Below are 57,671 nucleotides of genomic sequence, written 5' to 3'. Positions count from 1 at the left end.
TCAACAATGATTGGAAGCGGCCATCGGGCATTAAGCGGGGGACAGGCACAACGGATAGCGTTAGCCCGTGCTTTTCTTGACCCCTCCCGAAAAGTAATGATTTTTGATGAACCGACTGCTCACCTTGATATTGAGACTGAACTTGAATTGAAAAAAAGGATGATCCCTTTAATGGAAAATAGGTTAGTCTTTTTTGCTACTCATCGTTTACACTGGATGAAACAGATGGACCATATTCTGGTACTTAAGAACGGTAAATTGATTGAACAGGGAACCTATCAACAGTTGCTTGATAAACAGGGGTATTTTGTCGAACTTATGAATCAGACGAAGGGAAAGGAGATTACCCATGGATAAAATACCATTATTAAAGGCGATGAAACATGATCGGTGGGTAAAACCATTCCTTAAACGATATAAGTGGACGCTTGTGCTTGCAATTACGCTTGGGATTATTACCTTTATCTGTGCGAGCGGGTTAATGTTTACTGCTGGATACCTTATTAGTAAATCCGCAACAATGCCATTCAATATTTTATTGGTATACGTACCGATTGTTTTAACCCGTGCTTTCGGAATTTTTCGACCTGTAACTAATTATTTTGAACGATTAGCTAGTCATAATTGGGTCTTTAAAATGACTTCTGCTTTTCGGAAGAAATTGTATGACTCTTTAGAACAAGATGCAGTTTTCTTTAATAGCAAGTACCGAATTGGCGATATTTTAGGATTGCTTTCTGAAGATGTTGCTCATATCCAAAACTTATACTTACGAACCATTTTTCCGATGCTAGTAGCATTTGGCATTTACGCGCTTATTGTTATTGGCATGGGGGTTATTTCACCTTTAATGGGACTCTTGATGTTAATTTTATTTGGCTTGATTATCATTGCGATTCCGGTGTGGTCAGTATTAGTTAACGGTGCTCGGCAACAGTTGGAGAAACAATATACTAATACGCTTTATGCCGACTTGACAGATAACGTTATGGGGATTACAGACTGGGTATTTGCCGGTCGAAGCGCAGATTATCTGCAACATTATGACAAGAGTGAACACCATCTATTAGCGTCTCAAAAAGCGATGAAACGCTTTGAACATTGGCGTGACTTCGTATTACAAACAATGATTTTATTAATTGTGGTTAGTTTGATTGTTTGGGGAGCAGCCCGTTTTGGTGGTCATTGGGGCGGCAGCGCTAATTGGATTGCGGCCTTTGTTCTTTGTGTTTTCCCGCTTGATGAGGTGTTATCAAGTTTACCGACGGCCGCTCAGCAGACTAATGTATATGCCGATTCATTAAAGCGATTAAATAACCTGCCTCAACCTGCAGAACCTTCAAAGGCTAATATTGATATTGCAGCACCATATACTCTTAAAATTACTGATTTGCATTATCGTTATCCCAAAACTGAAAAAATGATTTTGCGAGGTATTAACCTTGACATCAATCCCGGTGAAAAGGTTGCTATTCTCGGGCGAAGCGGTGCGGGTAAGAGTACGCTGGCTAGTTTAATTCGTGGTGATCGGACACCAACCTCTGGGAGCGTAACTTTGAATGAAGTTTCAACTGATAAGTTTGGCGATGAAATTTCTAAGTATATTGGTATTGTTCACCAGTCGCCATATTTATTTAATACAACAATCCTGAACAACATTCGTTTAGGGAGCGAAGATGCAAGCGAAGAGCAAGTGTGGGAAGTCCTTGATCGGGTTGGCTTAGCATCAATGATTAAACGATTGCCTAAGGGACTGCATACAATGGTTGATGAAGCTGGATTGCGTTTTTCTGGCGGCGAACGTCATCGGCTATCATTAGCAAGAATCTTGTTAAAAGATGCACCGATTATTTTACTTGATGAACCGACTGTAGGATTAGACCCGATGACAGAAGAAAAGGTTATTGAAACCTTTATGGAACAATTACATGGTAAGACATTAATTTGGATCACCCACCACTTACAAGGGATTGAAATGATGGACCAGGTTGTTTTTATTGAAAACGGACAAATATCAATGCAAGGAAGCCCTGCCAAACTGCAAGAAACAAATCAACATTACCAGATGCTGAAAAAAGCAGATGAAGGTAATTAGTTGGTTTAGAATGTTATAATAATTACGAACCAATGATGGAAGGATGAACGACAATGAAAGAAGTTGTTGTACTTGGAGCTGGTTATGCTGGCTTAAAAACTGTTGTATTATTGCAAAAGAAATTAAAGAATGATATTCATATTACTTTAGTTAATCGTAATAGCTATCATTATGAGGCAACTGATTTACATGAAACAGCTGCAGGAACGCAAAGTGCCTCCAGAATTTCTTATCCGATTAGTGACGTTATTGACCCGCAGATTACAACATTTATTCAAGATGAAGTTGTGAAAATTGATTCAGAGAAAAAGACCGTTAAGCTTGCTGGTCATGAAGAATTGCTTCACTATGATTACTGTGTTCTGGGTCTTGGATTTGTTTCCGAAACATTTGGTATTTCAGGGGCAAAAGAGAATGCCTTCCCAATGACTAATGTTAAAGAAGCTTTAGCAATTTACGACCATATTATTGCCAAAATGAAGGATTATCGAACAAGTCATAATCCAGATGACCTGCATATTATTATTTGTGGTGGTGGATTTACCGGTATTGAGTTAGCTGGAGCCCTTGTTGATGCTCGTCCAAGTTACGCCAAAATTGCGGGCGTTTCACCAGATGAAATTAAGATTACAATAATTGAAGCTTCGACAAGATTAATGCCAATGTTTAGTGAAGATTTAGCTGATTATGGTGTTAACCTTGTTAAGAACTTAGGCGTTCAATTACTTGATGGGTCGCGGATTAGTAAAATTGAACCAGGAAAAGTAAGTTATCGCCACGCCGATGAAGAAGAACAGTCAATGACTGCTGGAACCATTATTTGGACGACTGGTGTTAGCGGTAACCCATTAATGGAAGAATGTGGCTTTAATGCTAAACGTGGCCGGGTATTGGTAACAGATCACCTAACAGATCCTCAGCACGATGATATTTATATTATTGGGGATGTTGCAGCAGTAATGCCGCCTGATGGTAAGCGTCCATATCCGACTACCGCGCAAATTGCATTGGCGATGGCAGACTACACAGCGGAAGATATTGTTTCACGGATTAAAACCGGCAAACATGAAGAAAAGCCATTTACTTATAAGTCATTGGGAACGGTGGCTTCGGTAGGTAATACCCATGGTTTTGGTGAAGCAATGGGACACGAACTTCGTGGCTATCTGGCTTCGGTAATGAAGAAGATAATTGCTGACCGTTCTTTAATGGAGACTGGAGGCATAAAAGAATTGCTTTCCAAAGGTCGGTTTGATTTATATCACTAAAAATATGAAAAGGAAGGGATGGGAAAATTTTCTCTCAGTCGCTTCCCTTTTTTATTTGTTGTTAAAATGATAAAGATAATTAGATAATTAATAGGTGATGTAAATGATAGAAACATACGACGAAGCGTTATCTTTTATTCATGGACGGACGCAATTTAAAAAAATTCCTACACTTAAGAGGATGAGGAGATTTTTAGCAGAATTGGGTAATCCGCAAGAAGGACTTAATTATATTCATGTAACTGGAACAAATGGCAAAGGCTCGACTGTTGCAATGATGCGGTCTGCTTTATTAGCGAGCGGCCTTACAGTTGGAAGTTTTACTTCGCCATTTATTACCCGCTTCAATGAACGGATTGAATATAATAATGTCCCAATTAGTGATGAAGATCTTTTGCGAATGGTTCAAAAGATTGCACCGATTGTAAAAAAACTTGATGCCGAATTAGCGACGGGTGGTCCGACTGAGTTTGAAATTGACACTGCGATAATGTTTTGTTACATGGCGGAAAAAAAGCCTGATGTAGTATTACTTGAAGTTGGTATTGGCGGACTCTATGATTCAACAAATGTTATCAAGCCGGTTGTTAGTGTCATAACCACGGTTGGCTGGGACCATATGAAGTACTTAGGGAATACTATTTCAAAAATTGCTACTCAAAAGGCGGGGATAATTAAAGCAAAAGTGCCCGTAGTGATTGGTAATTTGCCGGAAGAAGCACGAACAACAATTAGAAAAGATGCACAAAAAAAATCCTCACCGGTATTTGAATTAGCCGAGGACTTTTCAGTGCGGAAGCTTAATGGTCACCATCTTCATTCCAAGATTCAATATCAAGGAAAGAAAATTAAAAAATTAGAAGTTACGCTTGGCTTAGCAGGAGAGTATCAAGTAGAAAATGCTGCAATTGCTCTTATGACGATTGAGCTTTTTATGACCAAGATGGGGCTGTCAATTGATCGGCGGGCCCTAATTGAGGGTTTAGAGCATACCAGCTGGCCGGGCCGTCTCGAAGAAGTTAATACAACGCCATTGGTTTTACTTGATGGAGCACATAATTTACCAGGAGTTCAGGCGCTTGTTAAGACAATAAAAAATGATTTTGCTGATCGTGAAGTCTACTTACTTGTAGCTATTTTGGCAGACAAACAGTATGAGCTAATGCTTGGCGAGTTAGCAAGCCTTGGTAATGTCCATTTAACTGTTACGCATTTTGCTGGACCGGGTCCCAAACGGCCGAGTGCAGATTTAGGGGCAGCTGTTGATAGCATTCCGACTAAGTATCCTGTCCAGGTTGTAAATGATTGGCAATTAGGTATCGGTCAGGTCGCTAGTCAGATGAGTGAAGAAGACGTAATGATTATTACTGGTTCGCTTTATTTTATTTCTGATGTTCGTAAATTATTTTTAAATTGAAAAATGCAAAATCCCAAATTTTCCGTATTTAAATATATAGAGAGTAAAAAGGAGAATTATTTATTTATGGAAAATGAATTTGCAAGTAATTATGTAAAGATGGTATTTGACTGCTTTGCTGATGAGTTAGGCCACCAAAAGCAGGAGTTATGCCAGCGGCTTTTAAGAAAATGTCCTACGCCATTAGCAATTAAACGTCTAACACGGGTCGAAAAAAGAGAAATTTGTGAATGGGCGCCAGAAATGAAGCGGTTATTTGCTGCTATTGATTTAGGGCAAGCAGTAACTAAAAGTCATGAAGATATTATTGGTCATGCATACTCCAGTGTTGAAGTCGGTCGGGAAATGGTCGCACGTTTTCAAGACGAAGAACAAGAAAACATCTGTATTGCATGCACTGATGTTCATAATGATATTATTGCTTGGAAAGTACTGTTTATTGGCGGAGGTAGTGAGTGTGTTCTTTATCCTGATAAGATTTTCCAATACGCCCTTCAATGTTCAGCGCACGGAATTATTATGATTCATAATCATCCAACAGGGGATGTACGCCCTTCAAGTCAAGATGACTCGTTTGTTCGTCGATTAGAACGAGGATGTGATTTCGTCGGGATTAATCTGATTGACTTTATGATTGTCGGTCGTGATTCTTATTATAGCTGGCAAGAAGATACAGCACTCTAAAAGTAAAGAAAAATTTAATTTATGTGATAGTTGCGGTCTCTTTGCCTAGATTAATGTATATTAATGTTCGTATGTACCGAGTGGCTATGGTATAATATGCACGATATTAATTTGATTTTTAAGACGAAGGGAAGAAGCAGATTGCTAGGAATTGGAACAAAAAATCTTGGCATTGACCTTGGAACTGCTAATACGATTGTCTATCTTGAAGGTAAAGGCATTGTATTACGTGAGCCATCAGTTGTTGCTCGTAACGCTAAGACCAACGAAGTGATTTCTGTTGGCAGTGATGCTCGTGACATGATTGGACGGACACCAGAAAGCATTGTTGCCATTCGGCCAATGAAAGATGGAGTTATTGCAGATTATGACACGACTGTTGCAATGATGAAGTACTACATCGATAAAACACTAGGAAATAATGGTAAGCCATACGTAATGGTGTGTGTCCCTAGTGGTATTACCGAAGTTGAGAAACGGGCCGTAATTGATGCTACCCGTGTTGCAGGTGCTCGTGACGCTTATGTTATTGAAGAACCATTTGCAGCTGCTATCGGTGCCGGACTTCCGGTAATGGATCCAACAGGTAGCATGGTTGTTGATATTGGTGGCGGTACTACTGACGTTGCCACAATCTCGTTAGGTGGAATTGTATCCAGCCGTTCAATTCGGATGGCCGGTGACAAGATGAATGATGCGATTGTCCAATATGTTCGTCAACATATGAATTTATTAATTGGTGAGCGGACTGCCGAAAAGCTTAAGTGGGATATTGGTTCAGCATCAGTAGAAGCAGCTGAAGAAATGGGGACAACTCAGGTTCGCGGGCGTGACCTCGTAACCGGTTTGCCAAAGACGATGCAGGTATCTGCAACAGATGTTTCTACCGCCTTACAGGATGTTGTTGATAGCATTATTACAGCAATAAAAGGAACCCTGGAAGAGACATCCCCTGAAATTGCAGCGGATGTTATTGACCATGGGATTGTGTTGACTGGTGGCGGCGCATTGCTCAAGCATTTACCAGATGTAATTGCTGATGCAACCAAAGTACCAGTGTTTATTGCCAATGATCCGCTCGATTGTGTTGCTATTGGTACTGGTGAGTCATTAAAGAGTATTGATGTAATGAAGAAGAAATAAAAGTGATTCTTGGACAACAAGGTCATCAATGAATCATCATTGGTACTAACTAATGATTAACGGGGCTGATCGCCAAGCAGAAGTGTTTGGCAGGCCCCGTCTTAATTACCTTGTTATGCATTGGAGGGACATAATGCAGAAATTTTTTTCCAACCGCCGATTAGTTATCGCTGTGATAATTCTGGTTGTCTGCTTTGGGCTAATGGCAGGTTCTGTCTCTTTGCGGAATAGACGAAATACACCACCACTTATTCAACAATTTGGAAATGATATTGTTGGCTTTGTTGATAGTGCAGTTGCCCTCCCCGTAAATTGGGCACAGACAAGCGTGAGTTCAATAAATGGTTTAATGAATACTTATTCTGAAAATCGTGAACTTAAACAACAGGTAACGGAATTAGCGCAAACTAAAGTCCGTGATCAGACTTTAGCACGTGAAAATAAGCAATTAAAACAACAATTAAAACTAAATAATTCAATGACTGACTATAATACGGTTACAGCGGCTGTACTAATGCGCACTCCGTCTTCATGGCAAAAGCAATTAGTAATTAATAAGGGTCAATCTAGCGGCATTAAGAAAAATATGCCCGTAATGAGCGGTAGCGGATTGATTGGTCGGGTAACTGAAGTAAATAAAACTAATAGTAAAGTTGAACTATTGAGTGACACTAGTGAATCATCGAACCGTTTTGCTATTACACTTAACGGTGAAAACGGAAAAGTTATTAACGGTATTATTACCGGATATAGTGCCGCAAATAATGAGCTAGAAATGGGACAGGTAACTTCAAAGGCAAAAATAAAGAAGGGCACAAAGGTCATAACAAGCGGAATGGGGGGCATAACTCCTAAAGGTCTTTACGTTGGGCGTGTATCACGTGTTGGTAAAGATGATTATGGTCTTGCCCAAAAAATTTACATCACTCCAGCAACAGACTTTAATGATATTAATATTGTTACTGTCGCTGAATCTGCTGCACAGGAGTGATAAATATGTATCGACTATCACGTTTAAAATATATATTTCCAATCGGCCTCTTCGTTTGCCTGTTCTTAGATGGTGCGTTGAGCCACGTATGGGCTTCTTTCTTTTTTAGCTACCCATATTCAATGGTAAGTGAATTGGTTTTGCTGTGGTTAGTGTTATCATATTTCTTTCAAGATGACATTGAAATTCCGCTAATTCCCTTTGCGATTGCAGCGGGAGCGGTATATGACCTTTATTTTTCTGGAATTTTAGGTTTGTATATCTTTTTGTACCCATTAATAGTTGAAATAACCAAAATTCTTTCCCGCTATTTTAGTTCATCATTTTTATCGATGATTATGATCTTCTTTGTAGATATTGTTGTTTTTGAAACACTTAATTATTGGGCTTATTACCTAATTGATATTACCAATGTTGGGTTTGGTGATTATCTCGTCTATACGTTAGCGCCAACACTGGCATTGAATTTAATTTATTTTGTAATTCTGTTCTGGCCAATTCGCGCATTGTATCGCTGGGCATTAGATAATAATCAAATTTAAAATAATGCTTGACACAACCGATATTCCAGTATAGGATATTTACAACATCATAAATGACAGTGAACAGACTAGTAGAACTTTAAGTATTGTTAAGAGAGTCCCTAATGGTGGGAAGGGACCAATACATGAGTTTGAATCACATCTGTGAGTTGATCTTCTGAAACCCTCAGTAGGAAGATCCGGGGAAGCCCGTTACAGCACGGAGTTTATTTATTGAACTCACTGAGGCTATTTTTCGTGAGAAAATAGCATGATGAGGTGGAACCGCGGAAACGCCCTCGTAGCCATTTGGCTCGAGGGCGTTTTTTAGTTCATATAAGTAGACTTATTGAGGCAGACATTGCGAGGTGTCTGCAAACGTGAGGTGGAACCGCGATGAATTCGCCCTCTAGGAGTAACTTCCTAGAGGGCTTTTTCGTTACTGTTATTTTAATTAAGTAGTGATTTTAAGGAGGCAATAGAAATGTCAATGCAATATATAAGTGAAATTTTACCTTCATTATTTCAAGGAGCAATTCTTACATTACAAATTTTCTTCTGGACATTGGTTGGGTCGCTCCCCCTTGGTATTTTAGTTAGTTTAGGTTTAACTTCAAAAATTAAGCCGCTTAAATGGATTCTAGAAATTTATGTATGGTTAATGCGGGGAACACCGCTATTACTACAATTGATTTTTGTATTCTACGGGTTACCGATTATCGGAATTGTTTTTGAACGTTATGATGCAGCATTAGTTGCTTTTATCTTAAATTATACGGCTTACTTTGCTGAAATCTTTCGTGGTGGTTTTCAGTCGGTTGATCAAGGACAATTTGAGGCGGCACGTGTTTTACGGTTAAGCTACTGGCAGACACTTCGCAAAATTATCATTCCGCAGGTTGTGAAAATTGTTATCCCATCGATCGGAAATGAAGTTATTAACTTGGTAAAAGACTCATCATTAGTTTATGTAATTGGTTTAGGCGACCTATTACGAGCAGGAAATGTTGCCACTTCCCGCGACGTTACCCTTGTTCCGCTGATGTTAGTTGGATTGATTTACTTGATCCTAGTCGGAATTTGTACTTTAATTTTACGCCGAGTTGAAAAATGTTACGCATACTTTAAGTAAAGGAGGAGACACAATATGTTAGAAGTTCGCAACCTAAAAAAGAGTTTTGGTAACCGTCAAATTTTAGATGGGGTTAACTTAACCGTTAAAGATGGTGAAATATTATGTATCGTTGGGCCATCTGGAGCTGGTAAGACAACGTTACTCCGTTGCATTACCGGCTTAGAAACACCAGATAGCGGCGACTTCTTTATCGATGGCCGAAAGTTTGATCCACAGGGAACAGAAGCACCTGATCGTGTAATCGGTGTTGTTTTTCAGGACTTTAAGCTTTTTCCCAACCTATCAGTAATGGAAAATATTACGTTAGCACCAATCTTAGTTTTGAAAAAGAGTAAGGAAGAAGCGGTTGCCGATGCTCAGAAGCTGCTTGAAGAATTAGGCCTTAATACAAAGGGAAACTTATATCCCTACCAGCTTTCTGGCGGGCAAAAACAACGGGTAGCGATTGCTCGTGCATTAGCAATGGAACCTAAAATTCTTTGTTACGATGAACCGACATCAGCACTAGATCCAAACCTGCGAAAAGATGTTGCTAATATTATTTTAGGATTAAAAAAGGACGGGATGACCCAATTAATTGTTACTCACGATTTAGAATTTGCACAGGATATTGCAGATGATATTTTGCGGGTTCAACCACTTGACCAGCGCAAAGCTGAATAATGAGGGAGGGATTACAGATGAAAAAACTAAAAGCAATCTGGTTGCTCCTTCTGTTAGTTGTTCCTGTTGTGCTCTTGAGTGGCTGTGAAAGCGTGACAGAACGTGCTGATACCCAGGATACATGGAATCGAATTGAAAAAAGGAAACGCGTGATTGTGGGGCTTGATGATAGTTTTGTTCCCATGGGTTTTCGACAAAAGAATGGAAAATTGGTTGGTTACGATGTAGACCTTGCCCGCGCTGTATTTAAGCAGTACGGAATAAAGGTTGATTTTCAACCAATTGATTGGTCAATGAAAGAAACCGAATTAAAGAACGGAACGATTGACCTCTTGTGGAATGGGTATTCAGTTAATCCGAGTCGGGCGAAGAAGGTAGCGTTTAGTCGGTATTATTTGGAAAACCGGCAAATTCTCGTTACTAAGAAGAAAAGTAATATTAAGAATTTAAATGGCATGACAGGAAAAACGCTAGGAGTCCAAAATGGATCAACTGGGTTAACAGTCCTAGATGAAAAGCCTAAACTATTAAAGGATAAAATCAAAAATCACACCCCTGTACTTTACGATACATTCCCCAATGCATTTATCGACTTAAATGCAAATCGAATCCAGGGTATTTTAATGGATGAGGTTTACGCTAATTACTATATTAAACACCAGCCTAACAGTAACTCTTATCGGACATACATTAGTAAAGAATTACCAATGGAGCATTTTGCTGTTGGAATGCGTAAAGGAGATAAGACATTAAAGAAGAAGATTAATCAAGGGCTTGGCAACCTCCAAAAGAATGGTGAATTACGCAAAATTAATGAGAAATGGTTTGGTCAAGATAGTAATTACTTAGGACCGGATAATGATTAAAAGAGTGGCCTAGCAGGTTGAATTGTTCAACTTCTAGGTCATCATTGTCTTTTAGCATAATAAACAAATTAACAAAAATACGATGAATTTTCTCAATCAGTTTGTAATTTGTTCATAATTAACGTATCATTATTCAGTATGATAATTCGAACGTAACTAGGTTGCAGCTAGTGGAACCCCTCTTGCTGCATTTTATATTGAAGGGAGAAAGAGAACGTGGATTTTAATCTTGCCCGTGGCGTGGATCTGCACATTATACCCACAAAGCAATTTAAGATGAATCACGTCTTAATAGATTTTGCGACTCCGCAAACACCAACAAATACTACTGCACGAAATTTATTGGCAAACCTATTAGAGACCAGTACGCATCGCTATCCAACACAGACGGCTTTGGCCCGCCAATTAGCATCTTTATATGGGGCATATGTTAACTTATTTGTTAATCGTCTTGGGATGATGCACACTGTCCGATTGCGAGCAAGCTTTGTTAATAATCGTTTTGTTAATGAAGACCTGTTTGAAAAAATTAGCGGTCTGATAAATGAAATATTATTTCACCCACTGATTGATGATGGTGAATTTGATGGTCCTACTTTTAGGATTCAAGCAAATAACCTGCGAAGTACGATTAAATCGTTCTATGATGACAAACAATTTCTGGCAAGTCAGCGATTGATGGACTTATATTACCGAAATGATTCAGTAATGAAGATTCCAAGCTTTGGACAAATTGCTGATCTTGAAAAATTAAATGCTAAGAGTTTGGTGGCAACGTATCAGTCAATGATCAACCACGATAAAGTTGATATTTTTGTTTTAGGTGATATCGATCCAGAACTCGCCCGCAAAGTTTTTGCAAGATTACCGTTTAACAATCGAGTTCCGCTTAGCAGTTCGCCTTTATATCACCAGTTGCCTTATGATCAAGTTCAACGTAAAACCGAATATCAGCAGGTTAGTCAGGCTAAGTTAAATCTTGCATATTCTTTACCGGTTTATTACCATGATTCAGATTATTATGCAGCGTTGGTCTTTAACGGTCTTTTTGGTGGTACGCCATATTCAAAACTTTTTACAAATGTTCGGGAAAAAGCCAGCTTAGCTTATTATGCTTCGAGTCGTCTCTTGCCATTTAACGGAGTAGTGAGCGTTCAAACGGGAATTCGCGCGAGTGACCAAGAAAGAGTTCAAGATATGATTCAAGAGCAGCTTAAGGATTTACAGAATGGCAATTTTTCTGATGAAGCCTTAAAAGAAGTCCAAGATAGTTTGATTAATCAATATCGTGCTGGTCATGATCTAGCAAGTAATATTTTGGAACAGCAACTGGTAGCTAAATTAGTTAATGAAACAAATAAAGATTTTGTAGCTGAAATAAAAAAGGTAACACCAGCTGATATTTCTCAAGTTGCAAACAAGATGAAACTTCAAGCAGTTTATTTATTAAGTGGTGAGAGATAATTATATGGATAAACAAGTTTATCAAAAATTTAACCAGTCCATTTATCGTGAACAATTATCAAATGGGCTAAAGGTTCAGCTTCTGCCAATGGAAGGGTACCATAAGACGTATGCAATTTTAACAACTGACTTTGGCTCTATTGATAATCACTTCATTCCATATCATCAGGAAGAAGCAATTACCGTTCCAGACGGAGTTGCCCATTTTCTTGAACATAAAATGTTTGAGAAAAAAGACCATGATGCGTTTGATTTGTTTGGTAAATTGGGAGCTGATTCTAACGCCTTTACTAGCTTTACTCAAACAAGCTACCTTTTTTCAACTACTAGCAATCTTCACGAAAATTTAGATGTTTTGCTAGATTTTGTTCAGGATCCGTACTTTACCGACCAAACAGTAAAAAAAGAGCAGGGGATTATTGGTCAAGAGATCCAAATGTATGAGGATGATCCAAGTTGGCGTTTATATTTAGGAATTCTAGGTAATTTATACCCTAACGATCCGATGCGGATTGATATTGCAGGGACGATTGAATCAATTGGCCGCATTACACCAAAAATTTTGATGGATACTTATAAAACGTTCTATCAGCCTGCCAACATGAACTTATTCCTAGTTGGTCGCCTGGACCCAGAAGAAACAATGGCGTGGATCAAGCAAAATCAAGAACAAAAAAACTTTGCACCGACGGAAACGCCACGCAGATTATTTAAATTAAATGATCCGACTGCACATGATGTAATTCCTTTCCGCTCATTAACAATGGATATTGTAAGGCCCAAAGTAATGGTTGGCTTGCGGGGAACAAAGCAATTCGATGATGGGAAGCAACGATTGCATTATAAATTGGCGATTGATTTGTTGTTAGATGTTTTGTTTGATGATACGTCGGATAACTACTTGCGTTTATACAATAATGAAACACTTGACGATACATTTGGCTATAATTTTGAAATGCAACGAGGATTTCATTTTGCCTATTTTAGTTCTGACACTGATCAAATGGAACGCTTTGCTGACGAAATTATTGATATCCTTGAGAGTGCTGATCAGCAAATCGAGGCAGCGCGAACAAGATTTGAAGGAATCAAAAATGCTGAATTAGGACGATTGATTGGACTTTTAGATTCTCCAGAGGCTATCGCTAATCGGTATGCTGGAGATCTATTTGCAGGAGCAAGTTTAATGGATGAGATCCAAATTTTAGAGACCATTACAATTGACGACCTTTATCAAGTGGCAAAGGATTTTATTACGCCCCAAGGAATTTCGGTATATCAAGTAGTACCACAACATCAATAAAATTAACTTTTCTTGTGAATTTATTATATATAGTGAGCATGATATAATATCCAAGAGTAAAGATAAATGAAAGTGGAGATAGAATAATGAGTGAGAACGAGAACGATCAAAAACGACTTGAGATTGGCAAAATTTTACGAAAAGCTCGAGAAGAAAAAGGATATACCCTTGATGATCTTCAACAAATGACAAAAATCCAAAAGCGGTATTTAATTGCTATTGAAGATGAAAACTTCGATGAACTTCCTGGGGACTTTTATGTTCGTGCGTTCATTAAGCAATATGCAAATATGGTTGGATTAGATGGTAATGAATTATTGCAAAAGTATGATGATCAATTACCAAAGACGAAGACAGAAGAATATTCTGATCATCTTGCTCAGGCGGTAGAGACACGGACGAGTCAACGAAAGACTGTCAGTGGCAGTGTTGATAAGGTGCGTAACTATATGCCAACCATCATCATTGCGTGTGTGATTGTTTTAGTATTAGCTGCTATCTGGCTTACTGCAATTGCTCGTAATCACCGGGATTCTTCTACACGGATTGATAATAGTTCTGTTTCGGTATCCGGTGAGAGTCGCAAAAAGGCATCATCTTCTTCTAAGAAAGAAAGTACAAAACAAAGTAAGTCAACAGCGATTAAGCTTCAAGAAGCCCCTAATCGAAATGACACTAGCGTTACCTACACCGCTAAACAGCTTACGGCAGATACAACCTTACAAATTGAACCAAGTGATCGGTCGTGGATGCAGGTACGCGCAAATAACAATAACTTATTAAACAAGACCCTAAATAATAATGAAAAGACTAGCCTTAAGATTAATCGGGATACAACATCATTAGTAATTACAGTTGGTAATGCTCGGGCTACAAAATTAAAGATTGGTGACCAAGAAATTGACTTTACTAATAACGGTCGTTACCAAAACACACGGAATGTAACGATTAATTTTGGTCAAAATCAATCAAGTAGCAGTGCAGCTAGTCAAGCATCAAATAATTCAAATCGAAACGCTTCTTCGACTAGTCAATCAAATAATGCTACGCAGCCATCTGCAGCAAGCAGCAGCCGTCCTCAGACAAATGCTAGTCGACAGGGTAGCCAACCTACTCGTTAATCTGGAGTGCTAAAGGAGTTAGAACATTGAATTTACCTAACAAATTAACTGTTGTTCGTTTAATTATTATCCCCTTTTTCTTATTATTAATGGTGTTGCCATTACAAAGCTGGGGAGCTGTTAGCTTTTTAGGGGCAACTATTCCAATGGCTCAGTTTATTGCTGCCATTTTATTTATCGTTGCTACAATTACTGATAATCTTGACGGGCAGATTGCGCGTCGTCAGCATCTTGTAACTAATTTTGGGAAATTTACTGATCCATTAGCGGATAAACTATTAGTAATGACCGCTTTTATTGTCTTGACTGGAAGCGGGGTTGTACCGTCATGGGTAACCTCAATTATTATCTGGCGTGAATTAGCCGTTACGGGGCTACGATTATTGCTGGTAGAACAAGATGGGATAGTTTTAGCTGCCAAAATGCCAGGTAAAATTAAAACGACAACGCAGTTTATTGCAATTATCTTCTTACTCTTAAATAACGTGATTTTTGCAATGTGGAATATTCCATTTGGCCAAATCATGCTATATATTTGTTTGTTCTTTACTATTTACTCGGGAATAGATTACTTCATTCAGGGACGCGACGTTTTCTCGGATGGATTTAAATAATTTAAGATTAAGTCAGAGGCTGGGAACTAACCCGGTCTTTGACTTTTTTAAAGATAAAAATGCCAATGCGGTAACTGATTGGTAGTTCAAACGTTGATAGATCAGCATTTGTCTAATCTGATCATCCTTACAATAGGCGGCGCGTTGACGACAGCGGGATAATGAACTAGGTAAGCTGGTTCTGCCCCGCTTATTTTATTTGAATTAAAATTTTATGATTTTGGTGAAAATGGTTATACTTTACGTATATATATTATAGGGGTGAACTTTATGGATGCGGAAATAATTTCAGTTGGAACAGAAATTGTACTAGGTCAAATTGTTAATACTAATGCAGCCTATTTGGCAAGAAAACTTACTCAACTAGATCTACCAGCTACGTACCAAACGACTGTTGATGATCAGCCGCAACGACTTGAGCGGGTTATTAACCATGCATTGACACGAGCACAGTTAGTTTTTGTCTGTGGTGGCTTAGGCCCGACCGCTGACGATATTACAATGCCAACCGTTGCTAGGACGTTAGGAGTAGATTTACAAACGGATAACCAGCACTGGAATTGGATCCAACAAACTTTTAAGCAACGGCAAATTAAAATGGAACCAGATAATATCCGCCAAGCTCAATATCTTAAAGGGGGCACGCCACTGAAGAACCCAGTTGGTCTTGCTTTAGGGTGCTGGGATGAAATCAATGGAAAGGTAGTCGTTGTATTGCCTGGACCACCAGCAGAATTCCAGGCGATGGTTGAAGAAAGTTTGATTCCTAAGTTAAAGGAGCATTTTCAAACTGGAAAACAAATTACTAGTCGGACCTTAAATTTCTTGGGTCGTCCTGAATCGCAGTTAATGAGCGAAATTCAGGAAGCAACTCAAAATGAAACGGGGATAAGCATTACTTCCTATGTTCAACCAACAGCAATTCAGGTGCGCTTAACAGTTCGGGACTTACCGAAAAAAGAAGCAACCGCGAAAATTAATCGGGTTCAAAAATCTATTTTAGCTTTTGAAAAGCCTTATTTTTTTGGTGTCGGTGATGATCTTACCCTTGCCAATGTAGTTGTTGAGTTATTAAAAGAAAAAAATTGGAAATTAACAGCTGCTGAAAGTCTAACAGGAGGAATGTTTCAAAGTACAATTTGTTCTGTTCCGGGAGCATCGAATATTTTTGATGGCGGTTTTGTCACCTATGCTGCTAGTGCTAAGGAAGAGCTCTTGGGAATACCTAATGGATTAATCGATCGATATGGTGTGGTAAGTTCTGAAACGGCAGCGGCAATGGCTGAAGGATGCCGTCAAAAATTGAATACAAAAATTGGTATTGGGTTTACTGGGGTTGCAGGCCCAGATGCATTAGAAAATCACCCCGCCGGTACAGTCTGGGTTGGATTAGCAATTGAGGGGCAGCCAACAAAGACAGTTCAGTTGCATCTTGCTTCTTATATTGGTAGACAGGCTATTAGAACCTTAAGTGTCCAGTACGGGCTGCAAATGATCTATCGTGAATTAAAAAAATAAACGAACTTTTGTTCACTTTTTTCTTGTTTTTTTTGCTAAAACTGTTATTATTAGTTATCGGATAAACCGTAAAAAAGGAGGAATTTGATTTGGCTGACCAACGAAAAGCAGCATTAGATGTTGCCATCAGAAAGATCGAAAAGAACTTTGGTAAAGGTTCAATTATGCGAATGGGTGATGCCACGGATATGAAGATTGCATCTGTATCTAGTGGCTCCCTTGCAATTGATAAAGCACTCGGCATTGGTGGGTATCCTCGTGGCCGGATAGTAGAAATTTATGGCCCAGAGAGTTCTGGGAAGACCACGGTTGCTTTGCATGCAGTAGCAGAAGTTCAACGCCAGGGTGGAACAGCAGCATATATCGATGCTGAAAATGCACTTGATCCTCAATACGCTGAGGCACTAGGAGTCAATATTGATGACTTATTACTTTCCCAGCCTGATAGTGGTGAAGAAGGACTAGAAATCGCTGATGCATTAATTTCTAGTGGAGCAGTTGATTTAGTTATTGTTGACTCAGTAGCAGCATTAGTTCCTCGTGCTGAAATTGACGGTGATATGGGTGATACTCATGTCGGCTTGCAAGCCCGTTTAATGTCTCAGGCGCTTAGAAAGTTATCTGGTGAGATTAATAAGACCAAGACAATTGCTATTTTTATCAACCAGATTCGTGAAAAAGTCGGGGTTATGTTTGGTAACCCTGAAACTACTACTGGTGGTCGTGCCTTAAAATTCTACTCAACAATCCGTATGGAAATTCGTCGTGCAGAACAGATTAAAAATGGAACAGACGTTGTTGGTAATAAAGCAAAAGTAAAAATTGTGAAGAACAAGGTTGCTCCGCCATTCAAGCGTTGTGAAGTTGACATTATGTACGGTGAAGGTATCTCTAAGACAGGGGAATTATTAGATATGGCAGTTGAAAATGACCTTGTTGATAAAAGCGGTGCTTGGTATTCATATGGCAATGAGCGAATTGGTCAAGGACGAGAAAATGCTAAAAAGTGGCTTAAAGAACATCCTGATAGCATGAATGAATTAATGAATAAGGTTCGTGTTGCAAATGGAATGGAACCTTTAGATGAAAAATCTTCAAAAGATTCAACTAATGGTAAAGATTCCAGTGGATCAGGAGAAAGTAAGCAAGAAACTATTGAAGAAGCAAGTAAAAAATAGTTGGCATTAACGGTATAAAATAACAGGCGGACCCTAACATCTTTACTAATAAAATAAGATGTTAGGGCCTTCTTCGTCTATTAATAGTTCTTTAATATGGATTAAAAAATTCAATAGTTGACACCTTGGTTTGGCAAGCTTAAAATTTAACATGTGTGATGTTTTGAAACATGACACGGTGAAATTAATTTATTCATACCAACAACATAATAGTTGAAGCGGAGGTGAAATAGTGGAAGTATTAATATTCGCCGCGCTTGCTATGGTTGTCGGAATTATTGTCGGCTATGTAATTCGCAAGGTTTCATACGAAAAACAAGTTGCAGAAGCGCATAATGATGCGCAAGGTATTATTTCTAAAGCAAAACAAGACGCAGCAACGGCGAAAAAAGAGGCTATTTTAGAAGCAAAAGAAGAGAGTCATCAATATCGGGAACGTGTTGAAGACGAGTTAAAGCAACGGCGAAGTGAAGTTCAACGTCAAGAAGATCGTCTACTTCAACGGGAAACTTCTTTAGATCATAAAGATAGTGCTCTTGAAAAACGAGAAAATGCGGTTGGTGTTCGTGAACGAAAATTAGATCAAGAAAAAGAACGACTTCATCAATCTAAGGAACAAGCTGAAGCCTTAGTTGAACAACGTAAACAAGAAGTTGAAAAAGTTGCTCAAATGTCACAAGATGACGCTAAACAGTTATTATTATCTGAAGTAAAAGAACAGTTAAAGACTGAACGGGCAGTAATGATTCGTGATAGTGAACAAGAAGCAGAACTTTCAGCAGAACGAAATGCTAAGAAATTAATCGTTGAGGCGATTCAGCGAAGTGCTGCTGATGTTGTCTCTGAGACGACTGTTTCAGTTGTTACCCTTCCTAATGACGATATGAAGGGGAGAATAATTGGTCGTGAAGGTCGTAATATTAGAACTTTAGAGACATTAACAGGAATTGATTTGATTATTGATGACACGCCGGAAGCAGTAGTGTTAAGTGGTTTTGACCCGGTTCGTCGAGAAATTGCTAAAATTGCTCTTGAAAAGTTAATTCAAGATGGGCGCATTCACCCTGCGAGAATTGAAGAAGCAGTTGATAAAGCTCGTAAGCAAATGGATACCCAGTTGCGTGAAACTGGAGAGCAGGCATTGTTTGATTTAGGGATTCATTCTATGCATCCTGATCTTATTAAGACGGTTGGGAGAATGAAGTACCGGACAAGTTACGGTCAAAATGTTTTAGATCATTCGATTGAAGTTGCTAAGTTAGCGGGAATCATGGCTGCTGAACTTGGCGAGGACGTCACAATGGCAAAACGTGCAGGGCTATTGCATGATATTGGCAAAGCAATTGACCATGAAGTTGATGGTTCGCATGTTGAGCTTGGGGTTGAATTAACACGGAAATATAAAGAGAATAAAGTGGTAATCAATACGATTGCTTCACACCATGGAGATGTCCCAGCAACTTCTGTGATCGCTGTTCTAGTTCAGGCGGCTGATGCAATTTCAGGTGCTCGACCAGGTGCGCGAAGTGAATCATTAGAACAATACATTCAACGCTTAAAGAAACTAGAAGGCATAGCAAACAGTTATGATGGTGTCGACCATAGTTACGCAATTCAAGCTGGTCGAGAACTTCGCGTGATTGTTAAACCAAAGAAGATTTCTGATTTGCAAGCAACAACTTTGTCACATGATATTAAGAACAAAATTGAAAAGCAATTAGAATATCCAGGACATATCAAAGTAACCGTTATTCGGGAAGTTCGAGCAGTTGATTATGCTAAATAAACTGGTTTTCAGTTCTAATAAAGAGACTGGGTACATACTACAGTCTCTTTATTATTTTAAAAAACAGTAACTAGTGCTAAACTATAGAGCCTTGCATGAAATTATGGCAGAAAATATAATTAATTTATTGTAAATAATAAGAACGAAATAAAATTATTAACGGGGTGAAAGTTAGTGGCAAAAAAGATGACGCCAATGATGGAACAGTATCAGAAGGTGAAGGATCAATATCCAGATGCTTTTTTGTTTTATCGTTTAGGTGATTTTTATGAGCTGTTTAATGATGATGCGATTAAAGGAGCGCAACTACTAGAATTAACATTAACAACTAGAAATCATAGTGCTAAAAATCCAATCCCAATGTGTGGGGTGCCACATAGAGCTGTTAATAGCTATATTGATATTTTAATTGACAAAGGTTATAAAGTAGCAATTTGTGAACAGATGGAGGATCCTAAAAAAGCCAAGGGGATGGTTAAACGGGCTGTTACACGCCTTATTACCCCAGGAACACAAATGGATCTTAATGGAGAACAGGCGCGAGACAATAACTATTTAGCAGCAATAAGTATGCAAGATAATGCTTTTAATATTGCGTATACAGACTTGTCGACTGGAGAGCTTAAAACGACCGCCCTTGATAACGCTAATGATGCGGTTAACGAATTAGTTAATTTACAAAGTAAGGAAGTTGTAGTGGATGGTGAGCTTCCCGTTGAAATAACGACACAATTTAAACAACGGAACATCCTTCAATCTCACCAGCCGACCATCTTAAAAAATTCGGAGATAAGCTATCTTACTCAAGATCTTGAAGCAGCAGGTCAGCAGCATGTGGTTGGCCTGTTGGTATCATATTTATTAACAACGCAAAAACGTGCCCTTGCCCACTTGCAAAAAGCAATTGCTTACCAGCCAAGTTCTTTTATGAAAATTGACCATTATTCTAAAACTAACTTAGAATTGATGAAAAATATGCGAAGCGGTAAACGTCAAGGAACATTAGCCTGGCTCTTAGATGAGACTAAAACGGCAATGGGGAGCAGGCTGCTAAAACGGTGGATTGATCGGCCATTAATTAATCCGAATGCAATTAGCGAACGTCAAGATAAAGTCCAAGAATTATTAAATCATTATTTTGAAAGAAGCAATTTGCAACAAGAATTAATAAAGGTATATGACTTAGAGCGTTTGGCAGGAAGAGTGGCTTATGGCAGTGTTAATGGACGGGACCTTATTCAACTAAAGACGTCCCTTAGACAAGTCCCCAAAATAAAGTATGTTTTAGAAACACTAGATTCACCCGTTTTTGAGCAACTTCAAAAACAGCTTGATCCGTTAGATGATATAGCCGATTTAATTGACCGGGCTATCGTTGAGGAACCGCCGATTGCAATAACAGATGGCGGCGTAATTAAGGATGGTTATAATACACAATTAGACCAGTATCGTGATGCCATGAATAATGGAAAACAGTGGATTGCTGATCTTCAAGAGCATGAGCGGAAATTAACCGGCATAAATAATTTAAAAATTGGTTATAACCATGTCTTTGGTTACTATATTGAAGTTACGAAGGTTAATCTTGATAAATTACCAAAAGACCGCTATGAACGCAAGCAGACGCTGGTTAATGCCGAGCGATTCTCAACGCCTGAACTGAAAGAAAAAGAGGCATTAATAATGGGTGCTCAAGAAAAGTCAACCGCTCTTGAGTATGACCTCTTTGTAAAAATCCGTGAGCAAGTAAAAAGTCAGATCAAGCGATTGCAAAAATTAGCGCAACAATTAGCAGAATTAGATGTATTGCAAAGCTTTGCTGTAGTGAGTGAAGATTACCATTTCGTCCGCCCAACGATGAATACGGGACATGTTCTGAAGATTAAGGATGGCCGACACCCAGTAGTTGAAAAATTTATGGGGCATCAAGAATATGTTCCTAATGATGTTTTAATGGGTGATGATACTGATATTTTACTAATTACCGGGCCTAATATGTCTGGTAAGAGTACGTATATGCGTCAATTAGCCCTTATCGCGGTAATGGCGCAGGTTGGGTGTTTTGTACCTGCTAAGTCCGCCGAGCTGCCAATTTTTGATCAAGTTTTTACGCGAATTGGGGCAGCAGATGATCTAATTTCTGGTGAAAGTACATTTATGGTCGAAATGATGGAGGCTAATAATGCTTTAATGCATGCAACGGATCGAAGCTTAATTTTGTTTGATGAAATTGGTCGAGGAACGGCTACCTACGATGGGATGGCTTTGGCACAAGCAATTATTGAATATGTCCACCAGCATGTGCGTGCAAAGACTCTTTTCTCAACTCATTATCACGAATTAACCTCGCTGGAAGATAGTCTGGCACGACTGAAGAATGTTCATGTGGGAGCAACGGAAAAAGATGGTGAACTGGTATTTCTCCATAAAGTAAGTGCAGGACCAGCTGATAAGTCTTATGGGATCCATGTTGCAAAATTAGCAGGGATGCCAAGTTCATTGTTAAAACGTGCTGATACGATTCTTCAAAAATTAGAGAGAAAAGATATTAAACTACCATCATCCCCAGCAGAAAAAGATGGAAACTATCAAACTGAAACAATTTCTGCAAAAGTAAGTGAACCAGTGCCGACGAAAAAGAAGGCCACACCAGTGATTGAAGATAATGGTCAGCTTGAACTGTTTGCGACACCAACAGAGAAAAAGGAGACAAGCATTGACCGCCGCATTCTACACCAATTAAAAGAACTCAACCTGATGGGAATGACGCCTATGGATGTAATGAATCAGATTTATAAATGGCAGCAGAAATTGAAATAAGGTGATATTTAATGGGAAAAATTCATGAACTGGATAATATTTTAGCTGACCAAATAGCTGCCGGAGAAGTAATAGAACGTCCGGCATCAATTGTAAAAGAGTTAGTTGAAAATTCACTTGATGCCCATAGTCACCGTGTTGACATTATTGTTGAAAATTCTGGATTAGATAGCGTCCGGGTAATTGATGATGGTGATGGGATTGCTGCTGAAGACGTTAAACTTGCTTTTCATCGACATGCTACCAGTAAGATTAATTCACGGCATGACCTGTTTAAGGTCCAGACAATGGGGTTTCGTGGTGAAGCTTTACCTAGTATCGCTTCTGTTGCTGACGTAATACTAACTACTGCGCAAGCTGGACAAGATGAGGGCGCAATGATTCACCTACGTGGCGGGAAAGAATTAGCTATGAAGCCGGCAGGAGCACGACAGGGAACTGATATTAAAGTAACCGACCTGTTTTTTAATACTCCGGCACGGTTGAAATACCTCAAGTCGCCACAAACTGAATTAGCACGGATTACGGATATTATTAACCGGCTAGCACTGGCTAATCCAGCGGTTGCTTTTAGCTTTACCCATAACGGCCGTGAATTATTCCGTTCTGCTGGCAATAATAACCTTCAACAGGTTGTTGCAGCTATTTATGGTGTTCAGGCTGGACGAAAGATGTTAGAAGTAAAGGGCGCGGATAATGATTTTAAAATAAGCGGCTTCGTTTCTTTACCTGAATTAACCCGGGCATCGCGACAGTATATTACGATTACAATTAACCACCGTTATGTTCGCAATTTTGAATTAACCAAGGCAATCATCCAAGGGTATGAATCAAAGTTAATGGTTGGACGTTATCCATTGGCGGTAATTAATATTGACCTTGATCCTGTTTTAGTTGACGTTAATGTTCACCCGGCTAAACGCGAAGTTCGGTTGAGTAAAGAACAACAATTAACGAAATTAATTTCCAAAGTAATTCGCAAGCGGATTGCAGTTGAGAATTTAATTCCGAATGTGGATGCAGGTCAATTTATGCCGAATGATGATGAGATAGCCGACCTGGATCGACGCTTGAAAGAAGCATCACCGGCTTACCATGCCAATCCTGTTTCAACAGTTCCCACACAAGAAAAAGTAGCAGCAAATGATATTTCACCGGTTGCAGATAACCCTGCGAAAGCTGATGCTCATGATAGTGAGATTCCAGCCCCAATAGTTATCCATGATGTTAATGATTTAAAGACACCAGCGATGCAAAAATTTGATGAACGTTACCAAAACGAAGGAACTGTTACCCCTTTTACAGCTCCAATACCACCAATGAGTGCTAAGAAGCCTGAAAACATTGAATTGGACGTTCATGATAAAACTGATCAAAGCCAAAATCGTTTTCCTGAACTGCAATATATTGGTCAGTTGCAAGGGACATTTTTGTTAGCCCAGGCAGGTGACGGACTTTATATTATTGATCAACATGCGGCCCAAGAACGAATTAATTATGAGTATTATCGGCAAAAGATTGGTGAAGTGAGCCCAAGCCAACAGAATTTCTTAGTACCGCTTGTCCTAAACTATTCTACTGTTGACGCTTTAACTATTACCCAGCACCTGGATACTTTAGCAGCGGTCGGCTTGAATTTAGAGTCATTTGGTCAAAATAGTTTTATTTTGCGGTCGCACCCAACTTGGTTTAAGGAGGGGCAAGAAGAAGATACAGCTAAGGAAATGATTGATTGGCTAATTAAGAATGGTAAGCTAACAGTTAAGGAATTCCGAATGAAGACAGCAATCATGATGAGCTGTAAACGAGCGATTAAAGCTAATCACCATCTTGATGAACGAGAAGCAAAGGCGCTTTTAAAACGATTGCCACAATGCGAGAACCCATTTAATTGTCCCCATGGCCGGCCAGTTACCGTCCATTTTGATGACCAGGATTTGGAAAAAATGTTTAAGAGAATTCAGGATTCACATACCCCGTATGCTGATGATTTTGATGATCACGAATTTTAAGGAGGAACTGCTTTGTACGAATACTTAACAGGTTTTGTTTCAATTGTTGCCCCGCAATATATTGTTATTGACGTGCAGGGGGTAGGATATAAGTTATTAGTTGCTAATCCTTACCTTTACCAGGAAGATAAGGAGAAAAAGGTTCAAGTATATGTCTATCAAGCAGTTCGTGAAGACAATATTTCATTATTTGGTTTTAGAGATCAAAATGAAAAGAACTTATTTATGCAATTAATTAACGTTTCAGGTATCGGTCCGAAAAGTGCCTTAGCAATTTTGGCAAATCCTGACCACCAGGGACTAGTTGATGCAATTGCTAATAATAATGTTAGCTACTTAACTAAGTTCCCGGGAATTGGTAAAAAAACTGCTTCCCAAATTGTATTAGATTTACGTGATAAACTGAGTAAGGAAAGCAGCGGTTCATTATTTGCCGCAAATCAGTTAGCGGTTGACGTTAAAATTAATCAAGAACTAAAAGACGCCTTGGAAGCTTTAGCGGCATTAGGCTATAAAGAACGAGACATCAAAAAAGTACAAAAGAGCTTAATTAAAGAAGAAAAAATGCCGACTGATGAATATTTACGACAAGCATTACGGTTGCTTAATTAGGAGGTGCAACGATTGTGGAGCATGATCATGATGTTTTATCCGATCATTCAACAGGTGAAGAAGAGAGTAGAGTTGAAGTAACTCTTCGTCCGCAGAAGCTAAGCGAATATATCGGACAACCAAAGATAAAACATGAACTTAATGTGTATATTAAAGCAGCACAAACGCGTGAAGAAGCTCTTGACCATGTTTTACTTTACGGCCCGCCAGGTTTAGGTAAAACAACCCTTGCGATGGTGATAGCAAATGAAATGAGGGTTAACATCAAAACTACCAGTGGCCCGGCAATTGAAAAGCCTGGTGATCTGGTTGCCTTACTAAATGAGTTAAAGCCCGGCGATGTTTTGTTTGTTGATGAAATCCACCGTTTACCTAAAGTAGTGGAAGAAATGCTTTATTCTGCAATGGAAGACTATTACATTGATATTGTGATTGGCGAAGGACCAACTGCACATCCGGTTCATTTTCCGCTACCGCCGTTTACGTTAATTGGCGCAACAACGCGGGCAGGGATGCTTTCGGCGCCATTGCGGGACCGCTTTGGTATTGTTGAGCATATGAATTATTACACTCAAGAAGAATTAACAAAAATTATTTTCCGATCTGCTAAAATTTTTCATACGAGTATTCAAGATGAAGGAGCTCATGAACTATCATTGCGTTCAAGGGGTACCCCACGAATTGCTAATCGATTATTAAAACGAGTTCGGGATTTTGCTCAAGTTGCTGGAAAACAAAGCATTGATTCGGCAATTGTTAAGCAGGCTTTAGCTCTTCTTCAAGTTGATGACCGTGGCTTAGATGAAATTGACCGAAAGATGCTACTGACGATGATCAACTTTTATAATGGGGGACCGGTAGGGTTGAAGACGATTGCGGCTAATATTGGTGAAGAAACTAATACGATTGAAGAAATGTATGAGCCGTACCTTTTGCAGATTGGATTTATTAGCCGAACGCCACGGGGCCGATTGGTTACTCCTGCGGCTTATGAGCATTTAGGAATTATATATCCATCAGGGAAAAATAGTTGAGGAAGATTATGAGCAGTATAAAATTTACGGTTAAAGATAATGATGGGACTGCCCGTACAGGTCGTTTACAGGTTAATGGAAAGCAAATCGAAACGCCAGCCCTCGTTTACACGGGGGATGAATTGATAAAATTAGCTCCTGCTCAATTGGAACACGCGGGAGTTAGAGCGGTAAAAACTGCTGGGTTGATGCGGTGGCTAAAATATAATTCAACAATTGAAAGGTTGGGTGACCTTCATCAATTATTCCATTGGCAAGGGTTACTAATAATTGATTTACAAAATGACTACGCTTACGGTCTTGCAAAGCCACGAGGGAAGAAAAAAGATGGAGTCCGTTTTCACGATCCGGCAACAGGTCAATTAAAATTTTGGCAACCAGAAACAGCCCTCCATGTTCAACAAGATTTGGGGGCAGATATTTTTCAGAGTTTTGATCGAACTACTGACTATTATGCCCCGGTTGATGATCTTGAGGTTGGCGTAGAACAAACGAATAGCTGGTTAGCAGTAAATACCGCAGTAAAAGAGCAAACTTTTGGTACTGTTGCTGGTGGTGGATTAAGAAGACTACGGAAAAGTAGTGTTCAAGCAGTTGATCAAGCTGGGCTAGCGGGTTACCGTCTTAGTGGCATTCCTAGCAATTTAAATAATGCGGAATTTAAGCGAATAATAAATGAGGTTATGCCCTTATTATTGCCAATGCGGCCACGCTATTTAGACACAGCTACGACTTTAGGGCAAATGCTAGAAGCCATTTTATCAGGAGCAGATTTGATTGACAGCGACTTAGCAGCTAAAAAGGCGGCAAACGGTATAGCATTAGTTAGTGACAGGTTAACACCGCTTCATTTAGACCGTGAACATTTTAGCTTTGATTCACAGACAATCGATAATCAATGTTCTTGTGCAACCTGTCAAGCTGGCTATTCGCGAGCGTCACTCCATTCATTGGTTGCTGATCATAGTTTTTATGGTGAGCAGTTATTACTTCAACATAATCTTTTTACGTTAAATAAGTTAATGGCTGATTTGCGAGAAGCAATTAAAGATCATCAAACAAAAAAATTTGTTCAAGAATTATTGTAGAATCAATAGAGAATATAGCTTTTTATGATAAAGTTTGTTAAAGTTAATGTTAGTTAACTTTTTGAAGGGATGGATAGACTGTGAATAGTTTGAGTAGTTTTGTTCTTGGTGCTGCTTCATCTAACAATGCAAGTGGTTACTCAGGAATTATTTTAATCATCTTAATGGTTGCTTTGATGTACTTCTTTATGATTCGCCCACAACAAAAGCAACGTAAAGAACACCAAGAGATGATGAACGAGTTGCACCCAGGTGATGAAGTAGTAACGATTGGCCGGATGCATGGTAAGATTGATTCAATTAATAAAGCTGATCGGACAGTTACTTTAGATTGTGAAGGAATTTACCTTACTTTTGATATGGTTGCCATTGCACGGGTTGTAAAGCGCGCCGATGCCCCGGCTAGTGAAGCCCCACAAAATAATGAAGCTGATTCCGCCAGCTCTGCAGTAGACAGTGCTGATGCTGCAACCGCTGATAGTGCTGCTAATGAAACTACTTCTGCAGCCAGTGCTAATGACGAGCAAAAGAAGAGCGAAGAAAAATAATTTAAGAATAAGGATGAAAATAGTCGTAAATAAGCGAAGATTTTCATCTTTTTTATTTGGTTGTTAATCTCTTTTATTGCTATACTAAAGAATAGTGTTAAATTTTATTCGGGTAAGGAGAATAGCATAATGGCAGATCCATTAACAGCGATTTTTGAACAGATCAAAAAATATAATAAAATAATTATTCACCGTCATCAGCGCCCTGATCCAGATGCAATCGGTTCACAAGTAGGACTTGCAGAAATTTTGCGTGCCTCATTCCCATATAAGCAGATCTATGTTGTCGGCAAGCATATTTCAGGATTTGACTGGATTGGTGAAATGGATACGGTTGACAACCAAACTTTTGACGACGCATTAGTGATTGTCACGGATACAGCTAATGCCCCACGGATAGACGATCGGCGTTTTGATAATGGTGATGAGTTAATCAAGATCGACCACCACCCTAATGATGAACCGTTTGGTGATATTATGTGGGTTGAACCGGATGCTTCTAGCTGTTCTGAAATGATTTATAGTTTTTATCAGCGGTTCGCAAAGGAGCTAACTCTTCCTAAAAAAGCTGCACATGCATTATATGCGGGGATTATTGGTGACACAGGCCGTTTCCTTTATCCTGCAACAACCCCACGAACGATGTTGGTTGCAGGTTCATTAATGGCAGCGGGGGCAAATGCGGCGGAAATAAGCCAGCATGAAAATGAAATTACTTTGCCAGTGGCGCGGTTATCAGCGTATGTTTACGATAATTTAAAAATTTTAGATGATGGGGCAGCTTATGTTATTTTAACCAATGAAATTTTAGAACGGTTTGGTTTAACAGAAGCAGGTACATCTGCAATCGTATCTTTACCAGGTCGAATTCATGATGTTACGGCGTGGGCCATTTTTGTAGAACAAGAAGATGGTCATTACCGCATTCGTCTTCGTTCAAAGGGTCCGACAATCAATGGGCTGGCTAAGAATCATGATGGGGGCGGTCACCCTCTTGCTAGTGGCGCAAAGGCAAAAGATGAGACAGAAATTAACCAGGTAATTGATGAACTGAACCAATTAACACAAAGTTATACAAATCAAAAGACGAAAGGGAAATAAGGATGAATGATAAAAATTTTGCTGATTTTAAGTTACAGCCATACTTGTTAACAGCAATACAAAAAATTAACTTCCGTCGGCCAACACCGGTACAGCAAAGTGTAATTCCAGTAATTATGGCTGGACGAAGTGTTGTTGGTCAGTCAGCAACTGGTAGCGGGAAGACACACGCCTTTCTTTTACCGCTTTTTTCAAAGATTAATCCGGAAGTACAAGCAGTTCAGGCGGTGATTACAACTCCTAGCCGCGAATTGGCATATCAAATTTATAATGCGGCAAAGCAACTTAATAAGTATGCTCCTCATCCACTGACGATTCACAATTACGTGGGTGGAACGGATAAACAGCACCAAATTGAACAATTAAGTCGAAAACAACCACAGCTGGTAATTGGAACTCCTGGCCGTGTATTAGACTTGATTAGGAGCCAAGCATTAGATATTCATACTGCTAAAATGTTTGTTGTAGACGAAGCAGACATGACCTTAGATATGGGGTTCTTACACGAAGTTGACCAAATTGCTAGTCACTTCCCAGATGATCTGCAAATGATGGTTTTCTCAGCAACGATCCCTCAAAAACTCCGACCATTTTTGAAGAAATATATGGAAAATCCTGTCGTTGAAGAAATTCCAACTGAGGCAGTGATTAATCCGGACGTTGACAATTGGTTAATGTCCACTAAAGGGCAGGATCGTAACCAATTAATTTATCGCTTGCTGACTCTTGGGGAACCGTACCTTGCTTTAGTTTTTGCTAACACAAAGGAGCGGGTAGTCGAATTAACGCAATACTTAGAAAATCAAGGATTAAAGGTAGCGATGATTCATGGCGGCTTGGAAGCCCGTCGTCGAAAACGAACCATGCGGCAGATCCATAATCTTGAATATCAATATGTAGTTGCAACCGATTTAGCAGCACGGGGGATTGATATTGATGGAGTGTCATTAGTAATCAATGATGACTTACCAACTGATCTTGAATACTTTGTCCATCGGGTTGGTCGTACGGGTCGAAATGGGATGAAAGGGACTGCTATTACCTTATATGCACCCGCTGAAGATGATCTTATTGCTAAACTTGAAGACCGTGGCGTTAAATTTGTTCCAAAAGAATTGAAAAATGGACAAATAGTTACAACGCATGACCGTAACCGACGAAAACATTATAAGCACCGCCAAAATGAGCTTGATCCGTCAATGAAAGGTTATGTTAAAAAGACAAAGAAAAAAGTAAAGCCAGGATATAAAAAGCGAATTAAAAAGGCAATCAAAGAGGACGAACAGCAAAAATACAAGCTGGAATTACGGCATAAAATCCGTAAGGCTAAACGAGCACGGCAAAAGCAGCATCGCCGTGAACGAAATTCCCGTTGATTTTAAAGTGATTGTTAGTTATAATATGACACGTTTGGGATATGCTACGATTAATAGAAAGTTTCAGAGACAGCTGGGAAGGTGTGACAGCTGACTTTCTGGTCGTAGTGCTCCCCATTCGGATAATTTAATATTTAACCTTGGGAAACCAAGAAGTAAAGAGGTAAACGACTTCCATCGTTGCAAGCAGAGTGGTACCGCGTCAGTTCGGCGTCTCTGATTCGCAATGGTGGTTTTTGTTTTAGAAAGGGCGATTTGATGAAAGAGCTGAAAAAACTGAATAGCGCGCAAGTACGACGGATGTACTTAAAATTCTTTGAAGAGCATGGTCATAAGGTTATGCCGAGCGCATCATTAGTGCCGGTAAATGATCCAACATTACTCTGGATTAACTCTGGTGTGGCAACGATGAAGAAGTACTTTGACGGGAAAGTTGTTCCTGATAATCCACGAATGACAAGTTCACAAAAGAGTATTCGGACTAATGATATTGAGAATGTCGGAAAGACTGCACGTCATCATACAATGTTTGAAATGCTTGGAAACTTTTCTGTCGGTGATTACTTTAAAAATGAAGTAATTCCATGGGCTTGGGAATTACTAACAAGCGATGAATGGTTCGGTTTTGATCCTGAACGTCTATACATTACCTACTACCCTAAAGATCACGATGCATATAACCGTTGGCGGGAAGTAGGCGTTGCTGAAGATCACTTAATTGCTGATGAAGATAATTTCTGGGATATTGGTCAGGGTCCATCTGGTCCTGATACTGAAATTTTTTACGACCGGGGACAAGAATTTAATAATTTAGCTGATGATGATCCAGAAAACTACCCTGGTGGTGAAAATGAACGCTACCTTGAAATTTGGAATATTGTTTTCAGTCAGTTCAACCACACGCCAGAAGATACCTATGAGCCGCTTCCGCATAAAAATATTGATACGGGGATGGGACTTGAACGGGTTGTCTCTATCTTTGAAAATGCCCCAACCAACTTTGAAACCGACTTATTTATGCCATTGATTAAGCAGGCGGAGAAATTTAGCGGTAGTAAGAAATATGGTCAAAATAAAGAAGATGATATCCAATTTAAGATTATTGCTGACCATATTCGGACGATTACCTTTGCAATTGGTGATGGTGCTTTACCATCAAATGTTGGCCGCGGATATGTTATCCGTCGTTTGCTTCGGCGGGCGGTTGTTGCAGGAAAGAAGCTTGGCATTGATGAGCCTTTCTTGGCAAAGATGGTACCAACAGTTGGTAAAATCATGGAAGATTATTATCCTGATGTCCTCAAAAATGCTGATTACATTGCTTCAGTCATTAAATCTGAAGAAGACCGCTTTAGTGCAACATTGAACGGCGGATTAAATCTGTTGAATAATGTGATTGCGGAAGCTAAAGAAAATAAGACGAATGTAATCGATGGTCAAACAGCATTTAAACTTTATGATACTTATGGTTTTCCAATCGAATTGACTAAAGAGTATGCTGAAGATGAAGGCTTAACAGTTGATGAAAAAGGATTCCAGGCAGCAATGACTGAACAGCAGAACCGTGCACGGAACGCTCGAGACATGGATAACGGAATGGGTGTTCAAACGGACTTATGGACTTCATTTAAGGAAGATAGTAAGTATGTCGGTTATACTGATTTGACTGTTGATAACGCAAAAGTTATTGGATTGGCACATGATGGCAAACAAGCTGACGAGGCTCAACCTGGTGATCAAAATATTGAATTAATTTTTGATGTCACACCATTCTACGCTGAAATGGGTGGTCAAGTTGCTGATACCGGTGACATTATTGATAACTACGGTAAAAAAGTTGGCCGTGTTGTTGATGTTCAACATGCACCAAACCAACAAAACCTTCACCGTGTAGAATTAACTGCACCAATTAAAAAGGGTGCGCGTTACAAATTAGTGGTAGACCGTATTCGCCACCTTAAAATTGAAAAGAACCATACGGCAACCCACCTTCTTGATCAAGCTTTGCGGAATGTTCTTGGCGGTCACACGCAACAAGCTGGTTCATTAGTTGAAGAACATTACTTACGGTTTGACTTCAACCACTTTGGTCAGGTAACGGCAGAAGACCTTAAAAAGGTTGAAAACATGGTTAATGAACAAATCTGGAAGGAAATTCCCGTTAAGACTGTTGAAACTGATATTGACTCTGCTAAGGAAATGGGCGCAATCGCCTTATTCTCAGATAAATATGGTGACAAGGTTCGCGTTGTAAAAATTGGTGACTTTAATACAGAATTTTGTGGCGGGGATCATGTAAAGAACACGAATGAGCTTGGCCTCTTTAAGATCGTTTCTGAAGGAGGGGTCGGTGCAGGTGTACGACGGATTGAAGCCGTAACATCTAGTGATGCCTTTAAGTATCTTCAAGATCGTGATGACCTCCTAACTAAGAGTGCTGCTAGTTTGAAAGTTGCTCAAATTAAAGAGGTTCCTCACCAGGTAGAAACGCTTCAAAATGAATTAAAAGAAGCACAAAAGCAAAATGAAGCACTTCAAGCTAAGATTGCTGCTCAACAAGCAAATAATGTTTTTGAAAATATCCAATCAACTAAGAACGGAAGCTTGATTGCTGCTGAGGTTCAAGTTGCAGGAATGGGACAATTACGACAACTTGCTGATACTTGGCGGTCAAAAGAGCTATCAGATGTCTTGGTACTCGCAACGGCTAATGATGGAAAAGCAAATCTGTTGGTAGCCGTAAGTGATGCCAAAATTAAGGATGGGTTAAAAGCCGGTGACTTAATTAAGGCAATTGCACCAGCTATCAATGGTGGCGGTGGCGGTCGTCCTAATTTAGCCCAAGCCGGGGGAAAGAACCCAGCCGGAATTAAGGACGCATTAAGTCAAGCTAAGGAATATTTAGATAAATAAATACCTGGTTTATAGCAGGTAGGTAATGAGATAAGGCTGAGGAAAATTTGTTCATTTTCCTCAGCCTTATCTTTCCTTTTTGTTAATATATTACTGTTTACTTACAATTGACAAATGTAAATTGTGATTTGAAGCAGAATATAGTAAAATTAGTGGTTGAAAGAATATCTGGAGGTGACGATTGATGGCTACAAATGATAAAACGATGTTCTTTGATTTTGGTCAGGAACATCAAGAAGATATTAAGCAAACATTAAAGACGGTTTATGAATCATTAGAAGAAAAGGGCTATAATCCAATTAATCAAATTGTCGGTTATCTTTTATCTGGTGATCCCGCATACATTCCGCGTTTAAATAATGCACGTAACTTGATTCGTCAACATGAACGCGACGAAATTATTGAAGAGCTTGTTCGGTCATACCTAAAGAATAATGGTGAGACCAAATGAGACTAATGGGATTAGACGTTGGCTCTAAAACAGTCGGCATCTCAGTTAGCGATCCGCTTGGCTGGACGGCACAGGCTGTTGAGATTATTCCAATTGACGAAGAAAATGAAGTTTTTGGAATTGATCGCGTTGCCGAATTGGTAAAAAAAGAGCAAGTGGCTGGCTTTGTAATTGGACTCCCTAAAAATATGAATAATACTGAGGGTCCTCGCGTCGAAGCTTCGCAACACTACGGTAAGTTATTACAACAACGTTTTCCAGATATTCCAATTGACTTTCAAGATGAACGTTTAACGACGGTTGAGGCTCACCGAATGTTAGTTGAGGAAGCAGATATTTCACGTGCTAAGCAAAAAAAGGTTATTGATGAAGTTGCGGCAACTTTCATTTTACAAAGCTATTTGGACCGCCATGGCCGTCTTGTGACAAAGTTAAAATGAGGGATTAATATGAGTAAACAACAAGAAAATGACGAAAATATGATTACATTAATTGATGAGAATGGTAATGAACAATTGTTTAAGGAATTGTTCACGTTTGATTCAGATGATTATGGTAAATCTTATATTTTTATTTATCCAGCTGAACAAGAAAATGATGAATCCGTTGATATCCAAGCTTACATTGTCGCTGATAATGAAGATGGAGATGGGCAAGACCTTGTCCCAATTGAGGATGACAAAGAATGGGACATGGTTGAAGAAGTATTAAATACTTTCCTCGATAATGACGGTAATTTTAAGGCTTAATTAAAATTACGACATAAGATAACTAAATTATTAACCAAAGGGCACTGTAGACACGATTTGTCACAGTCCTTTTTCTTTACTAAGAGAATGGAAGGATTAAAAGAATGGTTTTAACAACCTTTATTATTTTGATTTTAATTGGGTGTTTTACTAATGGTCATCGTCGTGGGCTGTTTACGATGATCTTAATGCTGGGAACCTATATTATTGCTTGGTTAGTTGCACGACAAGGTACACAGTTAATTGGCGGGTGGTTAAAGTCAATATTGCCAGACATTGGAACATCGGCAACCTTTTCAGATAATTTACTGTCAAATGTAAATAGCAGCCTCTTCTTTTATAATGGGATTGCTTTTATGATCATTTTTACGGTTGTTTCAATTCTTTGTCATTGGGGAATTCGTCAGCTAAACTGGATAAAAAAGATCCCGGTAATTGGAACAGTAGATAAGCTAGCTGGTGGGGTAATCTCATTTTTAATTGGTTATATGATTATCTATGTTGTCCTGCTTATTATGCAGTTATTTCCAGCTGGCTGGTGGCAAATGCAAATGGCAAATTCAGAGTTAGCACGTTTTATGATTAATCAAACACCAGGAATAGCGCATTTAGTAATTAATACGCTAGTACAGGGAGGATAAAATGAATAACAAAATTTTAGAGACATTAGAGTTTGATCGAATAAAAGGGCAGCTTGCGCAATATCTGGTTTCTGCAGCCGGACATCGCGAATTAAGGCAGCTTGTTCCGCAAACTAATTATGAAGCCGTCAAAGAACTTTTAACGGAAACCACTGACGGTGCAGATATTTTAAGACTGGAAGATGGAATCCCTATTCCGCAATTAGCTGACATTAAGCCCCAGTTGAAACGCTTAAAAATTAAGGCAAATTTGAATGGGACAGAACTGGCTCAGATTACTAAAGTATTGCAAACCAGTATGAGTGTTAAAAACTTTTTTGATCAAATGCGGGAGAAAAAAATTAAACTTCGCGTTTTGAATACGGAGGTTGATCAACTGGTTACCATTCCGTCAATTACCCAGCGGCTAGTCCGTTCGATTGATCCTGATGGGCGGATAAATGATGAAGCATCCTCTAAACTTCACGGAATTCGTCAGTTAATTATCCAAACGGAATCAGATATTCATGAGCAAATGGAAAAATATACTCATGGGAAGAATGCAAAATATTTAAGCGATCCGATTATTACAATGCGCAATGACCGCTATGTTATTCCGGTAATAGCTCGGTATCGAAATAAGTTTGGCGGGGTTGTACATGATCAAAGTGCTAGTGGTCAAACCTTATACATTGAACCGGCAGCCGTTGTTGAAACTAATAACCGGTTACGTCAGGCACAGATAGAAGAGCGGCACGAGATGCGGAGAGTATTGATTGAACTATCACAGCTGATTGCTCCTTATCGTCATGATATCGGACAAAATGAAACAATCCTTGGTCATCTTGATTTTATTAATGCCAAGGCACGCTGGGCTCATGACAACAAGGCAACTTTGCCAGTGTTGAGTAAAGAGAATCATGTGTTGCTGCGAAAAGCACGTCATCCGTTGATTGATCCTAAACGAGTGGTTACAAATGACATTAAAATCGGTGCAGACTATCAGGCCATTATTATCACTGGTCCTAACACCGGTGGTAAAACGATTACGCTTAAGACACTAGGAATAATTCAATTGATGGGGCAATCAGGACTATTCATTCCCGCAGATGAAGGCAGTACGATTGGTATTTTTGATAATGTATTTGCCGACATTGGTGACGAACAATCACTAGAGCAAAACCTGAGTACTTTCTCTGGTCATATGGACGGGGTAAAGGCAATCCTTGAACAGATTACAAGCCGTAGTTTAGTCCTGCTAGATGAGCTTGGTGCAGGAACTGATCCTAAAGAAGGGGCAGCACTGGCCATGGCAATCCTCGATGATATTGGTAGTAAGGGCGCAATGGTGGTAATTACAACCCACTATCCAGAACTAAAAGTCTATGGATATGATCGGGCAAAAACGATTAATGCAAGTATGGAGTTTGATCAAGAAACTCTTAAGCCAACATATAAATTATTACTGGGCATTCCGGGACGTTCAAACGGGCTAGAAATTGCGCAACGTTTGGGGATTGCTTCCCAAATTATTGACGAGGCCCGAACTTTAGTTAGTGATGATAGTCAAGATCTCAATAACATGATTGGTGATTTAGTAGAACAAAGAAAAAAGGCGCGTGAAGAAAGTGAAAGGCTAGCAAAGTTAGTCGCTAAAAATAAACAGGTTCAGCAAGAGCTTGATGAGAAGCTAACGCGGTTTAACGAACAACGTGATAAGCTGTATGAGCAGGCGCGTTCAAAAGCGAACCATCAAGTTTCGATGGCTAAGAAAAAAGCTGACCGAATTATTCATCATTTACGTCAATTGGAAGTCCAACAAGGCGGTAATGTAAAAGAAAATGAATTAATTGATGCGCAAGGTCAATTAAATGCTCTTCATCGTGATAATCCACGCTTGCAGCATAATTCGGTTTTGCAACGGGCCAAGCAAAAACATGACTTGCATAAAGGTGACGCGGTGTTGGTAAAGTCATATGGTCAATATGGTGAATTATTATCCAAACGTGGAAACCATAAGTGGGAGGTTCAAATTGGTATCCTAAAAATGGAAATCGATGAGAATAACTTAGAAAAGGTAGCTAAAAAAGATTTGCCACGCGAAAAAGACGCAAGGAAACGCCCAAGAGCTGCTGTTAGGACGACTCAGACAAGGAAAACATCGGCACGTCTTGATTTACGTGGGCACCGCTATGAACAAGCAATGAGTGAGCTGAGTAATTTCATTGATCATGCTTTGTTAAATAACCTCTCGACAGTAACGATTATTCATGGAAAGGGAACTGGTGCGCTTCGCAAAGGTACCCAGCAATACCTCCAGAGCAATCCCCGCGTTAAATCATTCTCGTATGCTGCACCTAATGCTGGCGGTGACGGCGCAACAATTGTTAATTTATAATTGCTTACTATAAAAAAGTAAGCAACATAAATGACATTTAAGAAGTGGTTTGTTAGAATAACAGTAAGAAGGACAAAGGAGGAATAGAAAATGGCTGTAAATGTAACAACAGACCAAACCTTTGAACAAGATACTGCAACCGGGGTCGACTTAATCGATTTCTGGGCAATTTGGTGTGGACCTTGTCGAATGCAATCACCAGTTGTGGAGGCATTATCAGATAAGATGACTGATGTCAATTTCTTTAAGATGGATGTTGACCAAAATCCAGAAACAGCACAACAGTTTCGGATTATGAGTATCCCAACATTAATGATTAAGAAGAATGGACAAGTAGTTGACCAAGTAGTTGGCTACCACAGTGAAGATCAATTGAAACAAATTTTACAACAATATGTTGATTAAAAATTTATTAAGAGAAAACAAAAAGTAGGGATATAATTTTTATTCCCTACTTTTTTTCTTTTCTCTTCAGTTTTAACAACGAATGACGTCCTTCTTTTTTAGGCTTTTCTTCTTCAGAATCAGGACGGTCAATGTTGATGAATGTTACCATTTCAGATCGTTCATTATCAGCAGAATTTTGCGGATCGCTTTGGATAAGAATCTCAACGTAATCACGGTGACGGTCAAAAATTTTTGCCTCTGCAACCGTCCCGAGTTGAAATTCTATCTCTTGGGCAAGAAACCCGCATTCTAAGCCAAAGGAGGTTTCTTCTTCGTTACGTTGAATTCGTTCTTTTACAATTACCCCGGAAAGCCGCCATACTTGTGAAGTGTTGCTCTTCTTTCGTAATGCTAATCGTCCAAAGCCGAGTTGATTAGTTAGGTGTATTAAATCTTCAGTTGTAGCAACTGGGTATACTCGAGCAAGATCTTTGCCGATCCAATATAGCATTTCATCGGTTTCCTTTCCCAAAATAGCTGGTAAAATGACGTCCCGCATTGTACCGACACCCAATCCCTGATGGCTTGCTATTAACTGATTATACAATTTCTGACTCATATCAACTCGCTCCTTTTTAGCAATCATTATTATTATACTTAAAAATTAAGATCTTAATAGTGGAAAACTTGAAAAACTTGCAAAATCTTGCATAGAAACGGATAATATAGTTTCAAGGATTTAACGTTTTAATGAATTTAACGAGGTGGAACAAATGGATAATCGACCAATCGGGGTTATGGATTCAGGGTTAGGCGGACTATCTGTAATCCGTGTCCTGCGGGAAGAAATGCCCCATGAATCTATTATTTTTGTTGGTGACCAAGGAAATTTTCCATATGGGATTAAGACAAGGGAACAGATTCAAAAATTAGCATTGCGAATTGGGAGGTTTCTTGTAACTAAGCAAGTAAAGCTAATGATAATTGCTTGTAACACGGCAACCGCGGCAGCTTTTCAGCTTCTTCAGGAACAATTACCGATTCCAGTGATTGGTGTAATTGAGCCGGGGGCGAGGGCAGCTGTTCAACACCAGTATGACAAAATTGGTGTTATTGGAACAGAATCAACCATTAAAAATGGTGCATATAAAAAAACATTGACTAAGCTTGATCCATCAGTGACGGTTATCAGCCATCCTACTCAACCATTAGTTTCAATTGTTGAACATGGTCAAACGGGGACAATAATAGCACAAAACGCGGTAAATAAAGAATTACAGGTCTTTGAGGGTCAAGCGATCCAAGCGTTGATTTTGGGCTGTACCCACTTTCCGTTTTTGCAAAAAGAAATTAGTAATAAACTTGGCGCAAACGTCCAATTAATTGATCCAGCCTTTGAAACAATTCGCCAAGCTAGAAACTTATTAACGAGTGAAAAACGATTAAGTAATAACCCGTCACCGATTATCGATCTTTATTCCACGGGTGATGTTAATGAGTTAATTGCTGGTGCGCAGAAATGGTTACCCAATGGTTATACTAAATGTGATCACATTAAATTAGATAAGGAAGGCTAAAATGAAAACAATTGTAATTGCGACTAAGAATGCGGGTAAAGCGAGTGAATATCAAAAGATGCTTGCGCCACTAGGAATTAAAGTTAAAACTCTTGCAGATTTTTCACCGATATCAATTGATGAGAATGGTGCAACTTTTGAAGAAAACGCGACAATTAAAGCTGAAACTGCGGCTAAAGAGTTGCGGTTGCCTGTTATGGCTGATGATTCTGGATTAGTAGTCGATGCCTTAAATGGTGCACCGGGCGTATATTCAGCTAGGTATGCAGGTGATCATGATGACGCGGCTAACAACGCTAAACTCTTAAAAAATTTAGCAAACGTTCCTGATGAACAGCGAACAGCCCATTTTCATACCACTATTGTTGGTGTAAAACCAGATGGTACAAAGTTAGTTGCTAACGGTCGTGTTGATGGGCATATTCTTCGCCAATTAACTGGTGAGAATGGCTTCGGTTATGATCCGCTTTTTTATGTAGACGAGCTTGGCAAGTCAATGGCGCAGTTAACGGCAGAGCAAAAGAACCAAATAAGCCACCGTGGGAAGGCATTACGGAGCTTCATGAAACAATTTAATGATTGGTGGGAATAGAATGAGAATCCTAGTTGTAAGTGATAATCATCGTGAAGACAAAATTCTAACTGAAATTGTTCAGACAATGCGGGATAAAGTTGAGTTGATGGTTCATTGCGGTGATTCCGAATTAAATCCTGCTAAAGAACCCATGAGTAATTTTAAGGCCGTGAAGGGAAATAATGATTATGGGCTATCATATCCTAATGAATTAACAATTGATGAAGGGAAGGAAACAATCTTTATCACCCATGGACATTTGCACCGGGTTAATTTTTCACTAACGCCGCTAATGCTTGCGGCTGAAGAAAAAGACGCTTCAATTGTATGCTATGGTCATACGCATCAATTAGGTGCAGTTTATGATCACCATATGTTAATCGTTAATCCCGGTAGCATTAGCTTTCCCCGTGGACAATATGCTAGCATTGGCGGAACTTTTGCGATTATCGATGCACGGGCTGATAAGTTTATTGTTGACTATTATGACCGGCAAATGAATGCTATTCCGTCCTTACATTGTGAGTTCAACCGTAAATAAAGGAGTGTATTTTTGTGATTGATCAGCGTTTGCAGACTCTATTGTTGAAAAATAAGCAAAAGTTCATGATTCCAGCAAGTTTAGTCGCAACGGTAAATCAGAGTAATAGTCTCGATCATGCATTTTTAGTACTAACGAAAGATCGATACGCCAAAATTATCGTAATTGACAATGAAAACCATTATTGTGGGCAGATTTCTTTGGCGATGATTACAGATCAGCTATTAGAAACCCAACGAATTAATGTTGAACGTTTAAATGAATTAATAGTTGCTGACGTTATGCAAACAGATGCGCCGGTAATAAAAGATCCGACAGATATTGAAGAAAACCTACACCTTTTAATAGATCAATCATTTTTACCGGTCGTTGATGACGAAAACTACTTTTGCGGGATTGTGACACGGCGAGAAGTCTTAAAGGCTGTTAATTATACAGTACATACTTTTGGTAAATAAAAAGCTGGGACTTTCCTTGAATAGCTATATAGCTTTTAAGGAAGGCTCCAGCTTTTATTAACGGTTATTCTTGATTATGTCGTTGATAGTTTGTAAAACCCCGTCATGGTTATTATCGGTTATTGTAGTGTGCGCAGCTTGCATTTTGATAATTGGCTGAGCATTTTTCATTGCATAACTTTGACTGGTCATTGCTAACATTCCTAAGTCGTTCTCATTATCACCGAAAGTAACAATTTCATCTGGCTTTAAATGTAGGTGCTTTTGTAAAATTGAAAGAGCATTTTGCTTGGTAGCGACAGCATTACCGATAAGGTCGGTATTAAAACCTGAATTTTCCATAATTAACGATGGTGGCAAATAGCCGTCTAAAGTTGCTGCTACTTTTTTGAGATTAATATGATTAGCAAAGTTAATTGAGATTTTTGTAAAGTCATCATTGGAATGTTGGCTAAAAATTTTGCGAATATCAGGGACTCGTTCGACATTCTCGTAGAATAATTTAACAATTTCAAAATCATGCGGACTCATTCCTTGATCAACATATGATTTTTCACTCGTTGAGATTACGAGCTGGTTAATATCATTAGGACCATAGAAACGATCCAGAACATGGATAACGCGTGCTAAAGCTTCTTGGTTAATAGGGAAAGATTTAAAAAGCTTATCACCAAGATGGATAACTGAACCGTTTTGGGAAATGAACCCCATTTTAGTAGTATAATCCTTAAATTCGCGTTGTAGACGGGGATAGCTTGACCCGCTGGCAGCAACAAAGAAAATATTATGACGTTCAAGCTGCCGAAATACCTTATTAAATAATGAATGATTATATGTGTGATCATCACGCAAAAATGTTCCATCCATATCGGTGGCAATTAATTTAATGCTCATTTGTCATTCCCTCCCAGGCAATTGGAATATTATTTGTTCGTAATTCTTTAAGGTAGGCTGCCAAGAAGCGGCTTGCAACGGTTGATTGTTTTCCGCTAACTGCTGTAATCGTTACCCGAAAGACCAGTGTTCCGTCTGGAGTTACGACTGGCCCTACAATAACGGGTTTCAGCTGCAGCGCCTTTATCCGCGGTACCAGCTTCTTATTAACCTGCGTAACAATTTCTTCTACCCTATTAAGAGGGGTTTTTGAAGTAATGTGGATATCGATATTGCTGACCATATTATTTCGCGATAGGTTTTGGACGATGGTAATGTTGCGGTTAGGGATGAAATTAAGTGTTCCATCAGAACTAGTAACTTGGGTGGTCCGGATACCCAAAGCGGTTACAGTCCCTTTGATTTGACCAATTTGAACAGTATCACCAACGTCTAATTGCTGCTCAAGCAAAATAAAAAAACCGGTAACGATATCGCTAACAAGGCTTTGTGCACCAAGACCTAATGCTAAACTGAAAATACCAGCCCCGGCAATTAGTGTCCCAACCGGAACGCCAATTTCCGATAATATGGCATATAGCAAGAAGAAATAGCAAGTATAACGATAAATATTTAATACTAGGGTTTTCACCGTTGCCATCCGATTGCTATTTTTAAGGACATTATATTTCTTGGATTCTTGAAAAAGATGAACAATAACTACTCGGCCTAACCATAAAATTATTAAAAATAAGACAAACGTAACGACAATTAAGAGAAATTTGCTTAAAAGCTGTTGTGAAATTTCGTGCCAGGATAGATCTGTAAAGGCCTTTTTTAGCTGTTCCATTTGTTTTGATGTAAATGAAGCGACACCAGTGATCATAATAACCTCCTAAAAAATACTAATAATTATTCTAACAGGGAAGACAAGCTTCTGTCGACTACACTAGATTATCGTTTTTCTTTGTTTTATGATATTCTTAGTATTGAATAACTAATTTGGAAACTAAAGGAGGGATTATCAGATGACTTTTGGCCAGTTGGCAGGGTTGATCGCGGCAATCGCATTCCTAATCTTAGTCATTTTTGCATGTATCCTGTTGAATCAATTGAGTAAGACAATGAAAGAGACAAATAAGAGTATAACAACTTTAACGCGTGATGTTCATTATCTTAGTCAAGAAATGGAAGATGTATTAAGTAATACGAATACGTTGTTGGATGATATTAATCATAAATCAGAGCAATTAGATCCTGCTGTTAAAGCAGTTGCTGATGTAAGTCAAAGCGTTTCAGAAGTGAATGCCTCGCTTCAAGAAATGGTAGATAAGGTCCGGATTCGTCATGAAAAACGGCAATTAGATCGGGGTATCTTTAAGATTGCAGGTAAAACAATTATTTTAGATGCATTTAATAAATTTAGACAGCACCGAAAGCAAAAGAAAGGAATGACAAATAATGAGTAAAAAGTTACTTGCTGGAATGTTATTAGGAGGAGCCGCTACCTATGCCGCTTGGAAAAAAATGGCACCGGCTAAAAAAGAGGCTTTAAAGCAAAGTTTCGATGAAAAGTTTAACAAAGTTGCTGACTATGTAACTGATTATACTTTAGACGCATTAGACATCGTTGACGACCTGATGAGTGATTCTAATTTGAATGACAAAATGAGTGGAGCAGCGGATGCAGTTAATAATGTTACGGGAAAAGTAAAAGATAGTGCAAATAAAGTAGTTAATCGCATGACTAACGATGATTTTGACAAGCAAACTGCTGACATTCGAGAAGAATTAGCAAAGAATAAAGAAGCAGAAGAAGATAATAATGATATTATTATTGACGCTACTAGTGATTCAAAGCAGTCACTTCCTGATGACGAAAAAGCAAGTCAAAGTGAAGTTGAGGATAGCGATAAATAGTAAATAAAAAAGCTGAGAAATTTTCTCAGCTTTTTTATTTAGGGAAAGTCAGTAGTTCTTTAGTTGTATGGGTAAATGGTTCACAGCCGTTTTCTGTAATATGAACACAGTCTTCAATTCGTACACCGGCAAAACCGGGGATGTAGATACCAGGTTCAATTGAGAAGCACATTCCTGGCTCTAATACCAGCTGGTTCCCTTCCATGATTGATGGAAATTCATGCTCGCTGCTTCCCATTCCATGACCTAGACGATGAATGAAGTATTCGCCATATCCGGCGGCGGTGATAATATCACGGGCAACTTTATCTAATTCTTCGGCAGTCATTCCGGGTTTAGCCGCATCTTGAGCAGCTAACTGGGCCTCTAAACATACCTGATAGATATCTTGTTGCTTCTCATTTAATTCTCCAACAGCAACTGTTCGAGAAGCATCACTAATATAGCCATCAACAATTGTTCCAAGATCAAAAAGAACTAACTGGTTATTCTCAATTTTATTACTTGAGGTTGCGCCATGTGGTTCGGCTGCATGAGGGCCGGCTTGAACAAGAGTGTCAAAGCTCATCTTATTGATGCCATGCTGTTTAAGGGCATATTCTAAGTCTGCTGCAATTTCTTGCTCGGTTTTGCCAACTTGAATTGATTCAAAGCCGACTTTAAACGCAAAATCAGCCCACTTCCCAGCTTCATTTAATTTAGCAATTTCGTCTGTACTTTTAATCATTCGCATTTGCGCGATGAGCGGGGAAAGATCAGTATTAAATTTAGCATCGGGAAGAACCGCTTCGAGAGCTCGGAGCCGGTCAACGGTTAACGATTCGCCTTCAATTCCCCAGTTACGTGGTGAACCAGCCATTTGGTGAATATGGTCAGCAATTAAATTAAAGGGTTTTTCATGATCAAGGTAACCGTACACCGGGTATTTCCATCCCGTGTCTTTAATTGCTTCAACTTCAAGAGCTGGGGCAAATAAAAATGGTTCATTATCTGAAAAAAGAATTAATGCAAGAATTCGCTCGACCGGATCACTATAAAAACCAGTTAAATAGTTAATTGTCATTGGGTCACTAATATAAGCCGCATCAAGGCCTTTAGCATCTAAGGCCTCTTGTAATTGATTGAGTTTTGTCAATGTATTCACTTCCTAAAAAAGGTTGCAAACATTATAACATATTGTTATGAATGCAAAAAAATAGTTGGAAACGTTTGCCAATTAAGGATAAATCTGCTATATTAACTAAGTTATGAAAAAATATGAAAACAGATTATACCAATAAAGAAAGGGCTATCTTATGGAAAAACAATCAGTAACAATTTATACGGTTGCCCGAGAAGCTCGTGTCTCAATGGCTACTGTTTCACGGGTAGTTAACGGCAATCCAAACGTAAAACCAGAAACTAGACAAAAAGTTTTAGATGTGATTAAGCAGTTGAATTATCGCCCTAATGCGGTTGCTCGTGGCTTAGCTTCTAAAAAAACGACAACAGTCGGGGTAGTTATCCCTGATATCACTGACCCTTATTTTGCAGAATTGGCATTAGGAATTGATGATGTTGCTTCAATGTACAAGTATAATATTATCTTGACGAATTCTGATTCTGATGATGGGAAGATCTTTAAGGTTGTTAGAAACTTGCTAGCTAAGCAGGTTGATGGAATTATCTTTATGGGTCATGACGTATCAGATGAACTAAAGAATGAATTTGCAAGCACCAATACTCCCGTAGTTGTTGCCGGTTCAGTTGTTAATGATGATTCCTTGCCAAGTGTACGGATTGATTATCAGGCTGCAGCAAAAGAAGCAACAGCATTTTTGTTAAAACGCGGTGCTCAACAAGTGGCTTACATTACTGGGCCCTTACAGTACTCAATTAACAGCGGAGATCGGCTGAGCGGATATAAGAGCGCCTTAGCTGATGATAATAAAGATTTTGATGATTCACTGGTAATTGAAACAGATGGTTCATATCAAGCAGGGTATGCAAAAGCTAAGGAAATTATTGAGAAGGGAATTAAAGCTGCGTATGTCACTGATGATAGTTTGGCAGCAGGACTTCTCAATGGTTTGACAGACGCTGGCGTTAAAGTTCCAGATGACTTTGAATTAGTTTCATCAAATGACACCAAGTACACAAAACTTGTTCGTCCAATGATTACTTCGATTACCCAACCGCTTTATGATATTGGTGCAATTTCAATGCGGTTGCTTACTAAATTGATGGACGGCGATGATAGCAACGATGACGAAAAGAATGTTATCTTGGATCATGGCTTTGTTGAACGGCAGTCAACTCGTAAGTAGGTTGTGATTTGTTGTGACAACCCGGAGCGAATTACGAGCACAACGTCAAGAAACAGAAGCAGTTGAAGAACCAGTAACAAAAACACCGCCAAGGCACCATTTTCTTTTTCGATTATGGGGTATTATTTGTTTAACTTTATTGGCATTAGGATTACTACTTAATGTTACGCTGCTAAACCCCAATTTTGTAAAAAAAGAAATAACCAGTTCATCATTAGAGTCTATAATGATGAATCAGGTTAATAGTAGTTTAACGCAATACGGGATTTCAACGTCAGTCTTAAAGAAGAGTGATACTGATAAGTTAATCACGCAGGCAGTTGATCAAATCTATGCTGGAGAAAAGATCAATCTAGACTTCTCCTCAGTGGTCAACAGTGTTAGTTCATCTGTCGATTCTCAATTAGCGCAATATGGTCTATCAACTTCAATGCTTCCGGCAGGTAGTTCTTCTGCTGTGACAAATAATATTAACTCGATTGTCAATAGTCAGTTAAATACCCCTGAAGTTAGTCAATTGATTACAGGAATAAAGATAGCTAAAACCAGTGTTAATATTATTTTAGTTATTTGTTTAATCAGCCTTGTATTGTTGATTATTAGGGGGTTATGGCAACGACATTTTGTTAAAAGCTTTAGCTGGATTTGTATTGTTGCTTCTATCTTGTATACGGTAATTATTTTAGTTGCCCACACGTTAGCTATTCAAGCTGGACAATATCAAGCTGATCTAAGCCCGTTTATTGTTCAAGTTGCTAATGATTTTCAACAGCAGGCTTTTAGCGGTTCGTTGCTAATGGCCGGTGTAGGAATTGGATTATTTATTTTACAATTAATAAAGCGGCGATAGCGACCTCGCTATTGACCTTGAATTAAGGATAAATATTTGCTAAAATTTATCTGTTTGTATTACATTAATAAAGAAAAGAGGAGTCAGTAATGTCAGGACATTCAAAATGGCATAACATTCAGGGACGTAAGAACGCCCAAGATGCTAAGCGTGGTAAGATTTTCCAAAAAATTTCACGTGATTTGTACCAAGCAGCTAAAGCAGGTGATCCTGATCCAGCGAACAACGCTCAATTACGGCTTGTAATCGATAAGGCACACGCGGCCAACATGCCTAAGAAAAATATTGACCGTGCTATTGCTAAAGCTTCAGGTATTGGTGGAGCTAAGTTCGAAGAAGTTACCTATGAAGGATATGCTCCAGGTGGTGTAGCGGTAATGGTTTCTGCTCTTACCGATAATAAGAACCGGACAGCATCTGCCGTTCGTTCAGCATTTAGCCATTCCGGTGGTTCATTGGGTGCTAGTGGATCAGTTTCATACATGTTTGACCGTAAAGGATTAATTGAAATCCTTCGTGATGACCTTGATAAGAGTGAAGACGATATGTTAATGGATGCATTGGATGCTGGAGCTGAAGATATGAAGGCTACAGACGAAAAATTCCAAATCTTCACTGATCCAAGTAACATGACTAGTGTTCGTGATGCTCTTCAAGAACAAGGCTACGAATTAGATACAGCTGAAGTTACCATGATCCCTCAAAACCGGACAGAGGTGCCTGCTGATAAAGCAAAGCAATACCGTCACTTAATTGATGAATTAACTGAAAATGACGATGTTGCCGACATCTATGAAACTGGGATTTTACCAGATGATGAAGACGAAGAATAATTAAGAGTGAAAGATAATTTTATTTTTCATGGCTCTCGTTAATGAGGAGCCTAAAGTGCCATTGGTGGTGCTTTAGGTTCCTTTTTTATCTTTAAAATTAAATTTTTTGATGCATTTTTGTTTTTTTTTCGTATTTAAATAATAGGGAGGTTAAACTATGCCAAGTTTTGAAGATGAATTATTATCAGTAATCGCTAAAAATGCCAGTGATTTGTATATATTACCGCATGATGACTGTTATCGACTGTCAATAGCTGTGCGCGGGCAGCTTACCCTATTAAAAAGTGTTTCATATGCCTATGGTCAACGATTTATTTCATATTTAAAATATCGTGCCAATATGGCGGTAAGTGAGCATCGACGCCCACAATTAGGTGCTTTTCGATTAGTGTATGAGCAACAGAAAATTAATTTGCGTTTATCCAGTGTTGGAGATTTTCAAGGACATGAATCATTAGTTGTCCGTTTTATCTACCCTTTAGTAAGTAACGAGTTTAATTTTCTAGTCCCTTCTCAATGGACAACGCTACAAAAGTGCTGTAACTATCGTGGCTTGATTTTATTTGCCGGACCAATGGGAGCAGGCAAGACCACAACAATGTATCAATTAGCAAAAGAATTATTACCAGATAAAATCGTATTGACAATTGAAGATCCAGTAGAAATCAATTATTCCGACTTTATCCAACTTCAGGTCAACACGTTAGCAGGAATGGATTATCAAAGTTTGCTAAGGTTAGGATTACGACATCGTCCAGACGTTTTTATTATTGGTGAAATTCGTGATTCACAAACAGCAGCAATGACAGTTCAAGCAGCATTAAGCGGGCATCTTGTTTTCGGAACAATCCATGCTCAGAATGCTGATGGTGTAATTTCCCGTTTACGACAATTAGGGATTGATTCATATTATTTGCAGCAAGTTTTAACGGCTGTCAGTTATCAGCGATTAATTCCCTTAGTCAACGGAAAACAAGCAGTATTATGTGACTTGTTAACGCACCAGCATTTAACTGATTCAATACTTAATAAAACGAAAGGAGTCATTTCCAATGAATGGACAAAAAATCTTAAGCAGGCGGTGGAAAAAGGGAAAATCACCTCGGCAGTCGCTGCTAAGTACGCGCACGGATAAATTAAAGCGTCAGCAGCAGGCCTCCTTTTTCCTTTTGCTGGCCGACTTATTAACGGTTGGATTTTCTATTAGACATGCTATTCATTTTATTGGCACCGTGGAACCAAGTTTAATGTGGTGGACCATGAAAATTGATCATCGAATGCAAGAGGGGATCGGCTTTACAGATAGTATTCGGCAAGAAATAAAACCAGATTTGTATTATCAATTACTTTTAGCTGAGAAGCATGGCAACCTAGTAAAAACTTTGTATGAAATTGGCAAGTTACTCTCAGTACAGGAACGCCAACGAAAGAAGTTGATAACTTTGCTTCAATACCCTTTACTTCTTCTGATAATGCTGGCTATTGTGATTTGTTGTTTGGTCGGATTTGTATTTCCAGAATTAGATATGTGGCAAGGGAAAAGCAACCCCAATTTGCTAATTAAAGTAACAGGTTTAATTGGGAGTTACTTTCTAACGATAATTGGCATTAGTGGCTTATTCCAGTGGTATAACTGGCATCAAATGAGTAAGGAGCAAAAACTCATTAAACTATGTACTATTCCGATTGTTGGCAAATGTTATTGTTATTATTTTCAATATTATTTAACAAGTGTTTTAGGAGTGATGCTGCAACAAGGGTTATCACTTGCTGAAATTTGTCAGCTTTCACAAACATTTCATGGTGATTCAATTCTTTATCTTTTTAGTGGCAGGGTAATAAAAATTATTCAACGTGGCGGTGATATTTCTGAAGCTGTTAAGGCTTATCCGTTTTTACCGAATGAGTTGATTATTTTTATGAATAAAGGAACAACGATTGAAAAGATGGGGCAGGACTTAACGATTTTTGCAAACCTTCAATTTAAAGCCTTAACCAATTCAATTGAACGGTTGCTAGTTTTTGTCCAGCCAATTATTTTTAGTGTGATTGCAGTTGTAATCGTTGGGCTATACCTAAGTTTGCTGTTACCGATTTACCATTCGTTTCAAGGAGTTTATTAATGAAGATTTTAAAGAAAAAGGAATCCGCCTTCACATTACTTGAAATGTCAATTGTTCTTTTTATTATAAGTTTATTAGTTTTGATAGTATTACCTAACTTATCGCAACAACGAAAGCATGCTAACAGTATTCACCGAAAAGCGATGGTGTCAGTTATCCAAACTCAGATTGATTCGTATGAAAATGAAAATGGAACAGATAATGTCAATTTTGAAGAGTTGAAAAATGCTAATTATTTTACAGATGCGCAAGTTCAACAGGCTCATCGTGAAAAAATAGTGATTGTGGATGGAAAGGCAGTTCAACGATGAAAGCTAAGCAGAAAGCTTTTACTTTTCTTGAATCAATAATTGTTTTAGGAATAGCGGCTTTATTAGTATTAATCACAATTCCTAACTTTACCAAGGGACAGCAAATAATGGCCGAGGATCGGTTCTGGCGTTTGTTGCGGTATGAGTGGCGTCGCGCACAGCTAAGAGCTGAAGTTGGCCATCAATATATTGTAATTAGATACAATAAAGTTGGCGCGACGCTGTATTTTCGTGGGAATGATGGGATAAGAGAAATTGAAATCCCCCAAACATTAAAAGTGATTTGTTTCAATGAAGTTACTATCTCGCCCACCGGGTATACTCGAGCACGTACTCAGATATTTAAATCGACAGTTAATAATCGTCTCTACCGTATGAAAATTCAATTAGCATGGGGAGGATATCGACTTGAAGAAGGGGATGGACGCGGCCTTTATGATGGCAGATAGTTTAGTGGCGTTAACAGTAATTACTATTGGGATTAATTTGTTTTTTATTTGTGAACAGCAATTACAGGTTCAACGTCAAAGAGAACAGTTGAAATTAGCAGCAATACGACTGGGAAAAGAAGCAAGTGATTTATATGCTATGAAACATGAAAACATAGTGCTAAGTAAAGACAAAATTGTTGCAAAAGTTAATTTACGAGGATTAACAGTTTATTATCAAGATGAATGTCTTTACCGGATTGCAAGATGAAACAGACAGCTTTTACTTTAGCAGAAGGAATTTGTGCATTGATTATTTCATCTCTAATAATTTTTAATATAAGTTTAGCGATTACGGGGATTAAGAAGACTAATAGCGCGAGTCTGGATTCAACAATTGATTGGTATTTATTTCTTCATGAATTGGAGTCAGATAATCACCGTTTTGAAATAGTTCAAGTACAGGATCAAAAGTTAATTTTATTTAGTCAAGCCGCTCACCGCAATTATGAATTAAAGGGAAGCAACACACTATATTTAACTTGCCGTCAAGGCGGCGGCTACCTTCCTTTGCTTGATGGTGTTAAGTCTCGTGAATACTCTTTTACTCAGCTTGATTCCCAAAGAGTATTGATAGAAGTAACGAGAATAAGTGGAAAGAAAGTGAAATCAGTTGTTAAACTTTATCCTCCATCATCGGAATAAAACAGCCGGGTATATATTATTTATAAGTATCATTGTATTGCTTGTTATAAGTTCAGTATTGCTATACCAATATCAATATTATCAGGGGTATCGAGAACTTGAGAGAAGTCTATATCTAACCTATGTTCAAGAAATAAAACGAAATCTGAGATAGGCTCATTAAGAGTGTTGTCTTGAATTTGCTATGAAGAATAGTTAAACTAATAAAGGAATGATTGTATTATTTGGAGGCGACTAGCACTGACACAGAAAACACCACAGCAATTATTTGAACTTTTTGATAAGGCCACAGAAATTTTACAGGCAGCGTTGAGTTGTTCATATCTTGATGCATTGTTGGAGAATGCTGAAAATATTATTGACAATAATACTGTCCGTGTAGATGATGGGGTTCCTAACGAAAAGACAGTAAAAGAATTGCGAAAAATATATCAAGAATTAGATTTACAAAACGTAAAGCCAGAAATTATCCGGCAAATTATTCAGCTTAGTTTTTTGAAAGTAATTCGTAAAGACGCAATTCAGGCTAACCATCAAATGACTCCTGATACAATTGGCTTAATCATGGCTTTCTTGATTGAAAAGGTCACTAAGACTAAAGAAATCAAGACGGTTTTTGATCCAGCAGTTGGAACAGCTAATTTATTAACAACAGTTATGAATCAGCTTAAAGTAGATGGAGATAAGAACATTGCTGGCTTTGGGATTGATAATGATGAGGATATGCTTCAAGTTGCGAGTGTAAGTACGGAACTCCAACATCTTGATGTTAAGTTATACCATCAGGATGCAATTACAGCATTAGATATCCCTCAATGTGATTTAGCTATCTCTGATTTGCCAATTGGTTACTATCCACTTGATGAAAATACTAGAAATTATCAAACCAGGGCTAAGGAAGGGCATTCTTATGTCCATCATTTATTGATTGAGCAAGCAATGAATTACCTTAAGCCGGGAGCTTTTGGGGTGTTCTTAGTGCCAAGTAGCTTATTTCAAACTAAAGAATCACAATCATTTGTTAAATGGATTCAGTCTGTTGCTTATTTACAGGGGCTTATTAACCTACCAGCAGAACTTTTTGCTAACCCGAATGCGCAAAAGTCAATTTTATTGTTACAACGCCAGGGCGGTAATAGTAAGCAAGCTATTAAGGTTTTGTTAGGCGAGTTCCCTTCATTCAAAGACAAAGCTAGATTTGCTTCATTTATGAATGATGTTAGTCAATGGGTAACAACGAATTTACGTTAAAGGAGAAAAGTCAATGTCAAAAACAATCGCAGTTAACGCTGGAAGTTCAACGCTTAAGTTCAAGTTATTTGATATGCCAAGCGAAGATGTAGTAGCTGAAGGTACTATTGAACGTATTGGTGAGAAAATGGGTCATGCTAAGATCAAATATGGTGATGGTCAAAAGCATGAAGAAGATAAGCCGTTTGCTGATCATGCTGCAGCAGTTAATTACTTGTTGGACCAGTTAACAGCATTAAATATCGTTGCTAGTTATGATGAAATTACAGCGGTAGGTCATCGAATTGTTGCTGGAGGTGAATTCTTTAAGGATTCTACAGTGATTGATGATGATGTTATCAAAAAGATTGATGAATTATCAGAATATGCACCGCTTCATGAACCTGCTGAATTGATTGGAGTTCAAGCATTTCGTAAAGTATTGCCAAATGCATTTGCCGTAGCTGTTTTTGATACGTCATTCCATGTTGATATGCCTGAAATGAATGCATTATACAGTGTCCCTTATGATTGGTATGAAAAATATGGTGCTCGTAAGTATGGTGCTCATGGGACTAGTCACCGTTATGTTTCTGCTCGCGCTGCTGAAATGTTAGGCAAGCCACTTGAAGAGCTTAAATTAATTACGATGCATATTGGTGCTGGAGCTTCAATTACTGCGGTTAAGAATGGAAAGTCTTTTGATACTTCAATGGGCTTTACCCCGGTAGCTGGAATTACAATGGCTACTCGATCAGGGGATGTTGACCCATCTTTAATTGCCTTCATGCAAGGAAAGCTCAATTTATCTTCTGATGAAATGATTGATATTCTAAACCATAAATCCGGTTTACTTGGTATTTCCGGAACTTCACCGGATATGCGGGATATTCTTGCTGCTGCTGAAAAGGGCGATGATCGTGCCCAATTAGCATTGGATATTTACATTAATCGAATTGTACGCTACATTGGTGCTTATATTGCTGAAATGGGCGGAGCTGACGCTATTGTATTCACTGCTGGTGTTGGTGAAAATAGTGTCCCTGTACGAAAGATGATTACAGATAAGTTAAGCTACTTTGGCATTAAGATTGACCAAGAAAAGAATGATTGTCATGGCGTTGAACGCGATCTTTCAGCGGATGATGCTAAGATTAAGACATTATTGATTCCAACTAATGAGGAGTTAATGATTGTTCGTGACATTGAACGATTAAAGAAAAATAATTAACTTAGTTTAAATATATTCAATAAAACGCAACTAGTCGGCAATAAAAGTTTGTCTCTAGTTGCGTTTTATTTTAGAATTTAAGATGATTATAATTGTTGTCAAGAGAGAGGGTTAATTATGAAGTTTTTTACATCTGATACTCACTTTTTTCACGATAGTTTACTAGGAATGAATGATTTTGCACCGCGGCCTTTTATTAATGTTGATGAAATGAACCAAACAATAATTAATAATTGGAATAATAAGGTTGGAGAGAATGATATTGTTTACCATCTAGGAGATATTGCTCTATATTTTGTTAAGCCCCAGCGAGATGCATACCAGGCTATTCTTGAAATACTATTGCAGCTGCATGGTCATTTGATTCTTATAAAGGGTAACCATGATAGTCGGGCCTTATTTAAGTATCTCCAGAATCATAATTATGTATTTAATGGGTTGCCTAAATTTCAGTTTCATGATGTAGGAGCATTGATAAAATATGATCACCGTCAATATTATTTAACCCATTATCCGATGATGTTAGGGATAGCACCTCAGATAATTAATCTCCATGGACATATTCACCATTATTCAGTCCCTGTTAAAGAAAATATTAATGTGGGAATTGACGCTCCAGAACTTGACTATCTTACAGTTAAGCCTAAGTTTGGCGCGCCATTAAATTTTAAGGAAATAGAAGAGATTGTAAATAAAAAAGCTATTCACTATCCAGGACAGGATATTAAGGCTTAAATATAAAAGGATGTGAAAAGATGAATCGAGCTAAAATTCAGGATTATATTGATCAGCGTGAGGAGCAGCGATCGTTAATCTACCATGTAGAGAAGAGTGATAAGGTTCATTTTACAGTAAACGGTCACCCTTATGAGTTAGTTAAGGAATACCGTAATGGCTTTGACGCTGAAAAATTTGCTGAACGTTTTAGCAGTGTATTAAGCAAATACGACTATATCGTTGGTGACTGGGGATATGATCAGTTACGGTTAAAAGGATTCTATGATAGTGATAATCCATTGTTTGAGCCAGATCAAAGCGTAGAGACAATTGAAGATTATTTATTTGAATATTGTAATTTTGGATGTGCTTACTTTATCATTCATAATAATGATATCTGTATTCCGCGCCAGCATAGTCATCGCCAGCGCAATTCAAAAAAACGGACTACGCCGATTATTCACGAACGGCGACGTAAGATTAAGCAAGCAAATGTGCGGCAACGTCATAACCAGCAGGCCGAACGTGTAAAGAGCGGACATCATCAAAAATTTGTAATGCATCAACGAAAAAAGAGGAGTTAGACTAAACGATGAAGGACTATCAAGGATACTTTATTGATCTCGATGGGACAACGTACAAAGGGAAAAAACAAATTCCAGCAGCTGCCAGGTTTATAAAACGGCTACAGGATGCGGGAAAATGTGTTTTGTTTGTTACAAACAATAGTACGCGAACCCCTGATTTTGTGGCGGACAATCTCCGTAATAATCATAATATTAATGTCACTACTGAAAATATTTATACAACTGCAATTGCAACAGCGGATTATTTGCTATCGATTGCTCCAGTAGGAAGTAGAGTTTATGTAATCGGTGAATCTGGATTGAAATCAGCACTTCAAAACCGGGGATTCATTATTACTGATGAAAGGCCGGATTACGTAATTGTTGGGCTTGATACAAGCGTTACGTATGCCAAGCTTGAAAAGGCGGTCTTGCTGATTCGTCAGGGAGCTAAGTTTATCGGGACGAATGCAGATAGTAATTTGCCAAATGAACGGGGAATGGTACCTGGAGCTGGATCAATTGTAAAACTAGTAGAATACGCAACACAACAGAAGCCGATAATGATTGGTAAGCCTGAAGCAATCATTATGCAGATGGCACTTGCAAAAGTACAGTTACCTAAAGAAAAGGTAATAATGGTCGGTGATAATTACCATACTGATATTGAAGCGGCGATTAATGTGGGGATGGATAGTTTGCTGGTCTATACTGGTTTGTCGCGACCGGAAGAGGTAATAAAAGAAAAGATTCAACCAACATATAAGGTGAATAGTCTTGATGAATGGCAAATATGAATTAGTACAATGGACAAGGGCAATTCTATTAATACTGCTTAGTTTAATAACGGCTGTTAGTATTGCTCTTTTTATTGTGGTTAATATATCACCGCTATTTCTTACATTCCCTCATAATTCAATGGGCGTCTCTCCCCATAAGCTGAGGTTAGATTATTTAAGGGTAATTAAGTATCTTCAATTACCATGGATAAATACGTTAAAGCTAAATTATCTTCCAATTGCTCATTCAGCAACGCATCACTTTGCAGATGTGAAGCAGCTTATTGTGGCAAATGAAGTAATAATGATTGGAGCAGTTCCACTTTTAATTTATGGTTTAAAAAAACAAAAACGGCAGAATCAGCTTTGGCGATTACTTCTACCGTTTCAAGTGCTATTTATTCTATTAGTTTTTAGTGGTTTTATGGGGATAACAAACTTTGATGCTTATTTTATCAAATTCCACCATCTCTTTTTTAACAATATGGATTGGGTATTCAATCCTAGGACAAGCCCGATAATATTATTAATGCCCGAGAGTTTTTTTACATTACTTTTTTCGCTGTGGTTATTGATTACCTTATTGATACTCTTGATTATATGGGGATGGATAAAATGGAAATTACGCATCTTCTTTAGTAAAACGTGAACGGATTGCACCAACTACTGCTGGAATTAATGTTACAACGATAATTCCAATAATGATGACTGAGAAATGTTCTTGAACAAATGGAAGATTACCGAAGAAGTATCCGCATCCGCAACAAAGCAATACCCAAATTACACAACCAATAATACTATATTTAATAAATTGTTTATAAGGGAAACCGGAACCAGCTGCAGCAAAAGGAGCAAAGGTTCGGATAATTGGAATGAAACGAGCAAGGATAATAGCAGGTGCACCGTGTTTTTCAAAGAAAGCTTCAGCACGCTCTAAGCTTTCTTTGTTGATAAGCTTACCAAACAGTGAGTGGTTGGATAGGCTTTTCCCAATTTTATGACCAATCAAAAAGTTAAGTGAATCACCGCCAACACAAGCACAGAGGAATATGAGGATAAAGACCCAAATATTAAGGTGGTATCGTGGATCAGCAGCAAGTGCACTAGCAGCAAATAGTAAGGAATCTCCAGGAAGAAACGGCATAATAACTGCTCCAGTTTCAATGAAGATAATAGCAAATAAGATTAAATAAGTTGTATCGCCAAATTGGTTAACGATCTGGATTAAGTGAACATCAATATGCAGTATGAAATCAATTAGAGTTGCCAAATCAATTCTCCTTTTATATATTTAAGATAATACTGTTAAAGTGTAGCAAGATAGAAAAATATTGTGAAGTACCCATTAAAAGTTTTAATAGTTTTTTTGAGTTCAGCATCTTCTTATAGAAATTCTTGTATTTACTTAATAGAAAAATGTTTGTTAATTTAATAGAGTAGGTAATTTGTATTAACAGCTTCGATACATAGATAGCAATAAAATCGAACAATTAAATGAATTTGTTATTATAAAATTCGACTAAGTAAACTTGGAATAAAAAAGTTGAGATAAGTTGTTGACAATGATTGAGTTACACTGTATAGTAGTTATCGTTGTCAAAGCAGTTAAGAGCTGCTGAGATGTTTCAAATTGAAAGTTATAAATAATTGTTGACATCTGATTGATGACATGGTATATTAATAAAGTTGCTGATTGAGTTATCGATCAGAAGGAATTGAAAATTAATTAAAATTTCTTCTTGACAAGTTAAATTGATATATGATATAATAAAT

General features: G+C 38.5%; 59 protein-coding genes and 1 other annotated feature (1 of these 60 running past the window's edge). Of the genes, 54 read left to right on the top strand and 5 right to left on the bottom strand.

Features of this window, described 5'->3' with window-relative positions; all coding sequences use genetic code 11:
- The 33 genes from cydD to trxA form a co-directional block, all read left to right on the top strand.
- Positions 1-357 carry the final stretch of a thiol reductant ABC exporter subunit CydD gene (gene cydD / locus H5S41_RS07865; protein ID WP_182602887.1) on the top strand. 1,374 nt of this gene lie to the left of the window's left edge, so the window shows 357 of its 1,731 coding nt (coding positions 1,375-1,731); its start codon lies off the left edge, out of view; the stop codon is at positions 355-357.
- Positions 350-2,095 carry a thiol reductant ABC exporter subunit CydC gene (gene cydC / locus H5S41_RS07860; RefSeq protein ID WP_182602886.1) on the top strand — a complete coding sequence of 582 codons (1,746 nt, stop codon included), beginning with the start codon at positions 350-352 and terminating at the stop codon, positions 2,093-2,095. Before cydD ends, cydC begins: the two co-directional genes overlap by 8 nt.
- A gap of 53 nt (positions 2,096-2,148) precedes the next feature.
- A complete protein-coding gene (locus H5S41_RS07855) occupies positions 2,149-3,363 on the top strand; it encodes an NAD(P)/FAD-dependent oxidoreductase (protein ID WP_182602885.1) in 1,215 nt (404 codons plus the stop codon).
- Positions 3,364-3,466: 103 nt separating this feature from the next.
- Positions 3,467-4,780, top strand: a complete 1,314-nt coding sequence (locus H5S41_RS07850; protein ID WP_182602884.1) for a bifunctional folylpolyglutamate synthase/dihydrofolate synthase — start codon at positions 3,467-3,469, stop codon at positions 4,778-4,780.
- Positions 4,781-4,846: 66 nt separating this feature from the next.
- On the top strand, positions 4,847-5,464 hold the full coding sequence (locus H5S41_RS07845; protein ID WP_182602883.1) for a JAB domain-containing protein: 618 nt from the start codon (positions 4,847-4,849) through the stop codon (positions 5,462-5,464).
- Positions 5,465-5,605: 141 nt separating this feature from the next.
- The gene (locus tag H5S41_RS07840) at positions 5,606-6,607 is read left to right on the top strand and encodes a rod shape-determining protein (RefSeq protein ID WP_269448327.1); all 1,002 of its coding nucleotides are present in this window, start codon (positions 5,606-5,608) and stop codon (positions 6,605-6,607) included.
- A 133-nt stretch (positions 6,608-6,740) separates the two neighbouring features.
- On the top strand, positions 6,741-7,598 hold the full coding sequence (gene mreC, locus H5S41_RS07835) for a rod shape-determining protein MreC (protein WP_182602882.1): 858 nt from the start codon (positions 6,741-6,743) through the stop codon (positions 7,596-7,598).
- A 5-nt stretch (positions 7,599-7,603) separates the two neighbouring features.
- On the top strand, positions 7,604-8,140 hold the full coding sequence (mreD, locus tag H5S41_RS07830; protein WP_153710212.1) for a rod shape-determining protein MreD: 537 nt from the start codon (positions 7,604-7,606) through the stop codon (positions 8,138-8,140).
- 50 nt (positions 8,141-8,190) lie between these two features.
- Positions 8,191-8,532: a binding site (T-box leader), on the top strand.
- 71 nt (positions 8,533-8,603) lie between these two features.
- Positions 8,604-9,251 carry an amino acid ABC transporter permease gene (locus tag H5S41_RS07825; protein WP_163704835.1) on the top strand — a complete coding sequence of 216 codons (648 nt, stop codon included), beginning with the start codon at positions 8,604-8,606 and terminating at the stop codon, positions 9,249-9,251.
- 15 nt (positions 9,252-9,266) lie between these two features.
- Entirely contained in the window at positions 9,267-9,917 is a 651-nt protein-coding gene (locus tag H5S41_RS07820) for an amino acid ABC transporter ATP-binding protein (RefSeq protein ID WP_153710213.1), read from the top strand.
- 17 nt (positions 9,918-9,934) lie between these two features.
- Positions 9,935-10,783 carry an amino acid ABC transporter substrate-binding protein gene (locus tag H5S41_RS07815; protein ID WP_153710214.1) on the top strand — a complete coding sequence of 283 codons (849 nt, stop codon included), beginning with the start codon at positions 9,935-9,937 and terminating at the stop codon, positions 10,781-10,783.
- Positions 10,784-10,999: 216 nt separating this feature from the next.
- Entirely contained in the window at positions 11,000-12,247 is a 1,248-nt protein-coding gene (yfmF, locus tag H5S41_RS07810; RefSeq protein WP_182602881.1) for an EF-P 5-aminopentanol modification-associated protein YfmF, read from the top strand.
- 4 nt (positions 12,248-12,251) lie between these two features.
- Complete coding sequence (yfmH, locus tag H5S41_RS07805) at positions 12,252-13,550, top strand: EF-P 5-aminopentanol modification-associated protein YfmH (protein ID WP_182602880.1); 1,299 nt, start codon at positions 12,252-12,254, stop codon at positions 13,548-13,550.
- A gap of 86 nt (positions 13,551-13,636) precedes the next feature.
- Entirely contained in the window at positions 13,637-14,671 is a 1,035-nt protein-coding gene (locus tag H5S41_RS07800) for a helix-turn-helix domain-containing protein (protein WP_182602879.1), read from the top strand.
- A 26-nt stretch (positions 14,672-14,697) separates the two neighbouring features.
- Entirely contained in the window at positions 14,698-15,285 is a 588-nt protein-coding gene (pgsA, locus tag H5S41_RS07795; protein WP_153710217.1) for a CDP-diacylglycerol--glycerol-3-phosphate 3-phosphatidyltransferase, read from the top strand.
- A gap of 270 nt (positions 15,286-15,555) precedes the next feature.
- A complete protein-coding gene (locus H5S41_RS07790) occupies positions 15,556-16,803 on the top strand; it encodes a competence/damage-inducible protein A (protein ID WP_182602878.1) in 1,248 nt (415 codons plus the stop codon).
- 89 nt (positions 16,804-16,892) lie between these two features.
- Complete coding sequence (gene recA, locus H5S41_RS07785) at positions 16,893-17,981, top strand: recombinase RecA (RefSeq protein ID WP_182602877.1); 1,089 nt, start codon at positions 16,893-16,895, stop codon at positions 17,979-17,981.
- Positions 17,982-18,243: 262 nt separating this feature from the next.
- On the top strand, positions 18,244-19,767 hold the full coding sequence (gene rny, locus H5S41_RS07780; protein WP_153710267.1) for a ribonuclease Y: 1,524 nt from the start codon (positions 18,244-18,246) through the stop codon (positions 19,765-19,767).
- 174 nt (positions 19,768-19,941) lie between these two features.
- Complete coding sequence (mutS, locus tag H5S41_RS07775) at positions 19,942-22,587, top strand: DNA mismatch repair protein MutS (protein ID WP_182602876.1); 2,646 nt, start codon at positions 19,942-19,944, stop codon at positions 22,585-22,587.
- 11 nt (positions 22,588-22,598) lie between these two features.
- On the top strand, positions 22,599-24,599 hold the full coding sequence (gene mutL / locus H5S41_RS07770; RefSeq protein ID WP_182602875.1) for a DNA mismatch repair endonuclease MutL: 2,001 nt from the start codon (positions 22,599-22,601) through the stop codon (positions 24,597-24,599).
- A 12-nt stretch (positions 24,600-24,611) separates the two neighbouring features.
- Positions 24,612-25,211, top strand: coding sequence for a Holliday junction branch migration protein RuvA (ruvA, locus tag H5S41_RS07765; RefSeq protein WP_182602874.1), 600 nt, complete (start codon positions 24,612-24,614; stop codon positions 25,209-25,211).
- A gap of 14 nt (positions 25,212-25,225) precedes the next feature.
- The gene (gene ruvB / locus H5S41_RS07760) at positions 25,226-26,245 is read left to right on the top strand and encodes a Holliday junction branch migration DNA helicase RuvB (protein WP_182602873.1); all 1,020 of its coding nucleotides are present in this window, start codon (positions 25,226-25,228) and stop codon (positions 26,243-26,245) included.
- An 8-nt stretch (positions 26,246-26,253) separates the two neighbouring features.
- Positions 26,254-27,333 carry a tRNA-ribosyltransferase family protein gene (locus H5S41_RS07755; RefSeq protein WP_182602872.1) on the top strand — a complete coding sequence of 360 codons (1,080 nt, stop codon included), beginning with the start codon at positions 26,254-26,256 and terminating at the stop codon, positions 27,331-27,333.
- Positions 27,334-27,413: 80 nt separating this feature from the next.
- Positions 27,414-27,881, top strand: coding sequence for a preprotein translocase subunit YajC (yajC, locus tag H5S41_RS07750; protein WP_182602871.1), 468 nt, complete (start codon positions 27,414-27,416; stop codon positions 27,879-27,881).
- Positions 27,882-28,010: 129 nt separating this feature from the next.
- Positions 28,011-28,982: a DHH family phosphoesterase gene (locus H5S41_RS07745; RefSeq protein ID WP_182602870.1), complete on the top strand. Its 972-nt coding sequence runs from the start codon at positions 28,011-28,013 to the stop codon at positions 28,980-28,982.
- A 2-nt stretch (positions 28,983-28,984) separates the two neighbouring features.
- Positions 28,985-30,358, top strand: a complete 1,374-nt coding sequence (locus tag H5S41_RS07740) for a DEAD/DEAH box helicase (protein ID WP_182602869.1) — start codon at positions 28,985-28,987, stop codon at positions 30,356-30,358.
- Positions 30,359-30,616: 258 nt separating this feature from the next.
- Positions 30,617-33,271, top strand: a complete 2,655-nt coding sequence (gene alaS, locus H5S41_RS07735) for an alanine--tRNA ligase (RefSeq protein WP_153710226.1) — start codon at positions 30,617-30,619, stop codon at positions 33,269-33,271.
- Positions 33,272-33,455: 184 nt separating this feature from the next.
- Positions 33,456-33,722: an IreB family regulatory phosphoprotein gene (locus H5S41_RS07730; protein WP_153710227.1), complete on the top strand. Its 267-nt coding sequence runs from the start codon at positions 33,456-33,458 to the stop codon at positions 33,720-33,722.
- On the top strand, positions 33,719-34,162 hold the full coding sequence (gene ruvX / locus H5S41_RS07725) for a Holliday junction resolvase RuvX (RefSeq protein ID WP_153710228.1): 444 nt from the start codon (positions 33,719-33,721) through the stop codon (positions 34,160-34,162). The genes H5S41_RS07730 and ruvX overlap by 4 nt, the downstream gene beginning before the upstream one ends.
- Before the next feature lie 9 nt (positions 34,163-34,171).
- Positions 34,172-34,471: a DUF1292 domain-containing protein gene (locus tag H5S41_RS07720; protein WP_182597398.1), complete on the top strand. Its 300-nt coding sequence runs from the start codon at positions 34,172-34,174 to the stop codon at positions 34,469-34,471.
- Between the two features lie 104 nt (positions 34,472-34,575).
- On the top strand, positions 34,576-35,112 hold the full coding sequence (locus H5S41_RS07715) for a CvpA family protein (RefSeq protein WP_182602868.1): 537 nt from the start codon (positions 34,576-34,578) through the stop codon (positions 35,110-35,112).
- 1 nt (position 35,113) lies between these two features.
- The gene (locus H5S41_RS07710) at positions 35,114-37,489 is read left to right on the top strand and encodes an endonuclease MutS2 (RefSeq protein ID WP_182602867.1); all 2,376 of its coding nucleotides are present in this window, start codon (positions 35,114-35,116) and stop codon (positions 37,487-37,489) included.
- A gap of 90 nt (positions 37,490-37,579) precedes the next feature.
- Positions 37,580-37,894, top strand: coding sequence for a thioredoxin (trxA, locus tag H5S41_RS07705; RefSeq protein ID WP_182602866.1), 315 nt, complete (start codon positions 37,580-37,582; stop codon positions 37,892-37,894).
- Between the two features lie 46 nt (positions 37,895-37,940).
- Here the strand turns inward: trxA and H5S41_RS07700 are convergent, their stop codons facing one another.
- Positions 37,941-38,495, bottom strand: coding sequence for a YslB family protein (locus H5S41_RS07700; protein ID WP_182602865.1), 555 nt, complete (start codon positions 38,493-38,495; stop codon positions 37,941-37,943).
- A gap of 154 nt (positions 38,496-38,649) precedes the next feature.
- On the opposite strand from H5S41_RS07700, the gene murI reads away from it, so the two are divergent.
- Genes murI through cbpB form a run of 4 tightly spaced genes read left to right on the top strand, consistent with a single transcriptional unit; the run spans position 38,650 to position 41,026 of the window.
- The gene (murI, locus tag H5S41_RS07695) at positions 38,650-39,453 is read left to right on the top strand and encodes a glutamate racemase (protein WP_182602864.1); all 804 of its coding nucleotides are present in this window, start codon (positions 38,650-38,652) and stop codon (positions 39,451-39,453) included.
- A gap of 1 nt (position 39,454) precedes the next feature.
- Positions 39,455-40,045, top strand: coding sequence for an XTP/dITP diphosphatase (locus H5S41_RS07690; protein WP_182597393.1), 591 nt, complete (start codon positions 39,455-39,457; stop codon positions 40,043-40,045).
- A 1-nt stretch (position 40,046) separates the two neighbouring features.
- Positions 40,047-40,568: a YfcE family phosphodiesterase gene (locus tag H5S41_RS07685; RefSeq protein WP_182602863.1), complete on the top strand. Its 522-nt coding sequence runs from the start codon at positions 40,047-40,049 to the stop codon at positions 40,566-40,568.
- A 14-nt stretch (positions 40,569-40,582) separates the two neighbouring features.
- Positions 40,583-41,026, top strand: coding sequence for a cyclic-di-AMP-binding protein CbpB (gene cbpB / locus H5S41_RS07680; RefSeq protein WP_182602862.1), 444 nt, complete (start codon positions 40,583-40,585; stop codon positions 41,024-41,026).
- A gap of 57 nt (positions 41,027-41,083) precedes the next feature.
- Here cbpB and H5S41_RS07675 read toward each other — a convergent pair whose 3' ends face one another.
- Together H5S41_RS07675 and H5S41_RS07670 are read right to left on the bottom strand one after the other, a co-directional pair.
- Positions 41,084-41,920: an HAD-IIB family hydrolase gene (locus H5S41_RS07675; protein WP_182597390.1), complete on the bottom strand. Its 837-nt coding sequence runs from the start codon at positions 41,918-41,920 to the stop codon at positions 41,084-41,086.
- On the bottom strand, positions 41,910-42,785 hold the full coding sequence (locus H5S41_RS07670) for a mechanosensitive ion channel family protein (protein WP_182602861.1): 876 nt from the start codon (positions 42,783-42,785) through the stop codon (positions 41,910-41,912). The genes H5S41_RS07675 and H5S41_RS07670 overlap by 11 nt, the downstream gene beginning before the upstream one ends.
- A gap of 142 nt (positions 42,786-42,927) precedes the next feature.
- On the opposite strand from H5S41_RS07670, the gene H5S41_RS07665 reads away from it, so the two are divergent.
- Positions 42,928-43,368 (top strand): DUF948 domain-containing protein, encoded by a 441-nt coding sequence (locus H5S41_RS07665; protein ID WP_153710239.1) that lies wholly within the window; start codon positions 42,928-42,930, stop codon positions 43,366-43,368.
- Positions 43,361-43,819 carry a hypothetical protein gene (locus H5S41_RS07660; RefSeq protein ID WP_182602860.1) on the top strand — a complete coding sequence of 153 codons (459 nt, stop codon included), beginning with the start codon at positions 43,361-43,363 and terminating at the stop codon, positions 43,817-43,819. Before H5S41_RS07665 ends, H5S41_RS07660 begins: the two co-directional genes overlap by 8 nt.
- Before the next feature lie 34 nt (positions 43,820-43,853).
- On the opposite strand, the gene H5S41_RS07655 is transcribed toward H5S41_RS07660, so the two are convergent.
- Complete coding sequence (locus H5S41_RS07655) at positions 43,854-44,954, bottom strand: M24 family metallopeptidase (RefSeq protein ID WP_182602859.1); 1,101 nt, start codon at positions 44,952-44,954, stop codon at positions 43,854-43,856.
- A gap of 160 nt (positions 44,955-45,114) precedes the next feature.
- Here H5S41_RS07655 and ccpA point away from each other — a divergent pair, with 160 nt between their 5' ends.
- From ccpA to H5S41_RS07580, 15 genes are all read left to right on the top strand, one after another.
- On the top strand, positions 45,115-46,125 hold the full coding sequence (gene ccpA / locus H5S41_RS07650) for a catabolite control protein A (protein WP_182602858.1): 1,011 nt from the start codon (positions 45,115-45,117) through the stop codon (positions 46,123-46,125).
- A gap of 13 nt (positions 46,126-46,138) precedes the next feature.
- Positions 46,139-46,975, top strand: coding sequence for a hypothetical protein (locus H5S41_RS07645; protein ID WP_182602857.1), 837 nt, complete (start codon positions 46,139-46,141; stop codon positions 46,973-46,975).
- An 89-nt stretch (positions 46,976-47,064) separates the two neighbouring features.
- A complete protein-coding gene (locus H5S41_RS07640) occupies positions 47,065-47,808 on the top strand; it encodes a YebC/PmpR family DNA-binding transcriptional regulator (protein WP_182602856.1) in 744 nt (247 codons plus the stop codon).
- Positions 47,809-47,965: 157 nt separating this feature from the next.
- The gene (gene comGA, locus H5S41_RS07635; RefSeq protein ID WP_182602855.1) at positions 47,966-48,943 is read left to right on the top strand and encodes a competence type IV pilus ATPase ComGA; all 978 of its coding nucleotides are present in this window, start codon (positions 47,966-47,968) and stop codon (positions 48,941-48,943) included.
- Positions 48,861-49,931 carry a type II secretion system F family protein gene (locus H5S41_RS07630; protein ID WP_182602854.1) on the top strand — a complete coding sequence of 357 codons (1,071 nt, stop codon included), beginning with the start codon at positions 48,861-48,863 and terminating at the stop codon, positions 49,929-49,931. The genes comGA and H5S41_RS07630 overlap by 83 nt, the downstream gene beginning before the upstream one ends.
- Entirely contained in the window at positions 49,931-50,242 is a 312-nt protein-coding gene (comGC, locus tag H5S41_RS07625) for a competence type IV pilus major pilin ComGC (RefSeq protein WP_182602853.1), read from the top strand. Before H5S41_RS07630 ends, comGC begins: the two co-directional genes overlap by 1 nt.
- A complete protein-coding gene (locus H5S41_RS07620; RefSeq protein ID WP_182597381.1) occupies positions 50,239-50,691 on the top strand; it encodes a hypothetical protein in 453 nt (150 codons plus the stop codon). The genes comGC and H5S41_RS07620 overlap by 4 nt, the downstream gene beginning before the upstream one ends.
- A complete protein-coding gene (locus H5S41_RS07615) occupies positions 50,651-50,941 on the top strand; it encodes an HEM-1/HEM-2 family protein (protein WP_231833091.1) in 291 nt (96 codons plus the stop codon). The genes H5S41_RS07620 and H5S41_RS07615 overlap by 41 nt, the downstream gene beginning before the upstream one ends.
- Positions 50,938-51,375 (top strand): ComGF family competence protein, encoded by a 438-nt coding sequence (locus H5S41_RS07610; RefSeq protein ID WP_182602852.1) that lies wholly within the window; start codon positions 50,938-50,940, stop codon positions 51,373-51,375. The genes H5S41_RS07615 and H5S41_RS07610 overlap by 4 nt, the downstream gene beginning before the upstream one ends.
- Before the next feature lie 240 nt (positions 51,376-51,615).
- The gene (locus tag H5S41_RS07605) at positions 51,616-52,626 is read left to right on the top strand and encodes a class I SAM-dependent methyltransferase (protein ID WP_331716177.1); all 1,011 of its coding nucleotides are present in this window, start codon (positions 51,616-51,618) and stop codon (positions 52,624-52,626) included.
- A gap of 13 nt (positions 52,627-52,639) precedes the next feature.
- Entirely contained in the window at positions 52,640-53,836 is a 1,197-nt protein-coding gene (locus tag H5S41_RS07600) for an acetate/propionate family kinase (RefSeq protein ID WP_153710249.1), read from the top strand.
- 117 nt (positions 53,837-53,953) lie between these two features.
- Positions 53,954-54,571 (top strand): metallophosphoesterase family protein, encoded by a 618-nt coding sequence (locus H5S41_RS07595; RefSeq protein ID WP_182602851.1) that lies wholly within the window; start codon positions 53,954-53,956, stop codon positions 54,569-54,571.
- Between the two features lie 20 nt (positions 54,572-54,591).
- On the top strand, positions 54,592-55,137 hold the full coding sequence (locus H5S41_RS07590) for a YutD family protein (RefSeq protein WP_163705801.1): 546 nt from the start codon (positions 54,592-54,594) through the stop codon (positions 55,135-55,137).
- A gap of 8 nt (positions 55,138-55,145) precedes the next feature.
- Entirely contained in the window at positions 55,146-55,916 is a 771-nt protein-coding gene (locus H5S41_RS07585; RefSeq protein WP_182602850.1) for a TIGR01457 family HAD-type hydrolase, read from the top strand.
- Positions 55,900-56,547, top strand: coding sequence for a TIGR01906 family membrane protein (locus tag H5S41_RS07580; RefSeq protein ID WP_182602849.1), 648 nt, complete (start codon positions 55,900-55,902; stop codon positions 56,545-56,547). The genes H5S41_RS07585 and H5S41_RS07580 overlap by 17 nt, the downstream gene beginning before the upstream one ends.
- On the opposite strand, the gene H5S41_RS07575 is transcribed toward H5S41_RS07580, so the two are convergent.
- Positions 56,521-57,168 (bottom strand): VTT domain-containing protein, encoded by a 648-nt coding sequence (locus H5S41_RS07575; protein WP_182602848.1) that lies wholly within the window; start codon positions 57,166-57,168, stop codon positions 56,521-56,523. The genes H5S41_RS07580 and H5S41_RS07575 overlap by 27 nt on opposite strands.
- Positions 57,169-57,671: the final 503 nt, after the last annotated feature.

It is taken from the genome of Limosilactobacillus albertensis, assembly GCF_014145555.1.
In the GTDB taxonomy this organism is placed as follows: domain Bacteria; phylum Bacillota; class Bacilli; order Lactobacillales; family Lactobacillaceae; genus Limosilactobacillus; species Limosilactobacillus albertensis.
Note: the sequence above shows the minus strand (reverse complement) of the source record. Positions and strands in the feature narration are given on the sequence as shown.

Coding starts and splice junctions, on each gene's coding strand:
- H5S41_RS07700 (WP_182602865.1), bottom strand. CDS start 38,495: ATGAGTCAGAAATTGTATAATCAGTTAATAGCAAGCCATCAGGGATTG.
- H5S41_RS07745 (WP_182602870.1), top strand. CDS start 28,011: ATGGCAGATCCATTAACAGCGATTTTTGAACAGATCAAAAAATATAAT.
- H5S41_RS07690 (WP_182597393.1), top strand. CDS start 39,455: ATGAAAACAATTGTAATTGCGACTAAGAATGCGGGTAAAGCGAGTGAA.
- H5S41_RS07800 (WP_182602879.1), top strand. CDS start 13,637: ATGAGTGAGAACGAGAACGATCAAAAACGACTTGAGATTGGCAAAATT.
- H5S41_RS07855 (WP_182602885.1), top strand. CDS start 2,149: ATGAAAGAAGTTGTTGTACTTGGAGCTGGTTATGCTGGCTTAAAAACT.
- mreC (WP_182602882.1), top strand. CDS start 6,741: ATGCAGAAATTTTTTTCCAACCGCCGATTAGTTATCGCTGTGATAATT.
- rny (WP_153710267.1), top strand. CDS start 18,244: ATGGTTGTCGGAATTATTGTCGGCTATGTAATTCGCAAGGTTTCATAC.
- H5S41_RS07580 (WP_182602849.1), top strand. CDS start 55,900: ATGAATGGCAAATATGAATTAGTACAATGGACAAGGGCAATTCTATTA.
- H5S41_RS07710 (WP_182602867.1), top strand. CDS start 35,114: ATGAATAACAAAATTTTAGAGACATTAGAGTTTGATCGAATAAAAGGG.
- mreD (WP_153710212.1), top strand. CDS start 7,604: ATGTATCGACTATCACGTTTAAAATATATATTTCCAATCGGCCTCTTC.
- H5S41_RS07595 (WP_182602851.1), top strand. CDS start 53,954: ATGAAGTTTTTTACATCTGATACTCACTTTTTTCACGATAGTTTACTA.
- H5S41_RS07620 (WP_182597381.1), top strand. CDS start 50,239: ATGAAAGCTAAGCAGAAAGCTTTTACTTTTCTTGAATCAATAATTGTT.
- cydC (WP_182602886.1), top strand. CDS start 350: ATGGATAAAATACCATTATTAAAGGCGATGAAACATGATCGGTGGGTA.
- H5S41_RS07820 (WP_153710213.1), top strand. CDS start 9,267: ATGTTAGAAGTTCGCAACCTAAAAAAGAGTTTTGGTAACCGTCAAATT.
- ruvX (WP_153710228.1), top strand. CDS start 33,719: ATGAGACTAATGGGATTAGACGTTGGCTCTAAAACAGTCGGCATCTCA.
- H5S41_RS07600 (WP_153710249.1), top strand. CDS start 52,640: ATGTCAAAAACAATCGCAGTTAACGCTGGAAGTTCAACGCTTAAGTTC.
- comGA (WP_182602855.1), top strand. CDS start 47,966: ATGCCAAGTTTTGAAGATGAATTATTATCAGTAATCGCTAAAAATGCC.
- H5S41_RS07665 (WP_153710239.1), top strand. CDS start 42,928: ATGACTTTTGGCCAGTTGGCAGGGTTGATCGCGGCAATCGCATTCCTA.
- H5S41_RS07815 (WP_153710214.1), top strand. CDS start 9,935: ATGAAAAAACTAAAAGCAATCTGGTTGCTCCTTCTGTTAGTTGTTCCT.
- H5S41_RS07790 (WP_182602878.1), top strand. CDS start 15,556: ATGGATGCGGAAATAATTTCAGTTGGAACAGAAATTGTACTAGGTCAA.
- H5S41_RS07685 (WP_182602863.1), top strand. CDS start 40,047: ATGAGAATCCTAGTTGTAAGTGATAATCATCGTGAAGACAAAATTCTA.
- H5S41_RS07670 (WP_182602861.1), bottom strand. CDS start 42,785: ATGATCACTGGTGTCGCTTCATTTACATCAAAACAAATGGAACAGCTA.
- H5S41_RS07715 (WP_182602868.1), top strand. CDS start 34,576: ATGGTTTTAACAACCTTTATTATTTTGATTTTAATTGGGTGTTTTACT.
- H5S41_RS07740 (WP_182602869.1), top strand. CDS start 28,985: ATGAATGATAAAAATTTTGCTGATTTTAAGTTACAGCCATACTTGTTA.
- murI (WP_182602864.1), top strand. CDS start 38,650: ATGGATAATCGACCAATCGGGGTTATGGATTCAGGGTTAGGCGGACTA.
- H5S41_RS07675 (WP_182597390.1), bottom strand. CDS start 41,920: ATGAGCATTAAATTAATTGCCACCGATATGGATGGAACATTTTTGCGT.
- alaS (WP_153710226.1), top strand. CDS start 30,617: ATGAAAGAGCTGAAAAAACTGAATAGCGCGCAAGTACGACGGATGTAC.
- H5S41_RS07590 (WP_163705801.1), top strand. CDS start 54,592: ATGAATCGAGCTAAAATTCAGGATTATATTGATCAGCGTGAGGAGCAG.
- H5S41_RS07585 (WP_182602850.1), top strand. CDS start 55,146: ATGAAGGACTATCAAGGATACTTTATTGATCTCGATGGGACAACGTAC.
- H5S41_RS07845 (WP_182602883.1), top strand. CDS start 4,847: ATGGAAAATGAATTTGCAAGTAATTATGTAAAGATGGTATTTGACTGC.
- H5S41_RS07660 (WP_182602860.1), top strand. CDS start 43,361: ATGAGTAAAAAGTTACTTGCTGGAATGTTATTAGGAGGAGCCGCTACC.
- H5S41_RS07825 (WP_163704835.1), top strand. CDS start 8,604: ATGTCAATGCAATATATAAGTGAAATTTTACCTTCATTATTTCAAGGA.
- H5S41_RS07730 (WP_153710227.1), top strand. CDS start 33,456: ATGGCTACAAATGATAAAACGATGTTCTTTGATTTTGGTCAGGAACAT.
- H5S41_RS07755 (WP_182602872.1), top strand. CDS start 26,254: ATGAGCAGTATAAAATTTACGGTTAAAGATAATGATGGGACTGCCCGT.
- ccpA (WP_182602858.1), top strand. CDS start 45,115: ATGGAAAAACAATCAGTAACAATTTATACGGTTGCCCGAGAAGCTCGT.
- H5S41_RS07610 (WP_182602852.1), top strand. CDS start 50,938: ATGAAACAGACAGCTTTTACTTTAGCAGAAGGAATTTGTGCATTGATT.
- H5S41_RS07720 (WP_182597398.1), top strand. CDS start 34,172: ATGAGTAAACAACAAGAAAATGACGAAAATATGATTACATTAATTGAT.
- H5S41_RS07850 (WP_182602884.1), top strand. CDS start 3,467: ATGATAGAAACATACGACGAAGCGTTATCTTTTATTCATGGACGGACG.
- yfmH (WP_182602880.1), top strand. CDS start 12,252: ATGGATAAACAAGTTTATCAAAAATTTAACCAGTCCATTTATCGTGAA.
- mutL (WP_182602875.1), top strand. CDS start 22,599: ATGGGAAAAATTCATGAACTGGATAATATTTTAGCTGACCAAATAGCT.
- H5S41_RS07630 (WP_182602854.1), top strand. CDS start 48,861: ATGAATGGACAAAAAATCTTAAGCAGGCGGTGGAAAAAGGGAAAATCA.
- H5S41_RS07640 (WP_182602856.1), top strand. CDS start 47,065: ATGTCAGGACATTCAAAATGGCATAACATTCAGGGACGTAAGAACGCC.
- comGC (WP_182602853.1), top strand. CDS start 49,931: ATGAAGATTTTAAAGAAAAAGGAATCCGCCTTCACATTACTTGAAATG.
- trxA (WP_182602866.1), top strand. CDS start 37,580: ATGGCTGTAAATGTAACAACAGACCAAACCTTTGAACAAGATACTGCA.